At 60.3% G+C, this 55,018-nt stretch carries 44 protein-coding genes (1 of these 44 running past the window's edge); 26 read left to right on the top strand and 18 right to left on the bottom strand.

Annotated elements, in window-relative coordinates:
- Positions 1-397 precede the first annotated feature (397 nt).
- Complete coding sequence (locus LIX91_RS21800; RefSeq protein WP_003413528.1) at positions 398-1,774, bottom strand: glutamine synthetase family protein; 1,377 nt, start codon at positions 1,772-1,774, stop codon at positions 398-400.
- Positions 1,775-2,367: 593 nt separating this feature from the next.
- Between LIX91_RS21800 and LIX91_RS21795 the strand changes: the two genes are divergently transcribed.
- From LIX91_RS21795 to LIX91_RS21765, 7 genes are all read left to right on the top strand, one after another.
- Positions 2,368-3,726 (top strand): glutamine synthetase family protein, encoded by a 1,359-nt coding sequence (locus LIX91_RS21795; RefSeq protein ID WP_002555767.1) that lies wholly within the window; start codon positions 2,368-2,370, stop codon positions 3,724-3,726.
- 68 nt (positions 3,727-3,794) lie between these two features.
- Positions 3,795-5,159: an aspartate aminotransferase family protein gene (locus LIX91_RS21790; protein WP_065093481.1), complete on the top strand. Its 1,365-nt coding sequence runs from the start codon at positions 3,795-3,797 to the stop codon at positions 5,157-5,159.
- Between the two features lie 142 nt (positions 5,160-5,301).
- Positions 5,302-6,399 carry a polyamine ABC transporter substrate-binding protein gene (locus LIX91_RS21785; RefSeq protein ID WP_003382101.1) on the top strand — a complete coding sequence of 366 codons (1,098 nt, stop codon included), beginning with the start codon at positions 5,302-5,304 and terminating at the stop codon, positions 6,397-6,399.
- A gap of 171 nt (positions 6,400-6,570) precedes the next feature.
- Positions 6,571-7,665, top strand: a complete 1,095-nt coding sequence (locus LIX91_RS21780; protein ID WP_003413524.1) for a polyamine ABC transporter substrate-binding protein — start codon at positions 6,571-6,573, stop codon at positions 7,663-7,665.
- A 55-nt stretch (positions 7,666-7,720) separates the two neighbouring features.
- Positions 7,721-8,863, top strand: coding sequence for a polyamine ABC transporter ATP-binding protein (potA, locus tag LIX91_RS21775; RefSeq protein WP_003420200.1), 1,143 nt, complete (start codon positions 7,721-7,723; stop codon positions 8,861-8,863).
- Positions 8,860-9,780, top strand: coding sequence for an ABC transporter permease subunit (locus tag LIX91_RS21770; protein ID WP_226489123.1), 921 nt, complete (start codon positions 8,860-8,862; stop codon positions 9,778-9,780). The genes potA and LIX91_RS21770 overlap by 4 nt, the downstream gene beginning before the upstream one ends.
- The gene (locus tag LIX91_RS21765) at positions 9,777-10,658 is read left to right on the top strand and encodes an ABC transporter permease subunit (RefSeq protein WP_003318275.1); all 882 of its coding nucleotides are present in this window, start codon (positions 9,777-9,779) and stop codon (positions 10,656-10,658) included. Before LIX91_RS21770 ends, LIX91_RS21765 begins: the two co-directional genes overlap by 4 nt.
- Positions 10,659-11,419: 761 nt before the next feature.
- Here the strand turns inward: LIX91_RS21765 and LIX91_RS21760 are convergent.
- The gene (locus tag LIX91_RS21760) at positions 11,420-13,807 is read right to left on the bottom strand and encodes a penicillin acylase family protein (RefSeq protein ID WP_226489122.1); all 2,388 of its coding nucleotides are present in this window, start codon (positions 13,805-13,807) and stop codon (positions 11,420-11,422) included.
- Positions 13,808-14,077: 270 nt separating this feature from the next.
- Between LIX91_RS21760 and LIX91_RS21755 the strand changes: the two genes are divergently transcribed.
- Positions 14,078-15,019 carry an alpha/beta hydrolase gene (locus LIX91_RS21755; RefSeq protein WP_046235948.1) on the top strand — a complete coding sequence of 314 codons (942 nt, stop codon included), beginning with the start codon at positions 14,078-14,080 and terminating at the stop codon, positions 15,017-15,019.
- Here LIX91_RS21755 and LIX91_RS21750 read toward each other — a convergent pair.
- Together LIX91_RS21750 and LIX91_RS21745 are read right to left on the bottom strand one after the other, a co-directional pair.
- Positions 15,016-15,207 (bottom strand): hypothetical protein, encoded by a 192-nt coding sequence (locus LIX91_RS21750; RefSeq protein ID WP_003372153.1) that lies wholly within the window; start codon positions 15,205-15,207, stop codon positions 15,016-15,018. The two genes, LIX91_RS21755 and LIX91_RS21750, sit on opposite strands and share 4 nt — an antisense overlap.
- 51 nt (positions 15,208-15,258) lie before the next feature.
- On the bottom strand, positions 15,259-16,017 hold the full coding sequence (locus LIX91_RS21745) for a DUF2059 domain-containing protein (protein WP_003420191.1): 759 nt from the start codon (positions 16,015-16,017) through the stop codon (positions 15,259-15,261).
- 141 nt (positions 16,018-16,158) lie between these two features.
- Between LIX91_RS21745 and LIX91_RS21740 the strand changes: the two genes are divergently transcribed.
- A complete protein-coding gene (locus tag LIX91_RS21740; RefSeq protein WP_003316482.1) occupies positions 16,159-16,794 on the top strand; it encodes a 2OG-Fe(II) oxygenase in 636 nt (211 codons plus the stop codon).
- A 138-nt stretch (positions 16,795-16,932) separates the two neighbouring features.
- Entirely contained in the window at positions 16,933-17,370 is a 438-nt protein-coding gene (locus LIX91_RS21735) for a DUF4399 domain-containing protein (RefSeq protein ID WP_226489121.1), read from the top strand.
- Between the two features lie 232 nt (positions 17,371-17,602).
- Here LIX91_RS21735 and serA read toward each other — a convergent pair whose 3' ends face one another.
- Positions 17,603-18,832 carry a phosphoglycerate dehydrogenase gene (serA, locus tag LIX91_RS21730; RefSeq protein WP_002555754.1) on the bottom strand — a complete coding sequence of 410 codons (1,230 nt, stop codon included), beginning with the start codon at positions 18,830-18,832 and terminating at the stop codon, positions 17,603-17,605.
- Positions 18,833-18,992: 160 nt separating this feature from the next.
- Here serA and LIX91_RS21725 point away from each other — a divergent pair, with 160 nt between their 5' ends.
- The 4 genes from LIX91_RS21725 to LIX91_RS21710 all read left to right on the top strand — a co-directional run bounded on the left by LIX91_RS21725 (position 18,993) and on the right by LIX91_RS21710 (position 23,277).
- Positions 18,993-20,387, top strand: a complete 1,395-nt coding sequence (locus tag LIX91_RS21725) for an FAD-binding oxidoreductase (protein ID WP_003420187.1) — start codon at positions 18,993-18,995, stop codon at positions 20,385-20,387.
- 66 nt (positions 20,388-20,453) lie between these two features.
- A complete protein-coding gene (locus LIX91_RS21720) occupies positions 20,454-21,119 on the top strand; it encodes a fumarylacetoacetate hydrolase family protein (RefSeq protein WP_002555752.1) in 666 nt (221 codons plus the stop codon).
- Positions 21,120-21,300: 181 nt separating this feature from the next.
- Entirely contained in the window at positions 21,301-22,245 is a 945-nt protein-coding gene (locus LIX91_RS21715) for an SdiA-regulated domain-containing protein (RefSeq protein WP_226489120.1), read from the top strand.
- Between the two features lie 126 nt (positions 22,246-22,371).
- Positions 22,372-23,277: an SdiA-regulated domain-containing protein gene (locus tag LIX91_RS21710; RefSeq protein WP_032703441.1), complete on the top strand. Its 906-nt coding sequence runs from the start codon at positions 22,372-22,374 to the stop codon at positions 23,275-23,277.
- A gap of 45 nt (positions 23,278-23,322) precedes the next feature.
- Here LIX91_RS21710 and rpiA read toward each other — a convergent pair whose 3' ends face one another.
- Positions 23,323-23,994: a ribose-5-phosphate isomerase RpiA gene (gene rpiA, locus LIX91_RS21705; RefSeq protein WP_003413508.1), complete on the bottom strand. Its 672-nt coding sequence runs from the start codon at positions 23,992-23,994 to the stop codon at positions 23,323-23,325.
- Between the two features lie 159 nt (positions 23,995-24,153).
- On the opposite strand from rpiA, the gene ilvA reads away from it, so the two are divergent.
- Positions 24,154-25,668 (top strand): threonine ammonia-lyase, biosynthetic, encoded by a 1,515-nt coding sequence (gene ilvA, locus LIX91_RS21700; protein ID WP_230412624.1) that lies wholly within the window; start codon positions 24,154-24,156, stop codon positions 25,666-25,668.
- 162 nt (positions 25,669-25,830) lie between these two features.
- Positions 25,831-26,259, top strand: a complete 429-nt coding sequence (locus tag LIX91_RS21695; RefSeq protein WP_226489119.1) for a DUF2269 family protein — start codon at positions 25,831-25,833, stop codon at positions 26,257-26,259.
- Positions 26,260-26,272: 13 nt separating this feature from the next.
- On the opposite strand, the gene LIX91_RS21690 is transcribed toward LIX91_RS21695, so the two are convergent.
- Complete coding sequence (locus LIX91_RS21690) at positions 26,273-26,929, bottom strand: HAD family hydrolase (RefSeq protein ID WP_226489118.1); 657 nt, start codon at positions 26,927-26,929, stop codon at positions 26,273-26,275.
- Positions 26,930-27,071: 142 nt separating this feature from the next.
- Here LIX91_RS21690 and LIX91_RS21685 point away from each other — a divergent pair, with 142 nt between their 5' ends.
- The 6 genes from LIX91_RS21685 (at position 27,072) to LIX91_RS21660 (ending at position 33,454) form a co-directional block, all read left to right on the top strand.
- Complete coding sequence (locus LIX91_RS21685; protein WP_002555745.1) at positions 27,072-27,551, top strand: RNA pyrophosphohydrolase; 480 nt, start codon at positions 27,072-27,074, stop codon at positions 27,549-27,551.
- Between the two features lie 21 nt (positions 27,552-27,572).
- Positions 27,573-29,852 (top strand): phosphoenolpyruvate--protein phosphotransferase, encoded by a 2,280-nt coding sequence (ptsP, locus tag LIX91_RS21680; RefSeq protein ID WP_003420161.1) that lies wholly within the window; start codon positions 27,573-27,575, stop codon positions 29,850-29,852.
- Positions 29,853-30,443: 591 nt separating this feature from the next.
- Positions 30,444-31,256: a prolipoprotein diacylglyceryl transferase gene (lgt, locus tag LIX91_RS21675; RefSeq protein ID WP_003343867.1), complete on the top strand. Its 813-nt coding sequence runs from the start codon at positions 30,444-30,446 to the stop codon at positions 31,254-31,256.
- A gap of 52 nt (positions 31,257-31,308) precedes the next feature.
- On the top strand, positions 31,309-32,280 hold the full coding sequence (locus LIX91_RS21670; protein WP_002555742.1) for a thymidylate synthase: 972 nt from the start codon (positions 31,309-31,311) through the stop codon (positions 32,278-32,280).
- 76 nt (positions 32,281-32,356) lie between these two features.
- Positions 32,357-32,554, top strand: a complete 198-nt coding sequence (locus LIX91_RS21665; protein ID WP_003343866.1) for a hypothetical protein — start codon at positions 32,357-32,359, stop codon at positions 32,552-32,554.
- Between the two features lie 3 nt (positions 32,555-32,557).
- Positions 32,558-33,454: a hypothetical protein gene (locus LIX91_RS21660; RefSeq protein ID WP_003420160.1), complete on the top strand. Its 897-nt coding sequence runs from the start codon at positions 32,558-32,560 to the stop codon at positions 33,452-33,454.
- A gap of 21 nt (positions 33,455-33,475) precedes the next feature.
- Here the strand turns inward: LIX91_RS21660 and cadR are convergent, their stop codons facing one another.
- A complete protein-coding gene (gene cadR / locus LIX91_RS21655; RefSeq protein ID WP_003420159.1) occupies positions 33,476-33,922 on the bottom strand; it encodes a Cd(II)/Pb(II)-responsive transcriptional regulator in 447 nt (148 codons plus the stop codon).
- Between the two features lie 86 nt (positions 33,923-34,008).
- On the opposite strand from cadR, the gene LIX91_RS21650 reads away from it, so the two are divergent.
- Positions 34,009-36,267, top strand: a complete 2,259-nt coding sequence (locus tag LIX91_RS21650; RefSeq protein WP_226489117.1) for a heavy metal translocating P-type ATPase — start codon at positions 34,009-34,011, stop codon at positions 36,265-36,267.
- Positions 36,268-36,427: 160 nt separating this feature from the next.
- Here LIX91_RS21650 and hutG read toward each other — a convergent pair whose 3' ends face one another.
- The 9 genes from hutG to hutU all read right to left on the bottom strand — a co-directional run bounded on the left by hutG (position 36,428) and on the right by hutU (position 47,624).
- Positions 36,428-37,228, bottom strand: coding sequence for an N-formylglutamate deformylase (hutG, locus tag LIX91_RS21645; protein WP_003396802.1), 801 nt, complete (start codon positions 37,226-37,228; stop codon positions 36,428-36,430).
- 11 nt (positions 37,229-37,239) lie between these two features.
- Positions 37,240-38,445 (bottom strand): imidazolonepropionase, encoded by a 1,206-nt coding sequence (gene hutI / locus LIX91_RS21640; RefSeq protein ID WP_003420157.1) that lies wholly within the window; start codon positions 38,443-38,445, stop codon positions 37,240-37,242.
- 15 nt (positions 38,446-38,460) lie between these two features.
- A complete protein-coding gene (locus LIX91_RS21635) occupies positions 38,461-39,834 on the bottom strand; it encodes an amino acid permease (protein ID WP_226489116.1) in 1,374 nt (457 codons plus the stop codon).
- 102 nt (positions 39,835-39,936) lie between these two features.
- Entirely contained in the window at positions 39,937-41,484 is a 1,548-nt protein-coding gene (gene hutH / locus LIX91_RS21630; RefSeq protein ID WP_016569241.1) for a histidine ammonia-lyase, read from the bottom strand.
- 54 nt (positions 41,485-41,538) lie between these two features.
- Positions 41,539-43,080, bottom strand: coding sequence for a histidine ammonia-lyase (hutH, locus tag LIX91_RS21625; RefSeq protein WP_226489115.1), 1,542 nt, complete (start codon positions 43,078-43,080; stop codon positions 41,539-41,541).
- A 12-nt stretch (positions 43,081-43,092) separates the two neighbouring features.
- Positions 43,093-43,923: a glycine betaine/L-proline ABC transporter ATP-binding protein gene (locus tag LIX91_RS21620; RefSeq protein ID WP_003396818.1), complete on the bottom strand. Its 831-nt coding sequence runs from the start codon at positions 43,921-43,923 to the stop codon at positions 43,093-43,095.
- Positions 43,920-44,771: an ABC transporter permease gene (locus LIX91_RS21615; protein ID WP_003343849.1), complete on the bottom strand. Its 852-nt coding sequence runs from the start codon at positions 44,769-44,771 to the stop codon at positions 43,920-43,922. The genes LIX91_RS21620 and LIX91_RS21615 overlap by 4 nt, the downstream gene beginning before the upstream one ends.
- Before the next feature lie 73 nt (positions 44,772-44,844).
- Positions 44,845-45,813 carry an ABC transporter substrate-binding protein gene (locus LIX91_RS21610; protein WP_003413481.1) on the bottom strand — a complete coding sequence of 323 codons (969 nt, stop codon included), beginning with the start codon at positions 45,811-45,813 and terminating at the stop codon, positions 44,845-44,847.
- A gap of 113 nt (positions 45,814-45,926) precedes the next feature.
- Positions 45,927-47,624 (bottom strand): urocanate hydratase, encoded by a 1,698-nt coding sequence (hutU, locus tag LIX91_RS21605; RefSeq protein ID WP_226489114.1) that lies wholly within the window; start codon positions 47,622-47,624, stop codon positions 45,927-45,929.
- Between the two features lie 650 nt (positions 47,625-48,274).
- Between hutU and betT the strand changes: the two genes are divergently transcribed.
- Entirely contained in the window at positions 48,275-50,230 is a 1,956-nt protein-coding gene (gene betT / locus LIX91_RS21600; protein WP_212739119.1) for a choline BCCT transporter BetT, read from the top strand.
- A gap of 169 nt (positions 50,231-50,399) precedes the next feature.
- On the opposite strand, the gene LIX91_RS21595 is transcribed toward betT, so the two are convergent.
- Complete coding sequence (locus LIX91_RS21595; RefSeq protein WP_103696708.1) at positions 50,400-51,446, bottom strand: LacI family DNA-binding transcriptional regulator; 1,047 nt, start codon at positions 51,444-51,446, stop codon at positions 50,400-50,402.
- A 171-nt stretch (positions 51,447-51,617) separates the two neighbouring features.
- On the opposite strand from LIX91_RS21595, the gene LIX91_RS21590 reads away from it, so the two are divergent.
- Together LIX91_RS21590 and LIX91_RS21585 are read left to right on the top strand one after the other, a co-directional pair.
- Complete coding sequence (locus tag LIX91_RS21590; protein WP_226489113.1) at positions 51,618-53,933, top strand: TonB-dependent receptor; 2,316 nt, start codon at positions 51,618-51,620, stop codon at positions 53,931-53,933.
- A 34-nt stretch (positions 53,934-53,967) separates the two neighbouring features.
- Positions 53,968-55,018, top strand: the 5' portion of a protein-coding gene (locus tag LIX91_RS21585) for an LLM class flavin-dependent oxidoreductase (RefSeq protein WP_226489112.1). 275 nt of this gene lie beyond the right edge of the window; the window shows 1,051 of its 1,326 coding nt (coding positions 1-1,051); its start codon is at positions 53,968-53,970; its stop codon lies off the right edge, out of view.

The raw sequence follows: 55,018 nt of genomic DNA, 5'->3' as shown, positions 1-55,018 counted from the left end.
AGGGCCCGTAAATGCTCCGAAAACAGTGCGCCTGATCAATCGCCTTCGCGAGCGAGCTCGCTCCCACAGTGGTCTTGCTTACTGCATTCAATCGGCGGAGCGCCTGCCACACGCACTCCCTGTGGGAGCGAGCTTGCTCGCGAAAGGGCCCGTAAATGCTCCGAAAACAGCGCGCCTGATCAATCGCCTTCGCGAGCGAGCTCCGAGTGGTAGCGCTGTTCTGGACGCTCTGCGTCCGATCTTGGACTGGCGGTGCGGCGCAGAGGTGTGACGCGGAGCGTCATGAACTGCATTCACACGATGGAGCGTGAGAAACGATAGGTGTCCGCGGGCTGCACACCAAACAAAAACGCCGCAAGGCTCAAAGCCTGCGGCGTTTTGTGTTACTCGGCCTCAATCAGACCGTATGCAGATACCAGTTGTACTCGAGGTCGGAGATGGAGTGTTCGAACTCTTCCAGCTCGCTCTCTTTACAGGCCACGAAAATGTCGATGTATTTCGGGTCGATGTACTTGGCCATCACCGGGTTGTCGTCCAGCTCGCGCAGTGCATCACGCAGGTTGTTCGGCAGGCTTTGTTCATGCTGCTCGTAGGAGTTGCCTTCTACCGGGGCGCCAGGCTCGACCTTGTTGACCAGGCCATGGTGCACGCCCGCCAGGACCGAAGCCATGACCAGATACGGGTTGGCATCGGCACCGGCAACGCGGTGTTCGATACGTACCGCATCGGCGGTGCCGGTCGGTACGCGAACGGCGACCGTGCGGTTATCCAGACCCCAGGTCGGCGAGTTGGGCACATAGAACTGCGCACCGAACCGGCGATACGAGTTGACGTTCGGGCACAGGAAGGCCATTTGTGCCGGCAGGGTCTCGAGCACACCGCCGATTGCGTGACGCAATGCGGCGTTCTGCTCGGGATCCTCGCTGGTGAAGATGTTCTTGCCATCGCGATCCAGGATCGAGATGTGAACGTGCAGACCATTACCCGCCTGACCCGGATAGGGCTTGGCCATGAAGGTCGTGTCCATCTCGTGATCGTAGGCGATGTTCTTGATCAGGCGCTTGAGCAATACGGCGTAATCGCACGCCTTGATCGCGTCGGCGACGTGATGCAGGTTGACTTCGAACTGGGCCGGGGCGCTTTCCTTGACGATGGCGTCGGCAGGAATGCCTTGTTCCTTCGCGCCTTCGAGGATGTCCTGAAGGCAATCGACATATTCGTCGAGGTCGTCGATCAGGTAGACCTGTGTCGAATGCGGGCGTTTGCCGGAGATCGGCGAGCGGGGCGGTTGTGGGCGACCGTTCACGTTCTCCTGATCGATCAGGTAGAACTCCAGCTCGAACGCGGCGCAGATGGTCAGGCCCATTTCGTCGAATTTGGCGACGACCTGACGCAATACTTCACGCGGGTCGGCGAAAAACGGATCGCCTTCGAGTTCGTGCATGGTCATCAGCAATTGCGCGGTAGGGCGCTTTTGCCAGGGCTCGTTGCACAGAGTGTCGGGGATGGGATAACAGATTCGGTCAGCATCACCGATGTCCAGGCCCAGGCCGGTGCTTTCCACCGTGGAGCCATTGATATCCAGAGCAAATAAAGAGGCAGGCAGGTTGATGCCCTTCTCGTAAACCTTATGGAGGCTGGTGCGTTCGATGCGTTTGCCACGCACCACACCATTCATATCTGCAATCAGAAGGTCAACGTACAGAACCTCAGGATGTTCCTTAAGGAACGCGTTCGCTTCGTTAAGCTGAACGGCACGCGGGGGTACCGACATGATGCAACACCTTTGTTGTTAAAAATATCAATCATCAATGATTGCGGATCTCAGTCAATCCGAAAGCCATGATGAAGTCAATAGAGCCTTTTTTGCCCTAAAACTGCGCCATATGGCCTTTTTTGCTGCTATTTAGGGCGTTTTATTCCGTTTCTGACCGTTGTTAAATACGAGCTAGAGCGGCCTGTCTTCTATTTTTAACGGGTTGTTGTATAAAAAAATGAACGAGGCTAAGCTCGATCGCAACCCAGTAGAGCAACAATAGCGGGGGTCCAATGCTTCACCTTTCCCTGGTCGACACGCGACTATCAAGTCCGTACGGCGCCCATCATGCCTGTGATATCGGTGCTCGTGGTGGGTTGCCACACATTGCGACATCCCTGAACGGCCATCGAAGCCAGTCTGCTCTACTCTCAACGCTGGACATTACCACTATAACGGCTTCGTCAGCGTGACCGCGGCCGTCTGGAAATCCGGTCCCGCAGCTGTCACCTTACCCCTATTCGGCGTCTGCCGAAACGAGTTGTACATCATGACGCCGATGCGTCTGGAACGCCTGATCACGATCAGGACAATAAAACCCTGAGGTATTTATGAGTACCAACCTCGACCAGCTCACCGATTGGTTGAAAGAACACAAGATTACCGAAGTCGAATGCATGATGTCCGACCTCACCGGGATCACGCGCGGCAAGATCTCGCCGACCAACAAGTTCATCGCTGAAAAAGGCATGCGTCTGCCTGAAAGCGTGCTGTTGCAGACGGTGACCGGTGACTACGTAGAGGACGATATCTACTACGAGCTGCTGGACCCGGCAGACATCGACATGATCTGCCGCCCTGACCAGAACGCGGTGTATCTGGTGCCCTGGGCGGTCGAGCCCACTGCGCAGGTGATTCATGACACCTACGACAAGCAAGGCAACCCCATCGAGCTGTCGCCGCGCAACGTGCTGAAGAAGGTCCTCAAGCTCTACGCCGATCAGGGCTGGCAGCCCATCGTGGCGCCGGAGATGGAGTTTTACCTGACCAAGCGCAGCGACGACCCGGACTACCCGCTACAGCCGCCGATCGGCCGCTCCGGGCGTCCGGAAACCGGCCGTCAGTCGTTCTCGATCGAAGCGGCCAACGAGTTCGATCCGCTGTTCGAAGACGTCTATGACTGGTGCGAACTGCAGAACCTCGACTTGGACACGCTGATCCACGAAGACGGCACGGCGCAGATGGAAATCAACTTCCGTCACGGTGATGCGCTGTCGCTGGCCGACCAGATTCTGGTGTTCAAACGCACCATGCGCGAAGCCGCCCTCAAGCACGATGTCGCGGCGACCTTCATGGCCAAGCCGATGACCGGCGAGCCAGGCAGTGCCATGCACCTGCACCAGAGCATCATCGACATCGAGACCGGCAAGAATATCTTCTCCAATGAAGACGGGACCATGAGCGAGCTGTTTCTGAACCACGTCGGTGGTCTGCAGAAGTTCATCCCCGAGCTGTTGCCGCTGTTCGCACCCAACGTCAACTCGTTCCGGCGCTTTCTGCCTGACACCTCGGCGCCAGTGAACGTCGAGTGGGGCGAAGAAAATCGCACCGTCGGCTTGCGTGTGCCGGACGCCGTACCGCAGAACCGTCGTGTGGAAAACCGTCTGCCGGGTGCCGATGCCAACCCTTATCTGGCCATCGCCGCCAGTCTGCTGTGCGGGTTCATTGGCATGGTCGAAGGCATCAACCCGAGCGCACCGGTGGTCGGACGCGGTTACGAGCGGCGCAATCTGCGTCTGCCGTTGACCATCGAAGACGCGCTGGAGCGCATGGAAAACAGCAAGACCATCGAAAAATACCTGGGCAAGAAATTCATCATCGGTTACGTCGCGGTCAAGCGCGCCGAGCATGAAAACTTCAAGCGCGTGATCAGTTCGTGGGAGCGGGAATTCCTGCTTTTCGCCGTCTGATCACGCAGAGCGCCGCCGCGGTTGAGGCGCGGCGCTCTGCCAACTGACCTGATCAAAGGAAGTGCTGCATGAGTGCCAACAACCCGCAAACCCTCGAATGGCAGGCCCTGAGCAGCGAGCATCACCTGGCACCGTTCAGCGACTACAAACAACTGAAAGAGAAAGGCCCGCGCATCATTACCCGTGCCGAGGGCGTTTATCTGTGGGACAGCGAGGGCAACAAGATCCTCGATGGCATGTCCGGCCTGTGGTGCGTGGCCATCGGTTATGGCCGCGAAGAACTGGCCGACGCAGCCAGCAAACAGATGCGCGAGTTGCCGTACTACAACCTGTTTTTCCAGACCGCCCACCCGCCGGTGCTGGAGTTGGCCAAGGCCATTTCCGAGATCGCACCGCAGGGCATGAACCATGTGTTCTTCACCGGTTCAGGCTCTGAAGGCAATGACACGATGCTGCGCATGGTTCGTCATTACTGGGCGCTGAAAGGCCAGCCGAACAAGAAAACCATCATCAGCCGTGTCAATGGCTACCACGGCTCCACCGTCGCCGGTGCCAGTCTGGGTGGCATGACCTACATGCACGAGCAAGGCGATCTGCCGATTCCAGGGGTGGTGCACATTCCCCAGCCCTACTGGTTCGGCGAAGGCGGCGACATGACGCCGGACGAGTTCGGCATCTGGGCTGCAGAGCAACTGGAAAAGAAAATTCTTGAGCTGGGCGTCGAGAACGTCGGCGCGTTCATTGCCGAGCCGATCCAGGGCGCAGGCGGTGTGATCGTCCCGCCTGATTCCTACTGGCCGAAGATCAAGGAAATCCTTTCCCGCTACGACATCCTGTTCGCCGCCGATGAGGTGATTTGTGGCTTCGGGCGTACCAGTGAGTGGTTCGGTAGCGATTTCTATGGCCTCAAGCCGGACATGATGACCATCGCCAAAGGACTGACCTCCGGTTACGTGCCGATGGGCGGCCTGATCGTGCGCGATGAAATCGTCGCGGTGCTCAATGAGGGTGGCGACTTCAATCATGGCTTTACCTACTCCGGGCACCCGGTGGCTGCGGCGGTCGCGCTGGAGAACATCCGTATCCTGCGCGAAGAAAAGATCGTCGAACGGGTCAGGTCGGAAACGGCACCGTATTTGCAAAAGCGTTTACGTGAGTTGAGCGATCATCCACTGGTGGGCGAAGTTCGCGGTGTCGGGCTGCTCGGGGCCATCGAACTGGTGAAGGACAAGGCCACCCGCGAGCGCTATACCGACAAGGGCGCGGGAATGATCTGTCGAACCTTCTGCTTCGACAATGGCCTGATCATGCGGGCTGTGGGCGATACCATGATCATTGCGCCACCGCTGGTGATCAGTTTTGCGCAAATCGATGAACTGGTAGAGAAGGCGCGCAAATGCCTGGATCTGACACTGGCGGTGTTGCAGGGCTGAAAACGCAGAAAAAAGCGTCGATTCAAGCGCAATGTGCATTGTTTGAGGGGCTTCGGCTTGAAAGCCTGCCCAGGAAGTTGCCAGACTAATGGCTACACGCCGCTAACTGACGGTCAGTGATAAAAATACATTGGAGCTACGCATGAAAAAATTTGGCAAGACCCTTCTCGCGCTGTCCCTGATGGGCGTTGTGGCCACTGCTGCGCAGGCCGATGACAAAGTGCTGCACGTCTATAACTGGTCCGATTACATCGCGCCGGACACCGTTGCCAAATTCGAGAAAGAATCGGGCATCAAGGTGGTCTACGACGTTTTCGACAGCAACGAGACGCTTGAAGCCAAATTGCTCGCGGGCAAATCCGGCTATGACATCGTCGTGCCGTCCAACAACTTCCTGGCCAAGCAGATCAAGGCCGGCGTTTATCAGGAGCTGGACAAGTCCAAGCTGCCAAACTGGAAGAACCTCAACGAATCGCTGCTCAAGGCCGTGTCGGTCAGCGACCCGGATAACAAGCACGCATTCCCGTACATGTGGGGTTCGATCGGTATCGGCATCAACCCGGACAAGGTCAAGGCCGCTCTGGGTGCTGACGCGCCAGTCAATTCCTGGGACCTGCTGTTCAAGCCGGAGAACGCTGCCAAGCTGAAATCATGCGGCATCAGCTTCCTCGATTCGCCGACCGAAATGCTGCCGATTGCCCTGCATTACCTGGGCTACCCGACCGATTCTCAGGACAAGAAGCAGCTCGCCGAAGCTGAAGCGCTGTTCATGAAGATTCGTCCGTCGATTGGCTATTTCCACTCGTCCAAGTACATCTCGGACCTGGCCAACGGCAACATCTGCGTCGCAGTCGGTTACTCGGGTGACATCTACCAGGCCAAATCCCGCGCTGCTGAAGCCGGTGGCAAGGTGAAGGTTGCCTACAACATTCCGAAAGAAGGCGCCGGCAGCTTCTATGACATGGTCGCCATTCCCAAGGATGCCGAAAACGTCGAGGGTGCCTACAAGTTCATGACCTTCCTGATGAAGCCGGAAATCATGGCCGAGATCACCAACGCCGTGCGCTTCCCGAACGGTAACGCGGCGGCTACGGCGCTGGTCGACAAGGAAATCACCAGTGACCCTGGTGTTTATCCACCTGCTGACGTACAGGCCAAACTGTATGCAATCGCTGACCTGCCTGCTGCTACGCAGCGGATCATGACCCGCAGCTGGACCAAGATAAAGTCAGGTAAATAAGCCTGTCATCAAACCTGTGGATGCTGCGTAGCCTCGGCCGCGCAGCAGCCAGCAGACAGGAATATTGCCTAAACCTTTGCTGGTTGGGCTCATAGACGGTAAGTTGCGCGCCGGTTTGGTTTTCCGGACGCCCTCCGGCGCTCAGGCCCCTCTGTTAAAAGGACTCATTCTTTGTCTATTTCTATTCTTTCCAAAGCCTTGCTGGCGGCTGCCGGGCTGACACTGTCGATCAGTGCCCAGGCTGAGTCCACCGTGCATATTTATAACTGGTCCGATTACATCGGCAAGACCACCCTGGCCGACTTCGAAGCCACTACCGGCATCAAGCCGATGTACGACGTGTTCGACTCCAACGAAACCCTGGAAGCCAAGCTGCTGGCCGGACGCACAGGCTATGACGTGGTGGTGCCGTCCAATCACTTCCTCGGCAAGCAGATCAAGGCCGGTGCGTTCCAGAAACTCGACAAGTCGCTGTTGCCCAACTACAAGAATCTCGACCCGGCGCTGCTCAAGCGCCTGGAGAAGAACGATCCGGGTAACCAGTACGCCGTGCCGTACCTGTGGGGTACCAACGGCATCGGTTACAACGTCGAGAAGGTCAAGGCGGCACTGGGCGTCGACAAGATCGACTCCTGGGCCGTGCTGTTCGAGCCGGAGAACATCAAGAAGCTCTCCAGCTGTGGCGTAGCGTTTCTCGACTCCGCCGATGAAATGTTGCCAGCGGTGCTCAACTACATGGGGCTGGACCCCAACAGCACCAAGGAAGCCGATTACAAGAAGGCCGAGGCCAAGCTGCTGGCGATTCGTCCTTACGTGACCTATTTCCACTCGTCCAAATACATCACCGACCTGGCCAATGGCGACATCTGCGTTGCCGCAGGTTTCTCGGGCGATGTGTTCCAGGCCAAGGCTCGTGCAGAAGAAGCGGGCAAGGGCGTGAAGCTCGCGTACAGCATTCCGAAAGAGGGCGGTAACCTGTGGTTCGACATGCTGGCGATCCCGGCGGACTCGAAGAACATCAAGGCGGCCAGTGCCTTCATCAACTACATGCTCGACCCCAAGGTGATCGCCAAGGTCAGCGATGAAGTCGGCTACGCCAACCCCAATCCCGCCTCCGGCGAGTTCATGGACCAGAGCATCCGTACCGATGAAGCGGTCTATCCGCCTCAGGAAGTGCTGGACCGTCTGTTCGTGAACAGCGAGTTGCCACCCAAGGTGCAACGTCTGATGACCCGCAGCTGGACCAAGGTCAAGTCGGGCAAATAAAAATCCAGCACCCGGCCATATGGGCCGGGTTGCCTACCTGTTGGGAGTTTCACCCATGGCAGTTGCCTCCGGCGCCTACAAGAAAGCCATCGAAGGCGGTCAGCAACCCAAAGAGGTGCTGGTCAAGATTGATCGGGTCACGAAAAAGTTCGACGAGACGATCGCTGTGGACGATGTGTCCCTGCAGATCAACAAGGGCGAGATCTTCGCCCTGCTTGGCGGCTCTGGCTCCGGCAAATCGACACTGCTGCGCATGCTGGCCGGGTTCGAACGGCCGACTGAGGGGCGCATCTACCTCGACGGTGTCGACATCACCGACATGCCGCCGTATGAACGCCCGATCAACATGATGTTCCAGTCCTATGCGCTGTTCCCGCACATGACTGTGGCGGACAATATCGCCTTCGGCCTCAAGCAGGACAAGCTGGGCAAGTCGGAAATCGAAGCCCGCGTGGCAGAGATGCTCAAGCTGGTACAGATGACACAGTACGCCAAGCGCAAGCCGCATCAGCTCTCCGGCGGTCAGCGTCAGCGCGTGGCCCTGGCCCGTTCGCTGGCCAAAAAGCCCAAGCTGTTGCTGCTCGATGAGCCGATGGGCGCGCTGGACAAGAAACTGCGTTCGCAGATGCAGCTGGAACTGGTGGAGATCATCGAGCGCGTCGGCGTGACCTGCGTGATGGTGACTCACGATCAGGAAGAGGCCATGACCATGGCCGAGCGCATCGCGATCATGCACCTGGGCTGGATCGCGCAGATCGGCAGCCCGATCGACATTTACGAGACTCCGACCAGCCGTCTGGTCTGCGAATTCATTGGCAGCGTCAACCTGTTCGAAGGTGACGTGATTGAAGACATGGAAGCCCATGCGCTGATCCGCAGCCCCGAGCTGGAGCGCAATATCTATGTCGGCCACGGCGTCAGTACGTCGGTGGAAGACAAGCACATCACCTACGCACTGCGTCCGGAGAAACTGCTGATCACCACCGAGCAGCCCGGCTTCGAATACAACTGGTCGCGCGGCAAGGTCCACGACATCGCCTATCTGGGCGGTCACTCGGTGTTCTACGTCGAGCTGCCGGGCGGCAAGCTGGTGCAGTCGTTCGTCGCCAACGCCGAGCGGCAGGGCGCACGGCCTACCTGGGGCGATGAAGTCTACGTGTGGTGGGAAGACGACAGCGGCGTGGTACTGCGCTCATGAAAATGCGGAAGATCAAGCGCACGTTCGAGCGCATAAAGCCCAACGGGCAGCAGATGGTCATCGGCGTGCCGTTCCTCTGGCTGTTCCTGTTCTTTGCTCTGCCGTTTCTGATCGTGCTCAAGATCAGCTTCGCCGAGGCCGACGTCGCGATCCCGCCGTACACCGAAATCTTCAGCTACGCCGACGAAAAGCTGCAGATGGTCCTCAACTTCGCCAACTACACCTTGCTCAGTGGCGATGATTTGTACGTTTCGGCCTATCTGGGTTCGCTGAAGATGGCCTTCATCAGCACCTTGCTGTGCCTGCTGATCGGCTATCCGATGGCCTACGCCATCGCCAGCGCGCGCAAGGACCTGCAAACCGTGCTGTTGCTGCTGATCATGATGCCGACCTGGACGGCGATCCTGATCCGCGTCTACGCCTGGATGGGCATCCTCAGCAACAACGGGCTGCTCAATGCGTTCCTGATGTGGCTGGGCCTGATCGACGCGCCGCTGCAGATCCTCAACACCAACCTGGCGGTGTACATTGGCGTGGTCTATTCCTACCTGCCGTTCATGATCCTGCCGCTGTACGCCAACCTTGTGAAGCACGACACCAGCCTGCTGGAAGCCGCCTCCGATCTGGGCTCAAGCACCTTCAACAGCTTCTGGAAAATTACCGTGCCGCTGTCCAAGAACGGCGTGATCGCCGGCTGCATGCTGGTATTCATTCCGGTGGTGGGCGAGTTCGTGATTCCCGAGCTGCTCGGCGGCCCGGAAACCCTGATGATCGGCCGCGTGCTGTGGCAGGAATTCTTCAACAACCGTGACTGGCCGGTGGCTTCGGCGCTGGCGGTCATCATGCTGCTGGTGCTGATCGTGCCCATTATCCTGTTCAACCGCAGTCAGGCCAAAGAACTGGAGGGCAAGGCATGAACCGCTTTCGATTCTCGAACCTGATGCTGGTGCTGGGTTTGCTGTTCATCTATGCGCCGATGGTGATTCTGGTCATCTACTCGTTCAACGCCTCACAACTGGTGACGGTCTGGGGCGGCTGGTCGGTGAAGTGGTACGTCGGCCTGCTGGATAACTCGCAACTGATGGGCTCGGTGATGCGCTCGCTGGAAATCGCCTGCTACACCGCCGTTGCTGCGGTAGCGCTGGGGACCATGGCGGCGTTTGTGCTGACCCGCATCAGCCGCTTCAAAGGCCGCACGTTCTTTGGCGGTCTGGTCACAGCTCCCCTGGTAATGCCGGAAGTGATCACCGGTCTGTCGCTGTTGCTGCTGTTCGTGGCCATGGCGCAATTGATCGGCTGGCCGCAGGAACGCGGCATCATGACCATCTGGATCGCGCACACGACGTTCTGTGCGGCCTACGTGGCGGTGGTGGTGTCGGCGCGCCTGCGTGAGCTGGACCTGTCGATCGAAGAAGCCGCAATGGACCTGGGCGCCCGGCCGTGGAAGGTGTTCCTGCTGATCACCATCCCGATGATCGCGCCATCGCTGGCAGCCGGGGGCATGATGTCCTTCGCGCTGTCGCTCGATGACCTGGTACTCGCCAGCTTCGTCTCCGGGCCCGGCTCGACGACCTTGCCGATGGAAGTGTTCTCTGCCGTGCGTTTGGGTGTGAAGCCTGAAATCAACGCCGTGGCGAGCCTGATCCTGCTGGCCGTGTCACTGGCGACCTTCCTGGTCTGGTTCTTCACCCGCCGCGCCGAAAACAACCGCAAGCGTGCGATCCAGCAAGCTATCGAGGAAAGCGCGGCAGACGCCTGGAAGCAGCCAGATCCAAGGCGTGCACCGGCGGCGTGAAGACCTGATCGTGCGCGATACACAAGTCAGCTCCTGATTCTGCCCGCAGGGCGTGGGAACGAACTTGTTCGCGAACTGCCGGGGACCGGCAGCCAAACCAGCGACCTCGGTTGTGCCAGATGTACCGCACGTGACGGTTTCACTGTCGGTTCCCGACAGTTCGCGAGCAAGCTCGCTCCCACGCCCTCCGGGCAGAAGCCCCATTGCCTGGCCCGGCGCAGAGAGTGTCGCTACGCCCCCGGCACCAGCCGCAAAACGCCTGGAAGCAGCCTGATCATGCGCGATACGCAAGCTCGCTCTTGATTCTGCCCGCAGGGCGTAGGAGCGAACTTGTTCGCGAACTGCCGGGGACCGGCAGCCAAACCAGCGACCTCGGTTGTGCCAGATGTACCGCACGTGACGGTTTCACTTTCGGTTCCCGACAGTTCGCGAACAAGTTCGCTCCCACGCCCTCCGGGCAGAAGCCCCATTGCCTGGCCCGGCGCAGAGAGTGTCGCCACGCCCCGGCACCAGCCTTAAAACCTCTGGAAGCAGCCTGATCGGGCGCGATACGCAAGCCCGCTCTTGATTCTGCCCGCAGGGCGTAGGAGCGAACTTGTTCGCGAACTGCCGGGGACCGGCAGCAAAGCTAGCTACCTCGGTTGTGCCTGATGTACCGCACGTGACGGTTCCACTGTCGGTTCCCGACAGTTCGCGAACAAGTTCGCTCCCACGCCCTCCGGGCAGAAGCGCCATTTCCGGGCCCGGCGCAGAGAATGTCGCTACGCCCCCGGCACCAGCCGCAAAACGCCTTCCGTATGCTCGGCCACGTCCTTCTCGCTGAAGCGCTGCGGCAAGTATTCGCCGTTCACGAAGGCTTTGGCCTGATCGGAATAGTGCTTGTCGAACGGCACGCCGCTTTGTCCTACCGGGTTTATCCCCAGGCTGTGTGCCGGGTCGGCGAAGTCGATCAGGCGGCGGGTCGAGGGGCCGTAGCCGACTGGCCACGGGGCGGGGCGGATGCTCGACGACAGGTTGTTCGGCACTTCATGCGTGCCCGGCGCTGCATACGGGCCGACGTTGAAAATCATGTCCAGCGGCTTTTGCGAACCCAGCGGATGGCCTTGAGTCAGGGTATGCGCCTTGCCCCACACCCATTCGTCCGGGTTGGTGCCGTACAGCGACCTCAAGTGCGAAACACTGGCGCGCCAAGCCACCTTGACGGTGTTGGCGCGGCTTTCTTCGTGGGGTGAATTGCGATTGTTCCACCACGGCGAATCGGCATCGGCGGCCAGGCGCGGCAGGGCGGCGTCCAGCACGCGGGTCGACAGCAGGGTTTCAAACATCGCGTCGCCCAGTTCGTCGTGAAAGGTCTCTTCGGTCAGGTCGAACAGGAACTGATTGAACAGCGTGGCACCCACCGAATCCACGGGGTAATCGCCTTTCCAGCTGGCCAGTCGCTCCACGAGCACCCGTTCGTCCGGGTCGCTGACAGCACTGCGCAGCACCGGAATCAATGGCCTGAGAATGCTCGGTGCATAGTCGGTCTGCGTACCCAGTTGCAGCGCCTTGCTGGCGGCAAGGTCCCACTTGATGCTGGAGTCACTCAGTTGCCGGTTCAGCGCCTGGCCGCGTTCGGCCGGGTTGTAGTAGCCGGGAATCTGCATGCCGGTCGGCGACTGCGGCTGGAAGTTGGCTGACACGATGTAACCACGCGCCGGGTTTTCTTCGTGCGGGTTGGCGCTGAACGGGTAAAAGCCGAGCTTATCGGCCTGCGCCGTGCTGCCATCCAGAATGAAACCCGGGTTTACGCCCTGCGGACGGATCGGCAGTTGCGCCGCAGCCCACCAACCAATATCGCCCTTGGCGTTGGCCCAGACGATGTTGAGGCCCGGCGACTGAATCTTCTCGGCTGCGCTACGCATCTTGTCCAGTGTATCGGCGCGGTTGGCCTCGTAGAAGCCGTCCAGCACCGGGTTGGCGGACGCCAGAAACGACCACCACATCGCGATTGGCGCCTGGCCGGCGTTCTTGCCCATCACATTGTTGACGATCGGTCCGTGCGGCGATTCGAGCAGCGTCAGTGTGACCGGGGCCTGGCCCTTGACGGCGATCTGCTGCTCGGTGCGTTTCATGTCCGTCCATTGCCCGTGGTACCAGACCTGATTCGGGTTATCCGGGTTGGTCTTCTCGGCAATCAGGTCCACGTCATCGTTCTGGAACATGGTCAGGCTCCAGCCGAAATCCATGTTGTGGCCCAGCAACGCGAACGGGTTGAGTGCAGGAAAGTGCCCGTACAGCTCGAAGCCCGGCGCAGACAGCTGCGCTTCGTACCATATCGAAGGCACCGAGAAGCGTATGTGCGGGTCACCCGCCAGGATCGGCTTGCCGCTTTGCGTGCGGCTGCCGGAAATCACCCAGGCGTTGCTGCCTTCGAATTGCGGCAGACCAGCGTCTTCAAGCGCCTTGTGACTCAACTGCGCCAGCTGATTCAGGCCCTTCCAGTCGGCGTCGGCCAGTGCCGGTTTCGAGTCGAGCATGCCGTCCGGGTGCCAGTCCAGGTCGAAGACTTTCAAGTACTCCGGCCCAAGCTGATCGCGCACATAGGTCAGCAGCGGCTCGGTTCTGAACGCCGCAGCAAAACTGTAAGCCAGATAGCCGGCGATGCTGACCGTGTCCTCTGTGGTGAAGCGTCGTCTGGGGATGCCCAGTGCGTCGAACTCCATCGGCCTTGCGTGGGTGTCCTGATACTGGTTGATGCCATCAATGTAGGCTTCCAGCGCTTTCCAGGTCGGGGTGTTCTTGTCCTGGCGTGCGACATACGCGTCCGCGTGTTCGCGAATGCGCAGGGTGCGAAACAGTTTGTCGGTCTCGACCAGATTCGGCCCGAGTACCTCCGCCAGCTCGCCGCGTGCCAGGCGACGCAGCATTTCCATCTGGAACAGCCGGTCCTGAGCATGGGCATAGCCCAGCGCACGGTAAAGGTCGGCTTCGTTCTCGGCGCGGATGTGCGGCACGCCACGCTCGTCGTAGCGCAGGGTGACGGGGGCCTGAAGACGGCTCATGGCGATCTCGCCGTCGCGTACCGGCAACTTGCTATTTACGTACCAGCCCGCGCTACCTGCAAGCAGCGCGATGATGATGGCTAGAATGAAGAGGCTGCGTTTCATCCGGTTTCTCTGTAAATGGCGTAGGCAGGAATGGAGACTATCGTTGTGACGCAGTTGACTCGATGAAACCCGGCACAAGAGCCTGTTTGAAGCGGCTTCAGGGCGAATTCGGGCAGGTGAGCCCGCGAGCATTGCCCAGTGTGCAGACAGTAATGTGCACGTTCAATGACAGATGTCTGCGATTACAGCGGCTTAGCTTGCCATGCCGTGGCAGACAGAAGAATATCGTTACACAACTTTACGAGCCATTTGTTGAAATCTGGAAACCACATGTCCGCCACGTTCGACCCCGATAACCTGCGTGCCAGCCTGCTGCCGCTGAGCGTTATTGATCCGCTTTCCATGGAAGGACTGGCCTATCAGCGCTTCTACGGTCTTGCCGGACTGTGTGGCGAGAACGTCATACGCAGCTGGCTGGGGCGCCTCGATGTGGCGGGCTACGAGGTGGTCGGGCAGGTCTGGCTGCCTGACAGCCCGGTCGCCACGCTGTTTCTGTTTCACGGCTTCTATGACCACATGGGGCTGTACCGGCATGTGATCGAGTGGGCTCTGGAGCAGGGCTTTGCCGTGATCGCCTGCGACCTGCCGGGGCATGGTCTGTCGAGCGGCAGCCGTGCCTGTATCAATGACTTCGCCGAATACCAACTGGTGTTGCAACGCCTGCTGCTCGAAGCCGAAGGCCTTGGGCTGCCGCACCCCTGGCACCTGTGCGGACAGAGCATGGGCGGTGCCATCGTGACGGATCACCTGCTTCATCAGGGGGCAGATTCGCCGGCGCAGGGTGAGGTGATTCTGCTGGCGCCGCTGGTCAGGCCGCGCGCCTGGGGCTGGTCGCGTCTGAGTTATCACCTGCTCAAACCGTTTGTGAACGGCATTGCCCGCCGTTTCACCGAAAACTCCAATGCACCCGCGTTCCTGCCTTTTCTGATGGCCGATCCGTTACAGCCGCTGCGGCTGCCCACGGCCTGGGTCGGCGCGCTGGCGCAATGGATCGTGCGTGTTGAAAGCGCGCCGCGCAGCCTGCGCAGCCCGCTGATCATCCAGGGCGAGGCGGACATGACGGTCGACTGGTCGCACAATCTGGCGATTCTGAAAGACAAGTTCAGCCAGCCGCAGATTCTGATGCTCGGGCATGCCCGGCATCATCTGGCCAACGAAACGCCAGAGCTGCGGGCTCGGTACTTCGATTTTCTGAAAGGGCGACTTCGTTAGACTTTTTCAGCCTTGCCGGCCTGCAGCGCCTTTACCTGTCGGCGCAGGCGATAGTTTTCAAGGGCCAGTACGACGAGCATCAGTGCCCCAAACACGGCAAAGGCATCCTGTCCCAGAGAACTCCAGAACAGCCAGGAGAAAAAGGCCATTACGATACCGGTGGCTAGCAAAGCCAATGAGTCTTTCATTCGATGGTGTCCATTCCTTTGACCTCAGGCGCTTGAAGGCCTGAGCGGTTTTTACTGTCCGGGATTGAGGCTCGACGCACTTTGTCCGACGGCCAGGCCGGCACGAATCGCGGCCAGAGCGGCCTGGTAATAGGCTTTGCCTTCCGGCGACTCGGCGAAGGTCGAGAATTCTTCGAGCTCAGGGTCCGACAGGTCGCGATAGACGTACAGCAGCGTGTTGTTCAGATCAGCACTCATCTGCGCCATCAGGCGCTCGCGCTGGCCTTCGAGCATGCCCTGCGCCTGGCCTCCACCGAACAGGCCGGGAATCATCTGGCTCAGGCTGTCTGCAGCAACGCCTGCGATGGCAAGACTGACTTCCGCGCCGGCTTCTCTGGCAGGCAACGCCTGGGCCAGATGGCCGATCAACAACTGACGCGTTGCATCCGCTTCGATATGCGGCAGCCCCTGGGCATGTTTGGCCAGCTGATCGGCGCGGGTGGCGGTCAGCTCGGCATTGACGATCTTGCGGCCCAGCGGTGACTGGAAAAACTGCAGCGACGGGGCAGGGTCCTTGAGGCTTTCACGCAGGCGCTTCGAGGCGCGCTGGTCCATGGCCTGGGGGGCGAAACGCTGATTGCTGTTGTTGACCAGCGCTTGATAAACCGCGGGCGGCAGGTTGTTGCTGTAACGCTGTTGGGCAGCTTTGAGGGCATCGTTGAAATGCGCGCGCTGTTCCGGCCAGCCTGCAGACTTGTACAACTGATCGTAGCTGTCTGCCCAGGCAGGTGAGGTGCAGAACATCAACAGCAAAACAAACAAACGACGCATTGGGGACTCCTGTCGGCAGGCCGCTATTCTCCCGGTGTTGGCGTGGATTTGTCGAGTTATGAGTGGCTTCGGTGAATGAAATCTCATGCGTGTGATGCCGCCTGTATAAGCCTCTGTCCGATTTCAGGGCTTATGGATACTATGCACGCCATGCGCATACCCTCTGACCACCCACTGCTGTTACGAATCGTCGACGATCTGGCCGCCAACGGCTGGTCGCAGCAGAATATTTTCCTGCCCGAAGCTCTGACTCTGGAACTTGAGCAAGAGTGCCGCAAACGTGCGGCCGAAGGCGAGCTCGAGCCTGCCGCGATTGGCAAGGGAACCGCGCTGGAAATACGCGAGGGGATTCGTGGCGACCGCATTCAGTGGCTCGAGCCGGGGCAGGTGCAGTGCTGCGACCGCTATCTTGAGCTGATGGACAGTTTGCGTCAGGCGCTCAATCGTGGCCTTTTCCTCGGCCTGGAAGATTACGAAAGCCATTTTGCGCTGTATCCGCCGGGTGCCCGCTACCTCAGGCATGTGGACCGATTCCGCGATGACGACAGGCGCATGGTGTCGGCGGTGCTCTACCTCAACAACGCCTGGCTGCCCGAGCACGGCGGCCAGTTGCGCATGTACCTCAAGGACGAGGTGGCTTACGACGTTCAGCCTACGGGCGGCTGCCTGGTGGTCTTTCTGTCCGGCGAAATTCCCCACGAAGTCATGCCCGCCAGTCGTGATCGACTGTCACTGACGGGATGGTTCAGACGCCGGGGCAACGAGCTGTTCCAGTGACCTGCGGGCTGCGTTCATGAAAACAGTTTCATCAATGCGATGAGCCATTGGGCCTGACTGCGGTCTATCGTGAGCACTCCTGAACCGACGGATTCGTCGTGTGAGGGTCGACTTACGTCAACTGCAGCCGGAGCAATCATGAAATCCTTATTTTCTGGAACGATGGTCGCCGGCCTGTTGCTCAGCGCATCCATGCTGGCCAGCGCCGCCGATATACCACGCACCGCAGCCCCTGAAGGCGCCGAGGTGTACATCATCTCGCCCAAGGACGGTGAAACGGTCACCTCACCGTTCAAGGTGCAATTCGGCCTCAAGGGCATGGGCGTCGCGCCTGCGGGTGTCGATGTGCCCGAGACCGGTCACCATCACCTGCTGATCGACGTGAAGGACCAGCCGTCGATGAATGCACCACTGCCGGTCAGCGACAACATCCGCCACTTCGGCAAGGGCCAGACCGAAACCGAAATCAACCTGCCGCCGGGCCAGCACACCCTGCAATTGCTGATGGGCGACAAAGGCCACATGCCGCTGAACCCTTCGATCGAGTCGAAGAAGATCACCATCAATGTGAAGTAGGGCTGTCAGTGCTGGTGTGACGCAGAGCGTCACGAACGGCATTCCCACGCTGGAGCGTGAGGAACGATCATCTCAACTATCGTGCGACGCTCTGCGTCGCATGCCTTTCTGGACGCTCTGCGTCCTCTTGCGACGCGGAGCGTCGTGAACGGCAGTCCACTGGAGCGTGAGGAACGATAGGTGCCCGCAAGACCATCGATCGTGCCCACACGGGGTGGGCACGGCGCTCGGATCAGAACAACACGCGGCTGCGGATAGTGCCTTTGATCTGTTGCAGCTTGGCCTGGGCGAGGTCGGAGTATTCGGCGTCGACGTCGATGACCACGTAGCCGACTTTCTCGTTGGTCTGCAGGAACTGACCGGAGATGTTGATACCGTTTTCGGCGAAGACCTTGTTGATCTCGCTGAGCACGCCCGGGATGTTTTCGTGGATGTGCAGCAGGCGGTGCTTGCCAGGGTGCGCAGGCAGCGCCACTTCCGGGAAGTTGACCGAGGACACCGACGTACCGTTGTCGCTGTACTTGACCAGCTTTTCCGCCACTTCCAGACCGATGTTGGCCTGCGCTTCGGCTGTGGAGCCACCGATGTGCGGCGTCAGGATCACGTTGTCCAGACCGCGCAGCGGGCTTTCGAAGATGTCGTCGTTCGAGCGCGGCTCGACCGGGAACACGTCGATGGCGGCGCCGATCAGGTGCTTGTCCTTGATGGCGTCAGCCAGTGCGTCCAGCTCGACCACCGTGCCACGCGCAGCGTTGATCAGGATGCTGCCCTTTTTCATCGCGCGGATTTCTTTTTCGCCGATCATCCACTGGGTTTCCGAGGTTTCCGGAACGTGCAGGGTGACGATATCGGACATGCCCAGCAGCTCGTTCAGGCTCGACACCTGAGTGGCGTTGCCCAGCGGCAGCTTGGTCAGTGTGTCGTAGAAGTACACCTGCATGCCCAGACCTTCAGCCAGCACCGACAGCTGCGTACCGATCGAACCGTAACCGATGATGCCCAGCTTCTTGCCACGGATCTCGAAGGAGTTGGCAGCGCTCTTGATCCAGCCGCCACGGTGGCAGGAAGCGTTCTTCTCGGGGATACCGCGCAGCAGCAGGATGGCTTCGGCCAGCACCAGTTCGGCGACCGAACGGGTATTGGAGTAGGGCGCATTGAACACTGCGATACCGCGCTCGCGCGCCGCGTTCAGGTCAACCTGGTTGGTGCCGATGCAGAAGCAGCCGACCGCAACCAGTTTCTTGGCGCAATCGAACAGCTCTTCGGTCAGCTGAGTACGGGAGCGGATACCGATGAAATGGGCGTCGGCGATCTTTTCTTTCAGTTCGGCTTCCGGCAGAGACTTGGTGTGGTACTCGATGCTGGTGTAACCGGCTGCCTTGAGGACGTCGACAGCGGATTGGTGGACGCCTTCGAGAAGAAGGAACTTGATCTTGCTCTTGTCGAGGGAAGTCTTGCTCATCTGCGTAAACCTGTGTCCCGAAGAAAATTGGCAGGGGGTGGCCGGATCGGCTCTGGGCACGACTCGCGGGGGGCGTATGCTAGCATATGAGCCCCGCGAAACCTCATCCCGAACGTGAACCGTTCTCAGGATGCCCATGAATCGTTCGAGAGTTGATTCAATGACCGATCGCGTTTTGATTGATGAGCTGCAGACCCTGGTTGACCCTGGCAAGGTACTCACTGATGCCGGCTCTCTGGAGACTTACGGCAAGGACTGGACCAAGCAGTTCACCCCTGCGCCACTGGCCATCGTATTCCCCAAGACCACCGAACAGGTGCAGGCCATCGTACGCTGGGCCAATGAGCGGCTCGTCGCGCTGGTGCCCTCGGGTGGACGAACCGGGCTTTCGGCGGCTGCGGTGGCCGCCAACGGTGAAGTGGTCGTCTCGTTCGATTACATGAACAGGGTGCTGGATCTGAACCTCACCGACCGCACGGCGGTCTGTCAGCCTGGCGTGATCACCCGGCAATTGCAGGCGCTGGCTGAAGAAAACGGTCTTTATTACCCGGTCGACTTCGCTTCTTCTGGCTCCAGTCAGATTGGCGGCAATATCGGCACCAATGCAGGCGGCATCAAGGTCATTCGCTACGGCATGACGCGCAATTGGGTCGCTGGCCTCAAGGTGGTCACCGGCAAGGGCGACCTGCTTGAGCTGAACAAGGACCTGATCAAGAACGCCACCGGCTACGATTTGCGCCAGTTGTTCATCGGTGCCGAAGGTACGCTGGGCTTTGTCGTCGAAGCGACCATGCGCCTCGACCGTGCGCCGAAGAACCTCACTGCGATGGTGCTGGGCACTTCCGACTTCAACTCGATCATGCCGGTGCTGCATGCCTTTCACGGCAAGCTCGACCTGACCGCCTTCGAATTCTTCTCGGACAAATCCTTCGCCCGCGTCATGGCGCGCGGTGATGTGCCGTCGCCTTTCGACACGCCGTGCCCGTTCTATGTGTTGCTGGAGTTCGAAGCGACCACCGAAGACCTCGCCGATCAGGCCCTGGCGACTTTCGAGCACTGCGTCGAGCAGGGTTGGGTGCTGGACGGCGTGATGAGCCAGAGCGAACAGCAATTACGCAACCTGTGGAAGCTGCGCGAGTACATCTCCGAAACCATCTCGCACTTCACGCCGTACAAAAACGATATCTCGGTCACTGTCTCGAAAGTGCCGGAGTTTCTGGCTGAAATCGATGCCATCGTTGCCGAACACTATCCGGACTTCGAAGTGCTCTGGTACGGCCACATTGGCGACGGCAACCTGCACCTGAACATCCTCAAGCCCGAGAGCCTCGACAAGGACGAGTTCTTCGTCAAATGTGCCCGGGTCAACAAGTGGGTGTTCGAGACCGTCGAAAAGTACAACGGCTCGATTTCGGCCGAGCACGGCGTCGGGATGACCAAGCGTGACTATTTGACGTACAGTCGCTCGCCGGTCGAAATCGAATACATGAAGGCGTTGAAAGCGGTGTTCGATCCCAACGGGATCATGAATCCCGGCAAAATCTTCGCCGTTTGATCCGTCGCAACCATTTGATCCGTCGCAACAATAAGCAGGCTACCTCTTACAGCCTCAGGAGACGTCATGAGCTACCAGCACAAATATGTCGATGGCACCAACATTCACTTCCCGCTGGGTAAAGTGGTCTGCATCGGGCGTAACTACGCCGAACATGCCAAGGAACTGGGCAACGCGGTGCCTACCGAGCCGCTGCTGTTCATGAAACCCGGCAGCGCGGTGGTTGCGCTGGAGGGTGGCTTCACCATCCCGGCAGACCGCGGTTCGGTGCATTACGAAGCCGAGATCGTGGTGTTGATCGGCAAGCCCCTGAGCAAGAACCCTTCGCGCGAAGAAGTGCTCGACGCGATCAGCGGCTTTGCGCCTGGTCTGGACCTGACGCTGCGTGATGTCCAGTCGCGTCTGCGTGAGAAAGGCCTGCCGTGGGAGCTGGCCAAGTGTTTTGACGGCGCTGCGGTGATCCCGCCGTTCGTGCCCGCCGAGACATTCCCTGATCTGGAGGACATCGGTATCCGCCTGACCCTCAATGGCAAGGTGGTTCAGGACGGCAACAGCAACATGATGCTCAACCCGATCGTGCCGATGATCCAGCACATGGCAGCCAACTTCTCGCTGCAGGCCGGCGACCTGATCATGACCGGCACGCCTGCCGGTGTCGGGCCGTTCGAAGCCGGCGACCAGATCGCGCTGGAACTGGTCGGGCAGACGCCGTTCGAGAGCGTCGTCAGGTAAGCCGACAGTCTTTCAGGCAGCGCCCAAAGCCACACGGGATCACTCCCGGGTGGCTTTTGTTTGTGGAGTGACTGATAGTTCAGCCGATTTTGCGTTTTTTTCACACCTGTTCTGGATAATCCGGCCGTCCCTGCAAGGGCCCCCCGTCGTCATGAAGTCTCATTTGCTCAGGAACACATGAATGGCCAGTACTGCCGCAAAGCCGCCTCGTACTAAAAAACGCTTCGCTTATCTGCGCAACATGCGCTGGTATTCGTGGTTGTTAGTGGTTGCCTTGCTGGGCTATGGGCTGGCGTTCATCATGCATTGGGATGATCGCGCGCTGCTCTGGTTTCAGGAGCGGTTCGAGAGCAAGGCAGGTCGTCACGCCAGCATCTGGCTGCCGGACTACCATGTGGATATCGACGCCAAAGTGCTGCCAGGCATGGAGAAGGACGAGGCGTCGGACCTGTCCTATAACCCGGTGACCAAAACGCTGTTTGCGGTCATGGGCAAAAATGCGTTTCTGGTGGAGCTGACGCTCACGGGCGATGTACTGCGCAAGATCCCGCTGGTGGGCTGGAGCAATCCGGAAGGCGTTGCCGTCATGAACGATGGCCTGATTGCGATCACTGACGAGCGCCAGCACAAGTTGACCATCGTTAAAGTGAACGCCGACACCACCACCCTGAACATCGCGGATTTCCCCCAGTATGAACTCGGCAAGTCCGCCAACCAGAACAAGGGCTTCGAAGGCATCGCCTGGGACCCGCAGCGTCAGCAGCTGATACTGGGCGAGGAGCGACCTCCCGCGCTGTACACCTGGAAAAGTAATGGCAGTGACGTACTGACAGGCGACAAGCAGCCGCTACCCAGTCGCTCGCTGGACATGCGCAATCTGTCCTCGCTGAGCATCGACCCGCGCACGGGCCACATGCTCGCGCTGTCTGCCGATTCGCACATGTTGCTGGAAGTCGATGATCAAGGCGAGCAGGTGAGCTTCATGACATTGTTGGGCGGCATGAACGGTTTGAAGGATACAATTCCGCGCGCTGAAGGCGTGGCCCTCGATGAGGCCGGTACGCTGTATATGGTCAGCGAACCGAACCTGTTCTATTCGTTTCACAGGGCGCTTCACAAGCACTGAGCCAGGACGGCCGCTACACAGGTCGCCGATACACATTCGGCAAACATATAGCACCATGCCATTAAGCTTGCTTTCAGGATGGCATGGTATCAATCCCGTCCGCTCAATCTGTCCGAGTCACCCTTCATGCGTCGCTCTACTCGCTCTTTAGTCCTGCTTCTGGCCTTTGTACCTCTGATCGTTGTGTTCGTGATCGCCAATCAGCGATACCGCTATGTTGAAAGCGCCTTGTTCGACTGGCAGGTGTTCTGGCAGTCCGACTCGCTTCAGTCCATTGGTCTGGATCAGTACCGCGTCGTCACCGAAGCACAGGTGATCGACGGGCTGCAGGATGATGTCTCGGGCCTGAGCTACGACCCGGACCGCAAGAGCCTGTTTACGGTGACCAACCAGAACCCCGAACTGGTCGAGCTGAGCCTGGACGGTCGTGTGCTGCGGCGCATTCCGCTGGTGGGCTTCGGTGATGCCGAGGCCGTCGAATACATCAAGCCGGGCACTTATGTGATCAGCGATGAGCGTCGGCTCCGGCTGATTCAGATTCACGTCGATGACAACACCAAAAGTCTGGACGCCGCCCAGGCAGAACAATTGACGCTGGGCATCACCGCCAGCGGCAACAAGGGCTATGAAGGGCTGGCCTATGATTCGGTCGGCAAGCGCCTGTTTGTCGCCCGCGAGCGTGATCCGGTGCAGATCATCGAGGTGCGCGGCTTTCCCAAGACCAACTCCGAAGCTCCCGGCAATCTGCAGGTCATCTCCAACAGCAAGCGCGATGGCCGACTGTCGGTTCGTGACCTCTCCAGCCTGCAATTCGATGAGACCAGCGGCCATTTGCTGGCGTTGTCCGATGAGTCGAAGCGCATTCTTGAACTCGACACCAGCGGTCATCCGATTGGCAGCGGCTCGCTGGCAAAAGGGGCGATGGGGCTGAGCAAGGACGTGCCGCAGGCTGAAGGGATGGCCATGGATGCGGAAGGGGCGTTGTATCTGGTGAGCGAGCCGAACCTGTTTTACGTGTTCCGCAAGCCTTGAGCCTATGAGGGTCATGCCCACCTTGCGTGGGCATGACCGGTTTTATCAGCGCGTCAGGGTTTTCACGCCTTCGTTGGTGCCCAGCAGCAACAGGTCGGCCGGACGGGCGGCGAACAGGCCGTTGGTGACCACGCCGACGATGGCGTTGATCTGCGCTTCCAGCTCCACCGGGTTGGTGATGCTCATGTTGTGCACATCAATGATGATGTTGCCGTTGTCGGTCAGAACACCTTCGCGATAAACCGGGTCGCCGCCCAGTTTCACCAGTTGCCGCGCAACGTGGCTGCGGGCCATCGGAATGACTTCGACCGGCAGCGGGAACGCGCCCAGCACCGGCACCAGCTTGCTGCCGTCGGCGATGCAGATGAAGGTCTTGGCCACCGCCGCGACGATTTTCTCGCGAGTCAGTGCCGCGCCGCCGCCCTTGATCAGGTTCAGGTGCTCGTCGCTTTCGTCGGCGCCGTCGACATAGAACTCCAGATCGCTGACCGTGTTCAGTTCATAGACCGGAATGCCGTGCGCCTTGAGGCGCGCCGCAGTGGCTTGCGAACTGGCGACAGCGCCGTCAAAGGCGGCCTTGTGCTTGGCCAGTGCGTCGATGAAGCAATTGGCCGTGGAGCCGGTGCCGACGCCCACAATGCTTTTGTCATCGAGCTTCGGAAGGATGAAGTCGACAGCTGCCTGAGCGACTGCCTGTTTGAGTTGATCCTGGGTCATGCGGGCTCCACAGTGCCTGATGTAGGTAAAAGAGGGGATGCAAAAAGGCCCGCATTATAGCGGCGACTGCGCCGCAAAGCCCTGTCATTCGTATGGTCGTCTTTCGGTGCGCAGAGTAGACTTCCCGACCTTGCCCGCTTCGTCAGTGATGCCACCCCGATGCTTGAACAGTACGTCAAGAAAATCCTCACCTCGCGCGTCTACGACGTTGCCATTGAAACGCCGCTGCAAGGCGCTCGCCAGCTGTCCGAACGGCTGGGCAATCAGGTGCTGCTCAAGCGCGAAGATCTGCAGCCGGTGTTCTCGTTCAAGATTCGTGGCGCGTACAACAAGCTCGCGCAATTGCCCGCAGAGCAGACCGCACGCGGCGTAGTTACGGCATCGGCGGGCAATCATGCTCAGGGCCTGGCGCTGGCGGCGCGTGAGTTGGGGATCAAAGCGACCATCGTCATGCCGCGCACCACGCCGGAGATCAAGGTCGAGGGCGTGCGCTCGCGGGGTGCCACCGTGGTGCTGCACGGTGATTCCTTCCCGGAAGCGCTGGCCTACTCGCTGAAACTGGTCGACGAACGAGGTTTCGTTTACATCCATCCGTATGACGACCCCGACACCATCGCCGGGCAAGGCACGGTGGCGATGGAGATTCTTCGTCAGCAACCGGGCCAGCTGGATGCGATCTTTGTCCCGGTCGGCGGCGGCGGTCTGATTGCCGGCATCGCGGCGTATGTGAAATACCTGCGCCCGGAGATCAAGATCATTGGCGTAGAGCCGGACGACTCCAACTGCCTGCAGGCGGCGATGGCCGCCGGGGAGCGCGTGGTGCTGAGCCAGGTCGGGCTGTTTGCCGATGGCGTGGCGGTGGCGCAGATCGGCCATCACACCTTTGAGGTGTGCCGCCATTATGTCGATGAAGTGATCACCGTCAGTACCGACGAGATCTGCGCGGCGATCAAGGATATCTACGACGATACTCGCTCGATCACCGAGCCGTCCGGCGCGCTGGGCGTGGCCGGGATCAAGAAATATGTCGAGCAGCGCGGCGTCAGCGGCCAGACGCTGGTGGCGATCGATTCAGGGGCCAACGTCAACTTCGACCGCTTACGGCACGTGGCCGAGCGCGCCGAACTGGGTGAGGGTCGCGAGGCGATCATTGCCGTGACCATCCCCGAGCAGCCGGGCAGCTTCAAGGCATTCTGCGAGGCCATCGGCAAGCGGCAGATCACCGAATTCAACTACCGCTATCACACCGATCGCGAGGCGCACATCTTCGTCGGCGTGCAGACCCATCCCGAGAACGACCCGCGCAGCGCCCTGATCACCAGCCTGACCGGACAGGGCTTCCCGGTGCTGGACCTGACCGACAACGAACTGGCCAAACTGCACATCCGTCACATGGTTGGCGGGCATGCCGAGCGGGTTAATGATGAAGTGGTGCTGCGCTTCGAGTTCCCGGAGCGACCGGGTGCGCTGTTCAACTTCCTCAACCGCCTGGGCGGGCGCTGGACCATCTCGATGTTCCACTACCGCAACCACGGCGCAGCTGACGGCCGCGTGGTTGCCGGGCTGGTGGTGCCAGAGGATGAGCGGCATCTGGTCGGCGCTGCGCTGGATGAGATTGGTTACCGGTATTGGGACGAAAGCGAGAACCCGGCGTACCGGTTGTTTCTGGGCTGAGGCCGTGGATATTTCTCGTTCCTCACGCTCCGTCACAAGAGGACGCAGAGCGTCCAGACCGGCATACCCACGCGGAGCATGGGCACGATAGCGCTTAAGGCACGACTCTTGTGTTCACACTGCTAAACTCACCCAAGCCCGATTCCAGAGGAACACCGCGTCATGGAACCCATCACCACCCTCAATACCTTGCACATCGTCGCCATCGCGTTGTTGCTGATCAGCGCGCTGGTGCTGGCCAGCGGGGTGGTCAAGGTGCGCCTTGAAGGCGACACGACTGTGCAGAATCGTCTGCTCAAGCGGCCGTTGCTGTTTTTCTGGGTGTTGATGGCCGTTTGCCTGGCGACGCTGCCGTTCAGTGGCTGGTGGCTGGTGCATTTGAAAGGCCTGTCACTGGGCCAGACCTGGGTGCTGGGCAGCAGCGTGCTTTACACCTTGGGGCTGTGCAGTTGGGTCTGGCTAGTGGCCAGGCTCAATCGGTTGCGTCTTGGTGCCAAAGGCGGCAAGCGCGGCTTTACCCTGGCGCTGACGGTGATCAGCGTCGTGTGCTTCGTGGTGATGGCCGGTCTGACAGGCTTCAAACCGGCCTGAGTATTGCCAGCACTCAGTGACGCAGGGTAATCACCGGCCAGCCGCGTCGCTCGGCTTCGGCACGCAATTTATCGTCCGGATCGACCGCAACCGGATTGGCCACCTGCTCCAGCAGAGGCAGGTCGTTCATCGAGTCACTGTAGAAATAGCTGTCCTCGAGGCTGAACGCGTTGTCTTCCAGCCACTGATTGAGGCGTGTCACCTTGCCTTCACGGAAGCAGGGCACACCTGTGGTGCGGCCGGTATAGCGGCCGTCAGCCATCTCGCATTCGGTCGCCAGCAGGGTATCGATCCCCAGTTGCGCCACGATAGGTGCCGTCACAAAGCGGTTGGTGGCGGTGATCACCACCAGCTTGTCGCCGGCCTCGCGGTGTTTGGCGATCAATTCCAGCGCCTTGGGCAGCATCATCGGTTCGATGCAGTCACGCATGAACTCGCGATGCCACTGCTTGAGCTGCGCCATGTCAGTGTTGCCCAGAATCTCCAGAGTAAAATTCAGGTAGTCGGTCATGTTCAGCGTACCGGCCAGGTAATCCTGATAGAACTCGTCGTTGCGGGTCTTGTAGGTCGCGGCATCAAGGATCCCGCGCCGGCACAGGTAATCGCCCCAGGCGTGATCGCTGTCGCCGCCCAGAAGGGTGTTGTCGAGGTCGAATAAAGCCAGACGCATAGGGTTACTCGCTGAAATAGTTGAAAAAAGAGCCCCAGAATACGAGGTTTTCACAAGTCTTCACATAAGGTGATAAGCCTCGTTGCTGGTTTGATCGCCTTTGTGGAACAATGCGGCGACATGCGTTTGCGAGGTTGTTGCCGTGATCGACCCCGATGGTTTCCGTCCTAATGTCGGGATTATTCTGACAAACGATGCTGGTCAGGTCCTATGGGCTCGGCGTATTAACCAGGATGCCTGGCAGTTTCCTCAAGGGGGTATCAACCCGCAGGAGACGCCGGAAGACGCGCTTTATCGCGAATTGAATGAAGAAGTCGGTCTGGAACGACATGATGTGCAAATACTTGCCTGCACTCGGGGCTGGTTGCGCTATCGTCTGCCGCAAAGACTGGTCCGTACCCACAGCCAGCCGCTGTGTATCGGCCAGAAGCAAAAATGGTTTCTCCTGCGCCTGATCTCCAACGAGCAGCGGGTGCGGATGGATTTGACCGGTAAACCGGAGTTCGATGGCTGGCGTTGGGTCAGTTATTGGTATCCGTTAGGCCAGGTGGTGACATTCAAGCGCGAGGTGTATCGACGCGCACTCAAAGAGCTTGCCCCGCGCCTCTTATCGCGCGACTGACACGGAGTTCGACCCCGAGCCATGCTCAATACGCTGCGCAAGATCGTCCAGGAAGTTAACTCCGCCAAGGATCTCAAGGCGGCGTTGGGCATTATTGTGTTGCGCGTCAAGGAGGCCATGGGCAGCCAGGTCTGCTCGGTCTACCTGCTCGATGCCGAGGTCAACCGCTTCGTCCTGATGGCTTCCGAAGGCCTCAACAAGCGCTCCATCGGCAAAGTCAGCATGGCACCGAATGAAGGCCTGGTCGGTCTGGTCGGTACGCGCGAAGAACCGCTGAATCTCGAAAACGCCGCAGATCACCCTCGTTATCGCTATTTCGCCGAAACCGGTGAAGAACGCTACGCCTCGTTCCTGGGCGCGCCGATCATCCACCACCGGCGCGTGGTTGGCGTATTGGTCATCCAGCAAAAGGAGCGCCGTCAGTTCGACGAGGGCGAAGAAGCCTTCCTGGTCACCATGAGCGCGCAACTGGCGGGCGTTATCGCGCATGCCGAAGCGACTGGCTCGATCCGCGGTCTGGGTCGTCAGGGCAAGGGCATTCAGGAAGCCAAGTTCGTCGGTGTCGCCGGTTCGCCGGGTGCTGCGGTCGGTGTCGCCGTGGTCATGCTGCCGCCTGCCGATCTGGAAGTGGTCCCCGACAAGACCGTCACTGACATCGCCGCCGAACTGGCATTGTTCCAGAACGCGCTGGAAGGCGTACGCGGTGACATGCGCACCCTGTCGGCCAAGCTGGCCACCCAGTTGCGTCCAGAAGAGCGGGCGCTGTTCGATGTCTACCTGATGATGCTCGACGACGCCTCGCTGGGCAGCGAAGTGACCGACGTGATCAAGACCGGCCAATGGGCGCAGGGCGCCTTGCGCTCGGTGGTCAGCGAGCACGTCAAACGTTTCGAACTGATGGACGATGCCTACCTGCGCGAGCGGGCGTCGGACGTCAAGGACCTGGGCCGCCGCCTGCTGGCCTATCTCCAGGAAGCACGGCAACAGGCGCTGGTCTATCCCGACAACACGATTCTGGTGAGTGAAGAGCTGACCCCGGCGATGCTCGGCGAGGTGCCGGAAGGCAAACTGGTCGGCCTGGTGTCGGTTCAGGGCTCCGGCAACTCCCACGTTGCGATTCTGGCGCGGGCCATGGGCATTCCCACGGTCATGGGCCTGGTGGACTTTCCTTACTCCAAGGTCGATGGCATCGATCTGGTGGTCGACGGCTATCACGGCGAAGTCTTCACCAACCCCAGCGAAATCATGCGCAAGCAGTTCGGCAAGGTGGTGGAGGAGGAGCGTCAGCTCTCCCAGGGCCTGGATGCCCTGCGTGAACTGCCTTGCGTCACCCTCGACGGGCATCGCATGCCGCTGTGGGTCAACACTGGCCTGCTGGCCGACGTGGCGCGTGCGCAACAGCGTGGCGCCGAAGGGGTGGGCCTGTACCGCACCGAAGTGCCGTTCATGATCAACCAGCGCTTCCCGAGTGAAAAGGAACAGCTGGCGATCTACCGCGAGCAACTGGCCGCCTTCCATCCACTGCCGGTGACCATGCGCAGCCTGGACATCGGTGGCGACAAGTCGCTGTCCTACTTCCCGATCAAGGAAGACAACCCGTTTCTCGGCTGGCGCGGAATTCGCGTCACCCTCGATCACCCGGAAATCTTCCTGGTCCAGACCCGCGCCATGCTCAAGGCCAGCGAGGGGCTGAATAACCTGCGCATTCTGCTGCCGATGATCTCCAGCACCCACGAAGTGGAAGAGGCGCTGCACCTGATCCACCGCGCCTGGGGCGAGGTGCGCGACGAAGGCACTGACGTACCGATGCCGCCGGTGGGCGTGATGATCGAAGTGCCGGCGGCGGTCTACCAGACCCGCGACTTGGCCCGTCAGGTGGACTTCCTCTCGGTCGGCTCCAACGACCTGACCCAGTACCTGCTGGCGGTTGACCGCAACAACCCGCGTGTGGCCGATCTCTATGACTACCTGCACCCGGCGGTGCTTCAGGCGCTGCAAAGCGTGGTGCGTGACGCGCATGCCGAGGGCAAGCCAGTGAGCATCTGCGGCGAAATGGCGGGTGACCCGGCAGCAGCGGTGTTGTTGATGGCGATGGGCTTCGACAGTCTGTCGATGAACGCCACCAACCTGCCGAAAGTGAAATGGATGCTGCGCCAGATCAACCTCAGCAAGGCCAAGGAACTGCTGGCGCAACTGATGACCAACGACAACCCGCAAGTCATCAGCAGCTCCCTGCAACTGGCACTGAAAAACCTCGGCCTGTCGCGGATGATCAACCCCAGCTCGGTCAAAGGGCACTAAGCGCTACTAATGCTTTCGTGAGCTCACTCCCACAGGGAGTGCACATTGCCCCTGTAGGAGCGAACTTGTTCGCGAAGAGGCCGGTACAGACTCCGGGAAATGGGCCGTTTGGGCTATTGCCTTCGTGAGCAAGCTCACTCCCACAGGGAGTACACATGCCCCCGTAGGAGCAAACTTGTTCGCGAAGAGGCCGGTACAGACTCCGGGAAATGGGCCGTTTGGGCTATTGCCTTCGTGAGCAAGCTCACTCCCACAGGGAGTACACATTGCCCCCCCCCGTGGGAGCGAGCTTGCTCGCGAAGGCAGACTGACTGCTTAGTAAATATTCAGCTGCTGCACCTACCTCTTCGTGAGCAAGCTTACACACACGCCTGTTTCAAGACCGGACGCAGAGCGTCCAGAACGGCGCTACCACGCGGAGCGTGGGAACGATAACCATACCCAGGCCTTACGGCTGGACACACCAGGCACATCTTTTTTCACTTCGTTCAGGCGGCTTCCATCGGTCGCAGCTAGAGCATCCTGCCGGGCTCCGGTAACATGCGCGCCTGATTCAGTCGCTCGCAAGGGCGTTCCAATTGAGGAGTCGCAATGCTGCCTTACCCGCAGATTGACCCGGTAGCCGTCGCTATCGGCCCGCTGCAAATTCACTGGTACGGTTTGATGTACCTGGTCGGTATCGGCGGCGCCTGGCTGCTCGCGTCGCGTCGCCTGAACAAGTTCGACCCGACCTGGACCAAGGAAAAACTCTCCGACCTGATTTTCTGGCTGGCCATGGGCGTGATTGTCGGTGGGCGGCTGGGCTACGTGCTGTTCTATGACCTGTCGGCCTACATCGCCAATCCGCTGCTGATCTTCGAGGTCTGGAAGGGTGGCATGGCGTTCCACGGCGGCTTTGTCGGCGTGATGATCGCGGCTTGGTGGTTTGGCAAGCGCAACGGCAAAAGCTTCTTCCAACTGATGGACTTCGTTGCCCCGCTGGTGCCGATCGGCCTGGGTGCCGGGCGTATCGGCAACTTCATCAATGCCGAGCTGTGGGGCAAGCCGACCGATGTGCCGTGGGCCATGGTCTTCCCGCCATTCAGCGACCCTGCGCAACTGGCGCGTCATCCCTCGCAGCTGTACCAGTTCGCGCTGGAAGGCGTTGCGCTGTTCATCATCCTCAATCTGTACGCCCGCAAGCCGCGTCCGACCATGGCCGTTTCCGGCATGTTCGCGCTGTTCTACGGGATCTTCCGCTTTGTGGTCGAGTTCGTCCGCGTCCCTGATGCCCAGTTGGGTTACCTGGCGTGGGGCTGGGTGACCATGGGTCAGATCCTCAGCCTGCCGATGATCATCGCCGGCCTGTTCCTGATCTGGCTGGCCTACAAGCGCGATCCGTCCGCCAGCAAAGCAGCGGTTTAATACCGAAACGCCGGGTGAAGACGCCCGGCGCGTTCAACAATGCAGGTGATTTATGAAGCAATATCTGGAACTGGTCGCTCATGTGATCAAGCACGGGACCTTGCAAGCCAACCGTACCGGCGTGAACACCATCAGCTTTCCGGGTGCGATGCTGCGTTATGACTTGCAGGAAGGCTTTCCGGCGATCACCACACGGCGCATGGCCTTCAAATCGGCCATCGGCGAGATGGTCGGCTTTCTGCGTGGCGTAAACAACGCCGCCGAATTCCGCGAACTGGGCTGCAAGGTCTGGGATCAGAACGCCAACGAAAACGCTCAGTGGCTGAACAACCCGTTCCGCAAGGGCGAGGACGATCTGGGCGAAATCTATGGCGTGCAATGGCGCAAGTGGCCGGCCTACAAGCGTATCGATGCCGGCAATGTCGCGGCCATCGAACTGGCGCTGGGCCAGGGGTATCGTCAGATTGCCGAGTCCGAAGAAGACGGCCAGTCTTTCGTGGTCCTGTACAAGGCCATCGACCAGATTCGCCAGTGCGTCGACACCATCATCAACGACCCGGGCAGCCGGCGGATCCTGTTCCACGGCTGGAACTGCGCACAGCTCGATGAAATGGCCCTGCCGCCGTGCCACCTGCTGTACCAGCTGCACCCGAACCCGCAGACCCGCGAAATCTCGCTGACGCTGTACATCCGCTCCAACGATCTGGGCCTCGGCACGCCGTTCAACCTGACCGAAGGCGCCGCGCTGCTGAGCCTGATCGGCCGCCTGACCGGCTACACGCCGCGCTGGTTCACCTACTTCATCGGCGACGCCCACGTGTACGAAAACCACCTGGACATGCTCAACGAACAGATGACCCGCGAGCCGTACCCGATGCCGAAACTGGTGATCTCCGACCGCGTGCCCGAGTTTGCCAAGACCGGTGTGTACCAGCCTGAGTGGCTGGAACTGATCGAGCCGTCCGACTTCACCCTGGAAGGCTACCAGCACCACCCGGCAATGACGGCGCCGATGGCGGTTTGAGTCTGTAAGAGAGCGAATTGAGCGTTGTGCTATAGTTTTGGCGTAAGTCCCCTGACCCTGTTCAATGGAATCGACTATGTTTTTCAATCGGATTGGACATCGTAGTGATACGAAGAAGGCTGAAGACGCGGCCCTCATGCAGGCAATCAAGAGCATCGACACTCTTGTGGTAAGGGGTGGTCGCATGTCCATGGACGCCAAAGAAATCGAAGGTTTGGTTCGCTCCTCCCGCGATAAGGCTAAAAAACTGGTCACTCCGCAAGCCGAATCCTGATAAATGGCTTTTTTACTTCTGCTGCCACTACTCGTCAGCGGTTTTTTGGTGTGCCTGAAGGATCCCACCGTTTATTGCAGGCTGCATCGCTATGAAGGCCAGATGCTTTACTTGCTGGTGGGGCGGTATGGTATCTACTGTTTTTTAGCGGCCATGTTTGTAACCGCAGCCCTTGCAGGCCTGTTCTCGCATGATTGGGGTGTGTTTTGCCCAAAATGGGCCCAAACGACGGACGCGACCTCGCCAGTCTGTTTTGCCGTGAACACCGATTTCATGGGCGCTTTAGGTCAAATGGGGCAGGACTTCGACATCACTGGCAGGAATTTTAGCCAGGTGGGCGTGTTCCTTGCCCTGTCGGGTTTACTGACCTTGGCGATGCCAAGCCTCGGAGCTTTTCTTACTGTCAGGATTCTCAAGTGGCAACTGGGCGCGGGTAAAAAAGAAGAAATTGCGGTCTATCTGCTGGGTCAGTCTGTAGATCACAGCCCTATCTGCTCGACGCTTTTCGATGCATTTGTCGACAAGGAAGAAGTGATGATCACGATGGCGGATCGAAAGGTCTACGTCGGTTACATCATGGACGTCGGAGCCCCTACCGAAGTGACGGGTGTGAATCAGGAAATTTTGCTTATCCCGACCGTCAGTGGCTATCGGGACAAGGACACCCTGAAAGTGGTGTACACGACCGATTACCCAAGTGATACACCGCTCAGGCCTATTGGTTTTCGGCAGGAAAATATCGTCTCGATCAGCATCTTCAGCGAGGAGGTACGCGAAGCGTTCAAACGCGTTGATTCTGAGCGGGCGGGTGAAGAGACAGCGAAAGAGAAAGCTGCCAAGGATCAGCTCGTCAAGGCGATCACTGAGCTTGTGGCGGTGGTGCAGGCCGCGCAGCGCTGAACCAGAGGTCTCAAACCCGTCTCAATGCCCATGACTCCTCCCCACATGTGAAGGCTCGCCCTCTGGCGTTGCCACAGCCCCCGTCACTTCCAGCCTTTCCAGTATCGCGCAATGTTCTGTCGTGCCATCGCTGCAGCGGCGGCGCAGGTCGAGCAGTTGTTCCTGGAGTGCTTGCAGGCTTGCGACGCGAGCGTTGACGTGTTCGATGTGTTCGTCGATCAGGGCGTTGACGTTTTCGCACTGGTCCTGTGGGCTGTCGCGCAGGTTGAGCAGGTTGCGGATTTCTTCGAGGGTCATGTCCAGGCTGCGGCAATTGCGGATGAACGACAGGCGCTCCATGTGCGCCTGGGTATACAGCCGGTAATTGCCGTCACTGCGCGCGGGGGCAGGCAGCAGGCCTTCGCGTTCGTAATAGCGGATGGTTTCGACCTGGGTGTCGGTCAGTTTTGCCAGTTCGCCGATTTTCATTTCGACTCATCTCGTTTGAGTGCTTGACCCTATAGTGGCTACAGGGTGTTCACTTGGCAACAAGCAGAATCCTGGAGCCACAACGAATGGGCACGACGATCAAGAATTCCCCCGCACATGACCACGATCATGACCATGATCACGGCGAGCACGCACACGAGCAAAAGCCCGTGGAGCATGCCCATTCGTGTTGCTCCAGCGACGCGCAGCCTGCTGTAGTGACCTTCAGCGAATCGCCTGCAGCAGGTGGTCGTCTGAGCAGCTTTCGTATCGAAGCGATGGATTGCCCTACCGAGCAGACGCTGATCCAGAACAAACTGGGCAAGCTGGCCGGTGTGCAGAAGCTGGAATTCAACCTGATCAACCGCATGTTGGGCGTCTGGCACGACCTGCCGTCCACTGACCCGATTCGTGAGGCCATCAGCTCGTTGGGCATGCAGGCCGAGCCGGTCGAGGAAGGTGCAGCGTCTGCCGAACCGGCGCCGGTGGTGAAGAAACACTGGTGGCCGCTGGCGTTGTCCGGCGTTGCGGCGCTGGTGGCAGAGGTGGTCCATTTTGCATCGCTCGGCCCGACCTGGGTGGTTGCCTTGCTGGCACTGGTGTCGATCTTCAGTTGCGGGTTGACGACTTACAAGAAGGGCTGGATCGCACTCAAGAACTTCAACCTGAACATCAATGCACTGATGAGCATCGCGGTGACCGGCGCCATTTTGATCGGTCAGTGGCCGGAAGCGGCGATGGTGATGTTCCTGTTTACCATTGCCGAGTTGATCGAAGCCAAGTCGTTGGACCGTGCGCGCAATGCGATCAGTGGCCTGATGCAACTGACGCCTGAGCTTGCCACCGTCAAGCAGGCGGATGGCAGTTGGCAGGAAGTCGAAGCCAAAAACGTCGAACTGGAGGCTATCGTCCGGATCAAGCCAGGCGAGCGTGTCGGGCTTGATGGTGAAGTGGTGTCCGGTAGCTCAACGATTGACCAGGCATCGATCACCGGTGAAAGCCTGCCGGTGGAGAAGACTGTTGGCGACAAGGTTTTCGCGGGCACCATCAACCAGGCTGGTTCGCTGGAGTACCGCGTCACCGCCGCTGCGAACAACTCGACGCTGGCGCGCATCATTCATGCGGTGGAAGCGGCGCAGGGTTCGCGTGCGCCGACCCAGCGCTTTGTCGACAGCTTTTCCCGTATCTATACGCCAGTGGTGTTCGTCGTTGCGTTGGCATTGGCGTTGGTCGCACCGCTGTTCTTTGGCGGCGAATGGTATGACTGGATCTACCGGGCGCTGGTGCTGCTGGTGGTGGCCTGCCCATGTGCGCTGGTAATTTCCACCCCGGTAACCATCGTCAGCGGTCTGGCAGCGGCGGCGCGCAAGGGGATTTTGATCAAGGGTGGCGTTTATCTGGAAATGGGCGAAAAGCTCGATTATCTGGCGCTGGATAAAACCGGCACGCTGACCCACGGCAAGCCGGTGCAGACTGATTATGTGCCTTTGAACCCTGCTGTCTCCGATAGCGCGCCGGGGATTGCCGCGAGTCTCGCCGGTCGTTCGGATCACCCGGTTTCCCAAGCGATTGCCAAGGCCGCCGATGGCAGCCTGACGCTGCATGAAGTCAGCGCGTTCGAGGCATTGGGTGGGCGCGGTGTGAAAGGCGAGATCAACGGCCAGATGTATCACTTGGGCAACCATCGTCTGGTGGAAGAACTGGGCCTGTGTTCGCCGGAGCTGGAAGCCAGGCTCGATGCGCTGGAGATGCAGGGCAAGACCGTGGTGCTGTTGCTCGATGCCTCGGGTCCGATTGCGCTGTTTGCCGTCGCCGATACGGTGAAGGAGACCAGCCGTGAAGCCATCGCTCAGTTGCACGAGTTGGGCATCAAGACGGTCATGCTGACCGGTGATAACCCGCACACGGCCAAGGCGATTGCCGATCAGGTCGGCATCGATGAAGCGCAGGGCAATCTGCTGCCTGCCGACAAGCTCAGTGCGATCGAGGCGCTTTACAGCCGCAATCACCGGGTAGGCATGGTAGGCGACGGTATCAATGATGCCCCTGCGCTGGCCCGTGCGGAGATTGGTTTCGCGATGGCCGCTGCAGGCACCGATACGGCTATCGAGACGGCAGATGTCGCCCTGATGGACGATGATCTGCGCAAGATCCCAACGTTCATTGCGCTTTCACGCCGGACATCGGCGGTGCTGAAACAGAACATTGTGTTGGCCATTGTGACCAAGGTGCTGTTCATCGGTATCACCTTCGCGGGCTTGGCGACCATGTGGATGGCGGTGTTTGCCGACATGGGCGTGAGCTTGCTGGTGGTGTTCAACGGCTTGCGCTTGCTCAAGAAGTGATCAGGCGGGAACCTTGAAGGGCGGGCGCGGAGCGTCCGGAACGGCATTCCCACGCGGAGCATGGGAACGATAATCGGTGTTGCTATCGGCTCCGACCACTGGCCATCGCTCCCACGCTCCGCGTGGTAGCGCCTTTCTGGACGCTCTGCGTCCGACGTTGTCAGCCGAAGCGCTCCTGCCCCCAGGCAATGAAGGTTTCCAGCAGTGGCTTGAGCACGGCGCGGGTCGGTTCTGCCAGGTCCGGCCGGTAGTGGAAGGGCACGAATTCGTCCATGTAGGTGCTTTGCGCCAGCTCCAGCTGTACGGCATGGATGTTGTTGGCCGGGTTGCCGTAGTGGCGGGTGATGTGGCCGCCCTTGAAGCGTCCGTTCAACACATGGCTGTAGTCCTTGGCCGCTGCGCAGACCTGCTCCATCCGGCTGGCCAGCTCCGGATCGCAGCTGGCGCCATTGAAGGTGCCCAGGTTGAAGTCCGGCAGGCGGCCATCGAACAGGTGCGGGATGTGGCCGCGAATCGAGTGGGCGTCGAACAGCAGCGCATAACCGAACTCGTCACGCATGCGCTGCAGTTCCTGCTCCAGCGTCTGGTGATACGGTGTCCATATCTGCTGTAGATAGCGCGCCCGCTCTTCGACGCTGGGCGTCTGGCCGTCCTTGAACAGTGGCACGCCGTCGAACAGGATCGACGGAAACAGGCCGGTGGTCGCACCTGCGTACATGGGCTTGTCGTCAGAGGGCCTATTGAGGTCGATGACAAAGCGCGAGTATTCGGCAGCCAGCGTGCTGGCGCCCAATTCGGCGGCGAAGTCATACAGACGTGGAATGTGCCAGTCGGTGTCCGGCAGGCTCAAGGCTTCGTCCACCAGCGCGGCTTCGACCACCGGGGTCAGTTTCAGACCGGCATGCGGCATGCTGATCAGCAGCGGAATGCGGCCACGCTTGAATGTCAGAACGTTATCCACAGGGCTCTCCTTCAGATCGATGATTCGACGCCGTGGCGCACGATGCGTTTGTCCAGATCGCCGCCCAGCCAGTAGGCCAGATCAGCCGGTCGTTCGATGTTCCAGGCGACGAAATCCGCGACCTTGCCGACCTCCAGCGAGCCGTGGGTCGCGCTCATGCCCAGCGCCCTGGCGGCATTGAACGTCACCCCCGCCAGTGCTTCTTCGGGCGTCATGCGAAACAGCGTGCAGGCCATGTTCAGCATCAGGCGCAATGACAGGCCCGGCGAGGTGCCAGGGTTGAGGTCGGTGGAAATCGCGATCGGCACGCCGTGCTTGCGCAGCGCGTCCATCGGCGGCAGTTGTGTTTCACGCAGGAAGTAAAACGCGCCCGGCAGCAGCACCGCGACGGTTCCGGCAGCGGCCATGGCGATGGCGTCGTCCTCGGTCATGAACTCCAGATGATCCGCCGACAGCGCCTTGTAGCGCGCAGCCAGGCTCGATCCGCCCAATGACGACAGCTGCTCGGCATGCAGTTTGACCGGCAGCGCCAACTGCCCCGCGGTGATGAACACCTGCTCGACCTGCGCAGGCGAAAACGCCAGGTATTCACAGAAAGCATCTACTGCATCGACCAGCCCTTCGGCTGCCAGTGCCGGGAGCATGTCGTTGCAGATGTGGTTGATGTAATCGTCGGCGCGATCGGCGTATTCCGGTGGCAGCGCGTGGGCGGCCAGGCAGGTGGCGCGCACGGTGACGGGCTGGGTGTTGCCCAGACGCCGGATCACCCGCAGGATCTTGCGCTCGTTTTCCAGGTCCAGCCCGTAGCCCGACTTCATCTCGACGGTGGTGACGCCGTCTTTCAGCAGATGCCGCAAACGGCGCTCGGCACTGGCGTACAGCTCATCCTCGCTGGCGTCGCGCGTCGCACGCACCGTGCTGGCAATACCGCCGCCCGCTGCGGCGATCTCGGCGTAGCTCACACCCTGTAAACGCTGTTCGAACTCGCCGCTGCGGTTGCCGCCGAACACCGTGTGGGTGTGACAATCGATCAGGCCGGGCGTGACCCATGCACCATTCAGATCGATGCAGTTGTCATGTTCCGGCTCGGCCAGCTCGGCCTGAGGCCCGATCCACTCGATGAGCGCTCCGGAGGTCACGATGGCGGCATGCTCGATGATCGAGTATTTGCCTTGCGCCATGCTTGCGATGTGACAGTTTTTCCAGAGCGTTTTCATTCCAGGCCTCGTTGATCAATGAGTGTTGTTGAGCGCCTTGGGCTTGACCCAGCCATAGGCAATGAGCAGCAGACCGATCCAGATCGCGCCGACGATCAAGGCTGCACGGTTGTCCGGGAAGTAACCCAGCACGCCGAAGATGAACAGCATGAAGACGATGGCGGCGGCGGGCCCGTAAGGCCAGAGCGGCACTGCGAATTTAAGCTGTGCCGCTTCCTCGCGGTTCATCGAGCGGCGCATGGCGACCTGCGTCAGCAGAATCATCAGCCAGACCCACACGGTGGCGAAGGTGGCCAGCGAAGCGATCAGCAGGAACACGTCCTTGGGGATCAGGTAGTTGAGCAGCACGCCGCCCAGCAGCGCGATGCCCATGACCAGCACGGTCATCCACGGCACGCCATGACGCGACACGCGGGCGAAACTGGCGGGCGCCTGACCTTCACGGGCCAGGCCATACATCATGCGGCCTGCGCCGAAGATGTCGCTGTTGATCGCCGACACGGCCGCCGAGATCACCACGATGTTGAGGATGGTCGCCGCCGAAGCGATACCCAGGTTGTCGAAAATCTGCACGAACGGGCTGCCCTGCGTGCCGATCTGCGGCCACGGGTAGATGCACATCAGCACAAACAGCGTCAGCACGTAGAACAGCAGAATGCGCAGCGGTACGGCATTGATCGCCTGCGGCAGGCTGCGTTGCGGGTCCTTCGCTTCGCCTGCGGTAATGCCGATGATTTCGATGCCGCCGAAGGCAAACATCACCACCGCGAACGAGGCGATCAGACCGGTGACGCCGTTGGGCATGAAGCCGCCATGTGCCCACAGGTTGCTGATGCCGATTTCGGTGCCGCTGGCCGAGCTGCCGATACCGAAGATCATGATGCCGAAGCCTGCGACGATCATCGCCACGATGGCGCTGACCTTGAGGATCGACAGCCAGAACTCGGTTTCACCGAAGACTTTCACGTTGCACAGGTTGAGCGCGCCGATCAGAAAGACGATGCCCAGCACCCAGATCCAGCGCGGTACTTCCGGAAACCAGAAGCCCATGTAGATGCCGAATGCGGTCACGTCGGCCAGGCAGACGATGATCATCTCGAACGCGTAGGTCCAGCCGAGCACGAAGCCGGCCAGCGGGCCCATGTAGCGCGTGGCGTAATGGCTGAACGAACCGGACACCGGGTCGTGGACCGCCATTTCGCCGAGCGCGCGCATCACCATGTACACCGCCGCGCCGCCGATCAGGTAAGCCAGCAGTACGGCAGGCCCGGCCTGTTGAATCGCCGAGGCCGAGCCGTAGAACAACCCTGTGCCGATGGCAGAGCCCAGGGCCATGAAGCGGATGTGGCGGGCGGATAACCCGCGTTTCAAACCATCTTGTGACGTCATTTCAGGTCCATTTCATTACAGGTATGGCAAAAGCCGCGAGAACGCCTGCATCCGGCCTCCCGCAGCGATGACCAAAGCGAGCCCTGCCAGGCTCGCGGTGCATCACAGACTGGGTAGCAGACGTGCAGGAACCAACGGGTTCAGGCAAGTGGAGGACAACAGCTGACTGGCAGCTTCGATGTCCGGTGCAAAAAAGCGGTCCTTTTCATAGAACGGGACCTTGCTGCGCAACAGGCTGCGGGCTTGCTCCAGCTTCGGAGAGGTTTTCAGGCCCTCACGCAAGTCCAGACCCTGGCAGGCAGCCAACCATTCTACGGCAAGAATCCCGCGAACGTTTTCTGCCATTTCCCATAAGCGCTTGCCGGCGGCCGGGGCCATCGACACATGGTCTTCCTGATTGGCCGAGGTCGGCAGGCTGTCGACACTGTGCGGGTGGGCCAATGCCTTGTTTTCACTGGCCAGTGCGGCGGCAGTCACCTGCGCGATCATGAACCCGGAATTGACGCCGCCGTTGGCCACCAGAAAAGGTGGCAACTGCGACATGTGCTTGTCCATCATCAACGAAATGCGTCTTTCGCTGAGCGAGCCGATCTCGGCGATGGCCAGCGCGAGGTTGTCCGCCGCCATGGCAACCGGCTCGGCGTGAAAATTGCCACCGGATATGACGTCGTTCTCGGCGGCGAACACCAGCGGGTTGTCGGACACCGCGTTGGCTTCGATTTCCAGCACCTCGGCGGCCTGACGCAGTTGGGTCAGGCATGCGCCCATGACCTGTGGCTGGCAGCGCAACGAGTAGGGGTCCTGAACCTTGTCGCAGTTGCGGTGCGACTCGGACACGCCACTGCTTTCGCCGAGCAGGTCGCGGTAGCAGGCCGCTGCATCGATCTGCCCGCGCTGCCCGCGTGCGGCATGAATGCGCGCGTCGAAGGGCGAGCGCGAACCCAGTACCGCTTCAACCGTCAGCGAGCCGCAGGTCAGAGCCGCCGCGAACAGGTCCTCGCCTTCGAACAGGCCGCGCAATGCGTAGGCGCTAGACACTTGCGTGCCGTTGAGCAGTGCCAGCCCTTCCTTGGCCGCCAGGGTCAGCGGTTGCAGCCCGGCAGCCGCCAGCGCGTCGACGCCGTTCAGCCATTCGCCCTTGTAGCGCGCCTTGCCTTCGCCCAGCAGCACCAGGGACATGTGCGCCAGCGGTGCCAGGTCACCGGAAGCGCCGACCGAGCCCTTGAGCGGAATATGCGGATAGACCTGGGCATTGATCAGCGCAATCAGAGCGTCGATGACCACGCGCCGAATGCCCGAGAAGCCGCGGCTCAGGCTGTTGACCTTGAGCACCATGATCAGACGCACCAGCTCATCGCTGATTGGCTGACCGACACCGGCCGCATGCGACAGCACCAGCGAACGCTGCAGGTTTTCCAGGTCTTCGCTGGCAATCCGCGTCGAAGCCAGCAGGCCGAAACCGGTGTTGATGCCGTAGGCAGTGCGGTTTTCGGCCAGAATGCGCTCGACACAGGCGACGCTGTCGTCGATCTGCTGGTCTGCGCTGCTGTCCAGCGTCAGGCTGACCGGCTGCAGATAAATATCGCGCAGTTGCGCCAGGGTCAGTTGGCCGGGGATCAGGTTCAGCGTCTTGGCAGATAAGGTGGTCACGATGCTGCTACTCCTTGATGAATGTCAGCGACGGCGTGTGGCCATACGCTGTTTTTATAGGCCTGCCGCGTTGTTACGGCAGTGCTGGAAAACCCTTTCCAGCGACGCTTCGTCTTTGATCAGGGCCGCGCTGCTGGCGATGTCCGGAGCCAGCCAGCGGTCTTCGTCATAGGCCGGGATGCGCTCGCGCAGCAGTCGCCACGCGGCACCGGTGCCCACGCCAAAACCCTGTGTCTTGAGAAATTCGAATGCCTGGGCCGCGAGCAAATACTCGATGGCCAGAATCTGCGTGGTATTGCCCAGCACCTTGTGCAGCTTGAGCGCAGCGCTGGTGCCCAGGCTCAGGTGGTCTTCTTGCAGACCGGAGGTCACGTAGTTGTCTACCACGGCCGGCTGCGCCATTTGGCGGTTTTCTGCGCACAGCGAAGCGGCGACGTACTGGACGATCATCATTCCCGAGTTGACCCCCGGCTGGGTGACCAGAAACGCCGGCAGGCCGCTGACCATCGGGTTGATCAGGCGGTCCAGGCGTCGTTCGGCAATCGAGCCCAGCTCGGCCATCGCCATGCACAGCAGGTCTGCCGCCATGGCCACCGACTGGCCGTGTGGATTGGCCTGGGACACCACCCGGAAAGCCTCGGGCGTGCCGAGCAGCAGCGGGTTATCGGTGACTGAATTGAGCTCGATCTCGACCTGGCGAGTGGCGTGAGCCAGTTGGTCGCGCGTGGCGCCATGCACCTGGGGAATCGAACGAATACTCAGCGCATCCTGGGTACGAATGCCTTCGCTGCTGGCGAGCACTTCGCTGCCGGCCACCAAAGTGCGCAGGTTCTTGCCCACCTGTTGCATGCCCGGATGCGGCTTGAGGGCGAGGATGCTTGCATCGAACGCGTCCAGCTGGCCGCGCAGGGCTTCGAAGCTCATCGCGCCGATTACGTCGGCCCATTGGCTCAGGCGCTCGGCATCGGCAATGGCCAGACAGCTCAGGCCGGTCATGCACGGTGTGCCGTTGACCAGGCACAATCCGTCCTTGGCGCCGAGGATGACCGGAGCCAGACCTTCTTCGTTCAAGGCCTGCTCGGCCGGGACGATCTGCCCGCGATAGCTGACCTGGCCGATGCCCAGCAACGCAACACCGACGTGCGCCATGTGCGTCAGGTAACCCACCGAGCCCTGCGCCGGTACTTGCGGCGTGATGCCCCGGTTGAGCAGGGCCAGCAGCGCTTCGACCACTTGCCGGTGAATGCCCGACTTGCCCTGGCTGTAGTTGAGAATCGCGGCGCAGATGATTGCACGGGTCTGCTCGTCGGCCAGTGGCGCACCGACGCCGCAGGCATGGCTGAGCAGGGTATTGCGCGACAGACGACTGAGCTGGTCGCCTTGCAGTGACACATTGCACAGCGCGCCGAGCCCGGTGTTCACGCCATAGGCACGCTCGCCACTGAAGACGATGCGCTGCACGATGGCCTGAGCGTTGTCGATCCGTGCCCAGGCAGCATCCGACAGGACCAGTTTTGCGCCATGTCGGGCCACGGCGACCACGTCCTGCCAGCTCGCAGGTGCTTCACCGATGACGATCTGTTCTGCTCGCGACATCTGCAACGGTCCTTAAAGGGTGGCTACGCGGCGCTGAACGAAACGATCCACGTAATCGTCGGCGGGCGAGTGGAGGATTTCTTTCGGCGTACCGACCTGAATCAATCGCCCGTCCTTGAGGATCGCGATGCGATTGCCGATGCGCACGGCTTCGTCCAGATCGTGGGTAATGAACACGATGGTCTTGTGCAGACTGGCTTGCAGCTCCAGCAACTGATCCTGCATCTCGGCGCGGATCAGCGGGTCGAGGGCGCTGAATGCTTCGTCCATCAGAATGATGTCGGTGTCGGCCGCCAGTGCGCGGGCCAGACCTACACGCTGACGCATGCCGCCGGAAAGCTGGTGCGGGTATTTGTTTTCATAGCCCTTGAGGCCTACGGTGGTGATCCAGTGCTGCGCGCGTTCCTGACACAGCGCCTTGCTTTCGCCACGCACGGTCAGGCCGTAGGCCACGTTGGCCAGCACGGTCTTGTGCGGCAGCAGGCCGAAGCTCTGGAACACCATGCTGATCTTGTGCCGGCGGAATTGGCGCAAGGCCTCCATGTCGTAACGCAGGATGTCTTCGCCATCGACCAGAATCTCGCCGCTGGTGGGGTCGATGAGCCGGTTGAAGTGACGCACCAGCGTCGATTTTCCCGAGCCGGACAGGCCCATGATGACGAAGATTTCGCCGCTGCCGATCGACAGCGACAGGTCGTTGACCCCGACCACACAGCCGGTCTGGGCCAGCACCTGGTCCTTGCTCTGGTTTTGCTTGATCAGTTGCAGTGCTTCCTTGGAGCGGTTGCCGAAGATCTTGAATACGTTTTTGACGACGATTTTGTTCGGTTCCACGCTGCTCATTTGTGCGCCTCATGCCGTGGGCGGCCATAGGCCTGCGTGATACGGTCGATGACGACCGCCAGAATGACAATGGCCAGGCCCGCTTCCAGCCCGCGCCCGACGTTGAGGGTCTGAATGCCCACCAGAACGTCCTCACCAAGCCCGCGTGCACCGATCATCGAGGCAATCACCACCATCGACAGCGCCATCATGGTGGTCTGGTTGATCCCGGCCATGATGCTCGGCATCGCCAACGGCAGTTGCACACCGAACAGTTGCTGCCAGCGATTGGCGCCGAACGCGTTGATGGCTTCCATCACTTCACCATCCACCTGGCGAATGCCCAGATCGGTCAGACGAATCAGCGGCGGCGCGGCGTAAATCACTGTGGCGAAGATCGCCGGAACCTTGCCCAGACCGAACAGCATCAGCACCGGGATCAGGTACACGAAGCTGGGCATGGTCTGCATGATGTCGAGCAGCGGCATCAGCACCGAGCGCAGACGATTGCTGCGTGCCGAAAGAATGCCCAGCGGAATGCCGATCAGCACCGCGATGATCGTGGCGACCAGCATCAGCGCCAGGGTTTGCATCAGCTTGTCCCACAACCCGACCGCGCCGACCAGAAACAGCAGGCCGACGATGACCAGCGTCGTGACGATCTTGCGTGTCGCGTGCCAGGCAATGCCGCCGACGATCATCAGCATCAGCCACCACGGCGCCATGCGCAGCAAGCCTTCGAGGTTGACGATGGCCCATAGCAGGGTGTCGGAGATGTGCCGGAACACATCGCCGTACTGCGTGACCAGTGAGTCGACGCCATCGTTGACCCAGTTGGCGATCGAGAAAGTGAAGCTTTCAGGAAACATAAGCGGCTCTCAAATGAGGTGTGTCGGGTCAACGACAGGGCTGTCGAACCGTTCGGTCCGACAGCCCGGTCGTTTACAACGAAGCGTCCACCTTCTTCGCGGCGTCTTCGCTGACCCATTTGTGCCAGACTTCGGGGTGCTCTTTCAGGAAAATCTTCGCCAGCTTCGGCGATTCGATGCGTTCCTTGGCCATGCGCCCCAGGTTCTGGTTGAGCAGGTCGATCGGCAGGTTGACCTTTTCCAGGATGGCGACCAGTTCAGGGGCCTCATCGTGGAACACTTTGGACACGCCGACCTTGATATCGATCGTCTTGTTGACCCCGGCTTTCTCTTCCAGACGCACCAGGTCTACCTGACCCATGAGCGGCGTGGGTGACCAATAGTAGGTCAGGATCGGCTCGCCACGTTTGTAGCTGGAGAGAATCGCCGCATCCAGCGCCGGGCCGGTGCCTGGGCGGAAGTTGGTGTATTTGCTTTCCAGGCCGTAGCTCTTGAGCATTTCGCTGTTTTCCAGCTCACAGGTCCAGCCGGCCGGGCAGTTGTAGAAGCGGCCTTTGCCAGGCTCTTCCTGGTCCTTGAACACGGCTGAATACTGGGCCAGATCGCTGATGGATTTCAGGTTGGGTGCCTTGGCTTCCAGCTTGCGTTTGGCGTCGCCTTCGATCACATAGCGCGGCACGTACCAGCCTTCCACAGCGCCGACGATCGGTGCGCCGACACCGACCACCTTGCCGGCAGCGGCGGCCTTGTTCCAGACCTCGCTGCGACCGACCCATTCTTCGGCAAAGATCTGGATGTCGTTGGTGCCCAGGGCGTTTTCCATGGCAATGGAATTGCCGGGCAGGGCGTCAACGGTGCAGCCGTAACCCTTGTCCAGAACCACCTGCAGAATGTCGGTCAGCAGCATCGCGCTTTCCCAGTTGAGGCCGGCGAATTTCACCGGCTTGCCTGATTCGCACCAGCCGGCCGCCTGACTTGCGCCCGCGCTGGCGAGCAGGCCAGCGGATACCAGTGTGGTCAACAGGGCCTTTTTCATATTCATTGTCGATGCTCCTAAGCCTGAAATGGATGACGGCAGCTTGAAGTAGGCATCCGGCCCATGGGCATGCTCATGCCCGTCCCCGACGTGTGTCGGCCTGATGACCGACAACGTTGTCAACGTCCGATCATTGGCAGGTTCAAGCCCTGCTCTCTGGCACAATCGATAGCGATGTCGTAGCCGGCATCGGCATGGCGCATCACCCCGGTAGCCGGGTCGTTGTGCAATACGCGGGCGATACGCTCGGCGGCCTCATCGGTGCCGTCGCAGACGATCACCATGCCGGAATGCTGCGAGAAGCCCATGCCCACGCCGCCACCGTGGTGCAGCGAGACCCAGGTCGCACCGCTGGCGGTATTGAGCAGGGCATTGAGCAGCGGCCAGTCGGAGACGGCATCGGAGCCATCGCGCATGGATTCGGTTTCGCGGTTGGGGCTGGCGACCGAGCCGGAGTCCAGGTGATCACGACCGATTACCACCGGTGCCGACAACTCGCCACTGCGGACCATCTCGTTGAAGGCCAAGCCCAGTTTGGCGCGTTGACCCAGGCCGACCCAGCAGATACGCGCCGGCAGGCCCTGGAAGCTGATGCGCTCGCGGGCCATGTCCAGCCAATTGTGCAGGTGCTCGTCATCCGGAATCAGTTCTTTGACCTTGGCGTCGGTCTTGTAGATGTCCTGCGGGTCACCTGACAGCGCGGCCCAGCGGAACGGCCCGATGCCACGGCAGAACAGCGGACGGATGTAGGCGGGGACGAAGCCCGGGAAATCGAAGGCATTGGTGACGCCGACTTCCTTGGCCATCTGGCGAATATTGTTGCCATAGTCAAAGGTCGGAATGCCGGCTTGCTGGAAGGCGAGCATGGCTTCGACGTGCTCGGCCATCGACTGCTTGGCGGCCTTGACCACACTGGCCGGCTCGCTCACCGAACGCGCACGGTACTCGTCCCAGGTCCAGCCTTTGGGCAGGTAGCCATTGAGCGGGTCGTGGGCGCTGGTCTGGTCGGTGACCATGTCCGGGCGCACACCGCGACGGACCATTTCCGGCAGGATGTCCGCTGCGTTGCCACACAGGGCGATGGAGATGGCTTTGCCTTCGGCCGTGTATTTGGCGATACGCGCCAGTGCGTCATCGAGATCAGCGGCCTGTTCGTCGACGTAGCGGGTCTTGATGCGGAAATCGATGCGGCTCTGCTGACATTCGATGTTCAGCGAGCAGGCCCCGGCCAATGTCGCGGCCAGCGGCTGCGCGCCACCCATGCCGCCCAGGCCTGCGGTCAGCACCCAGCGACCCTTGAGGTTGCCGTCATAGTGCTGGCGACCGGCTTCGACGAAGGTTTCGTAAGTGCCTTGCACGATGCCCTGGCTACCGATGTAGATCCAGCTGCCGGCGGTCATCTGGCCATACATGGCCAGGCCCTTGGCATCCAGTTCGTTGAAATGCTCCCAACTGGCCCAGTGCGGCACCAGGTTGGAGTTGGCGATCAGCACGCGCGGGGCATTGCTGTGGGTCTTGAATACGCCGACCGGCTTGCCGGACTGCACCAGCAAGGTTTCATCATCGTTGAGCTGAGTGAGGCTTTCGACGATCTTGTCGTAGCACTCCCAATTGCGCGCAGCGCGACCGATGCCACCGTAAACCACCAGCTCATTGGGGTTTTCGGCGACTTCCGGGTCGAGGTTATTCATCAACATGCGCAGCGGCGCTTCGGTCAGCCAGCTCTTGGCGGTCAGTTGACTGCCGCGTGCAGCCCGTACGACGCCTTCACGATGGCGGGTCCAGTCCTGCTTCAGGTCTTGATTATTCTCGGTCACAAAAAAATCCTCGGCGATCAATTCGAACCACCCCGATGAAGGGCGAACAGCGCCTGGCGAAGCAGGCTGATTCAGTTGGGTAGAAAACAGAGTGTTTAGCCTGTCTCTACTTGTACATACAAGCATATGCAATCAAAAGACCAACTTTGCGCTGCTGCTGTTTTTTACCCATCTGACTTGCCTGCAGGGCTTTATTTGCGGGGTCTTACGGTTTTGGTGACAACGGAGGCCTTTTCCCGAGAAGGGCAAAGACGCTGTTACCTGAATGAGGTTTTGCGCACTTTTGGGGCAGTCGGTAACAGGTTGGTGCGGGGAGGTTGTGCGTAGCGTTCGGACCGGTATTGAGGCGCCATGAGTATTTGCAAAGAGCGCTTTTGGCGGGCTGAAAATGGCCTCTTTAGCGCGGGAACGAACTCGCGCAAGCACGCGTCATACCCAGGCCTGAGCCAGCATTCACCGGCCTGCGATTAGGTCTCGCGGGTGTTTTCATGTTTAAATTGAACGCTCGTTCAAGTTAAACCGGTGGTTCGCTGCCCGCTCACAACAGGAGGCTTACCCTTGCCGTATCCGCTTTTTGCAATTGGTTTTATCCGTCCGGAGGCACTCAACCGATGAGTTCTGCGAGTTCCTCTTCAAGCGGCATGGTTCGCATGAATGCTCCAGTGTTCTATTTCGCTGCGAGTTTTATTCTGATTTTCGGCATCGTCGTGATCGCGTTCCCGCAAGCCAGCGGCGAATGGCTGCTGGCGGCGCAAAACTGGGCGGCCAACACGGTCGGCTGGTACTACATGATGGTCATGACCCTGTACCTGGTCTTCGTGGTGGTCACCGCCTTGTCGGGCTTCGGCAAGATCAAGCTCGGTGCCGACCACGACGAACCCGAGTTCAGTTACCTGTCCTGGGCCGGGATGCTATTCGCTGCCGGCATCAGCATCACGCTGTTCTTTTTCTGCGTTTCAGAACCCCTGACGCACCTGCTGCAACCGCCGCAGGGCGAGGGTGGCACCGCAGAAGCGGCACGCCAAGGCATGCAGTTGCTGTTTCTGCACTGGGGTCTGCATGGCTGGGGCGTGTTCGCGTTCGTCGGTATGGCGCTGGCCTATTTCGCTTATCGCCATAACCTGCCGCTGGCCCTGCGCTCGGCGCTGTACCCGCTGATCGGCAAACGCATCAACGGCCCTATCGGCTATGCCGTCGATGGCTTCGGCATCATTGCGACCATCTTCGGGCTCGGCGCAGACATGGGCTTCGGGGTGCTGCACCTCAATTCCGGTCTGGACTACCTGTTCGGCGTGGCGCACACCCACTGGATTCAGGTCGGTCTGATCACCCTGATGATGGGCGCGGCGATTCTGGTGGCGATCGCCGGTGTCGACAAGGGCGTACGCGTCATGTCCGACATCAACATGCTGCTGGCCTGCGCGCTGCTGCTGTTCGTGCTGTTTGCCGGCCCGACTCAGCACTTGCTCAACACGCTGGTGCAGAACATCGGTGACTACCTGGGCGCACTGCCGAGCAAGAGTTTCGACGTGTACGCCTATAACGAGCCGAGTGACTGGCTGGGCGGCTGGACGGTGTTCTATTGGGCCTGGTGGATTGCCTGGGCGCCGTTCGTGGGCCTGTTCATCGCGCGCATCTCCCGTGGCCGGACCATCCGCGAGTTTGTCTTCGGTGTCTTGCTGATCCCGCTGGGCTTCACCCTGGCGTGGATGTCTATCTTCGGCAACAGCGCCATCGATCAAGTGCTCAACCACGGCATGACGGCGCTGGGTCAGTCGGCTATCGACGATCCGTCGATGACCCTGTACCTGCTGCTGGAAACCTATCCGTGGAGCAAGACAGTCATCGCGGTCACGGTGTTCATCAGCTTCGTGTTCTTCGTCACCTCGGCCGATTCGGGCACGGTGGTGCTGTCGACACTGTCAGCCAAAGGCGGCAACCCTGACGAAGACGGTCCGAAATGGCTGCGGGTGTTCTGGGGTGTGGCGACGGCACTGATCACCAGTGGCCTGTTGTTCTCGGGCAGCATCGATGCGCTGAAATCGGCCGTGGTGCTGACGTCGCTGCCGTTCTCGTTGATTCTGTTACTGATGATGTGGGGCCTGCACAAGGCGTTCGTCATGGAGTCGCAGCGCAAGATTGCCCAGCTGTATTCACTGGCCCCGGTTTCCGGAGCGCGGCGTGGCGGCTGGCGTCAGCGTCTGAGCCAGGCGGTGCATTACCCGTCGCGAGACGAGGTGTACCGTTTCCTCGATCAGACCGTGCGTCCAGCGATTGAAGAAGTGACGGCGGTGTTCGTCGAGAAGGGCTTGAACGTGGTCAACGTACCCGACCCGTCCAACGACTCGGTGACTCTGGAAATCGGTCACGGCGAAGAACGTCCGTTCATTTACCAGGTGCAGATGAAAGGCTTCTTCACTCCGTCGTTCGCCCGTGGCGGCATGGGCTCCAAGCAATTGAACAACCGCCGCTACTACCGCGCCGAGGTGCACTTGAGCGAGGGTAGTCAGGACTACGACCTGGTGGGTTACACCAAGGAACAGGTCATCAACGACGTGCTCGATCAGTACGAACGGCATATGCAGTTCCTGCATCTGGTGCGTTGATCGGGGCGTGGGGGGCGGTTACAACTATCGTCCCTCACGCTCTACGCCGCGCCACATAATCAGGACAGGACGCGGAGCGTCCAGAACGGCATGCGACGCGGAGCGTCGCACGATGGTTACAGGGTCATCGTTCCTCACGCTCCAGGGCAGGCTCGAGATGGCGCCGGGCTCAGGTACTCTCCCGCTCCACCAGGCTGCATTCCAGCAGATTCAGACGTTGTATTTCTCCCTCTACCGGTAACACTCCGAGGCTTTCAAGCACCCGCGTGGCGGCCATTACGCCGATCTGCAGGGCGGGCGGTTTGATGGTGGTCAGGCTGGGCAGCATCATTTCTGCGAAGGCGTAATCGCCAAAGCCCATCACGGCGCAATCCTGCGGAATGCTCAGGCCTGCACGCTGGCTGGCGAGCAGGGCGCCGGCTGCGAGGTTGTCGTTGGCGAAGAAGATCGCGTCAGGGCGGGGTGCTTGGTTCATCAGGGTGTCCATCGCCTGTTTGCCAGCCTCGAAGGGCGCCCGATCTGCGTCCGGGACGAAAACCCACGGCGTTATACCCAGCCCTTCCACGGTTGCGGCATAGCCGTCGCGACGCTCCAGTGCGCTGAAGTCGCCCGTAACGCTGTTCTGTACGAACGCGATGCGCCGGTAGCCTTGGTCATGCAGATAACGGGCTGCCATCGCGCCGACGTCGTAGTGCGAAAAGCCGATCTGGATCGGGCTGCGGTCGGGTTGATGGTCCCAGGTTTCGATCACCGGGACATCGGTCTGCTCGATCATGTTCTCGGTAGCAGGGCTGTGAAAGCGGCTGGTCAGCACCAGTGCCGCCGGTGACCAGCCCAGGAACGCCCGCACCGCGCTTTCCTCCTGCTCTGCGGAAAAGTAGCTGGAGGCCAGCAGCAACTGGAAACCGTGCTTGCTCAGGGTGTCGCTGAAGCCCTGAATGGTATTGGCAAAGATCGGCCCGGAGATGTTGGGAATCACCATCGCTACCACCCGGCTGCGTGCTGATGCCAAGCCGCCAGCAACCAGATTGGGCACGTAACCCAGTGCACTGACTGTGCTCGCAATCCGCTCGCGCAGTTCGGGCGAGACCTGTTCCGGCTGATTGAAATAGCGCGACACGGTAATGGCCGACACCCCCGCCTGACGCGCCACGGCGGTGATCGTCACCCGGCCTGCGCCTCGGCGTTTGCGTATCAGAGGCTTCTCGTCGGCCATGCTCGATCACCTCGCATAAAAGTAAAAAGAATATAAAACTAATTTTTCAGTATTGGACGATCTATCAGTCGTTTCCTGATACTGGCGATGTTAGCGCTAACAAAGATGGTTTGTCTGCTACTCGCCACCGCGAATGCCCGGACCCGGTTTAGTCAGCACGCATAGGCGCCAGTGCGCACCGCACTGTCGGATCAGGGCATATTTCAGGTAGGCACGCAGATGCACACAACAGGTGGGGATGGCGTCAGACACACGCTTCTGGCGCAGGCGATCGATCAGGTTCACACGGCGCGGGGGCGTCGTTGTGGGTGGTTGCTGATGGGGCTGACGGCATTGCCGTGTGTTCCGGCCATGGCAGAGACAGCGGCAGGGCAGAACACGGAAACGGTAGCGCTGGAATCGGTGACCGTGACCGCCACACGCCGCGAAGAATCGCTGCAAAAAGTACCGGTCGCCGTGTCCGTGATCGAGGGTGAACAACTGGAGCGCGATAACCGTAATGGCGTGGCCAGCATCGTGCAGCAGGTGCCATCGTTGAATTTCCGCACCGGGGCTTCCAACAAGGACACTTCGCTGTTCATTCGCGGTGTCGGCACCATTTCCACCTCGCCAGGCGTCGAACCGACGGTGGCCACGGTGATCGATGGTGTGGTGTATGCGCGTCCGGGTCAGGCCACGCTGGACTTGCTCGACCTGGAACGCATCGAAGTGCTGCGCGGCCCGCAAGGCACGCTGTTCGGCAAGAACGCTTCGGCGGGCGTGCTCAACGTCACCACCAAGGCACCGACCGAAGAGACTCACGGTTACATCGATCAGTCGTATTACAGCGGCAACGAAAGCCGCACCCGTTTCGGCATTGGCGGCAGCCTGATTCCGCAAACCCTCAAAGGCTCGATCACGACGTTGTTCGGCAGCTATGACGGCAATGTCGATAACAAGCTCAATGGTCAGGAAGTCAACGGTTACAACCGCAAGGGCGCCCGCGGCAAGCTGCAATTCACGCCCAATGACGACATCACCTTCACCCTCGCAGCGGACTACATGCAGTCCCATGACGACGCGCCCAACGGTGTGGTGAGCAAAGCGCTGACCCCGTCCTTCGCCAGTGCCCTGGCGCCGGTACGTGCCGACAGCGATAACCGCAATGTCGTCAGCGATTACCGCAGCCATGTCGAGGACGTCAACAAAGGCCTGTCCGGCCAGCTCGACTGGCAACTGGGCGACTACACCCTGACCTCCATCACTGCCTGGCGCGGTTGGGACAACACGCAGTATCAGGACGGCGACCGGCTTGGCACTGTCACCGCAGCGTTCCCCGGCACCGAAGACAAGGGCGATCTTGAGTTCAACCAGTATTCCCAGGAGCTGCGTCTGGCGTCGCCGAAAGGCCAGTTTGTCGAATACGTCGGCGGGCTGTTTTACATGCACGGCAAGAGCGACGAGACCTATCAGCGCACGCTGATCACACCGACGACTCAGGATCGCGGCATCGCCGACTACAGCACCACCACCGACAGCTATTCGGTGTTCGGCGAAACCACGTTCAACTTCACACCGGACTTGCGAGCGATTGTTGGGGCACGCTGGACTCATGACGATCTGGAATACGATCATCGCCGCGTATCGACATCGGCTACGACCGTCAGCGGCATTCAGCCAGCGACCAGCAGTTCCGGCTCGGTGGATGAAGACGGCAAGTCCGGACGTCTCGGTTTGCAGTACGACCTGAGCGACAGTGTGATGACTTACATTACCTACTCGCGCGGCTACAAAGGCCCGGCCTACAACGTGTTCTTCAACATGCAGCCGCGTGACACCGAGGCGCTCAAGCCGGAAACCTCGAACACCTGGGAGGTCGGCCTTAAGGCCACCACCTGGAACAATCGCCTGACCACCAACCTGGCGGTGTTCCACAGCGAGTACGACAACTATCAGGCGAATTTCTTCGACAGCGTTGCCGGACAGGTCGTGACGCGCCTGATCAACGCAGGCAGTGTCAGCACCGAAGGGGTCGAGCTGGATTACGCTCTGCAAGCCACCCGAAACCTGAAATTCTCCGGTGCGCTGTCCTACACCAGAGCACGCATCGACAGCTTTGCCTGCCCGGCCGGTGCGGCGGCGTCCTGCAACGTCGACGGCAAGACCCTGCCATACAGCCCGGACTGGAAAAGCTACGTTCGCGCCGACTACACCATCCCGCTGGACAATGGCCTGGATATCGAACTGGGCACCGATTACAGCTGGCAGAGCGAAGTGCAGTACGACATCAGCCAGAACCCGGACACCAAACAGGGCGCTTACGGCATCTGGAACGCCAGCGTGGCACTGGCGGATTACAACAGCGGCTGGCGCGTTGCACTGCTGGGCAAGAACCTGGCCGACAAGTCCTATTCGCCAATGCTCGCCACCGGCGGGAATTACGTTTACCGATCCGTGCCGCGTGATGACGAGCGTTATTTCGGCGTGCAGTTACGCAAGGATTTTTGAGCCAAGGCCCCAGGCAACACGTAAGGAGTGAGGTATGAGCACGACTGCTCGACAGATGAAACTGGGCGCTTTCCTGATGGCCACCGGGCACCATGTTGCTGCCTGGCGGCACCCGGAGGTGCCTGCGGATGCAGGGCTGGATTTCAAGCATTACCGGCACGTGGCCAGGGTCGCGGAGGCGGCAAAATTCGATGTGCTGTTCGTCGCCGACAGCGTGGCTGCCGCGACCGGTGATATCGCCAGCCGCATGGCGCGCTCCGATCATTTCGAACCACTGACTCTGCTCTCGGCACTCAGCGCGGTGACCGAGCATATTGGTCTGATCGCGACAGCGACCACCACCTACAACGAGCCGTACCACGTAGCCCGCAAGTTCGCCTCGCTGGATCATCTCTCCGGTGGGCGAGCGGGCTGGAATCTGGTGACGTCGGATGCCGCCGCCGAAGCGCAGAACTTCGGTCGCGCCGAGCATGTGGGGCATGCCGAGCGCTATAGCCGCGCACGAGAGTTTCATCAGGTGGTGACCGGCCTGTGGGACAGTTGGGCAGACGACGCTTTCACTCGCGACAAGGCCAGTGGCGAGTATTACGACCCGGCCAGGCTGCATGTGCTTAATCATGAGGGCGAGCATTTCCGCGTCAAGGGTCCGCTGAACGTGGCGCGTTCGCCGCAGGGTCAGCCGGTGGTGGTGCAGGCCGGTTCCTCGGAAGTCGGACGTGATCTGGCGGCGCAGACGGCGGAAGTAGTGTTCACCGCGCAGACCTCGCTGGCCAGTGCGCAAGCTTTCTACGCCGACCTCAAGGGCCGTCTGAGTACTTACGGGCGGGCCGTCGATTCTCTGAAAATCATGCCCGGCGTGTTCATCGTCGTGGCCGAAACCGAAGCCTTGGCGAACGCTAAATTCGAGTCGTTTCAGGAGCTGGTCGAGCCTCAGGTCGGGGTCGCTCTGCTGGGCCGCATGCTGGGCAATTTCGACCTGTCGGGCTATCCGCTGGACGGCCCGCTGCCGGAATTGCCATTGACCGACAGCGGCCAGCGCAGCCGGCAGAAACTGCTCACCGAACTGGCCGATCAGGAAAACCTGA

It is taken from the genome of Pseudomonas sp. B20 (assembly GCF_020515755.1).
Taxonomy (GTDB): domain Bacteria; phylum Pseudomonadota; class Gammaproteobacteria; order Pseudomonadales; family Pseudomonadaceae; genus Aquipseudomonas; species Aquipseudomonas syringae.
The sequence above is the reverse complement of the archived record's forward strand: the minus strand, read 5'-3'. Positions and strand labels throughout refer to the sequence as shown.

Excerpts from the sequence above, each read along its gene's own strand:
- LIX91_RS21800 (WP_003413528.1), bottom strand. The coding sequence starts at position 1,774 with ATGTCGGTACCCCCGCGTGCCGTTCAGCTTAACGAAGCGAACGCGTTC.
- LIX91_RS21615 (WP_003343849.1), bottom strand. The coding sequence starts at position 44,771 with ATGTTTCCTGAAAGCTTCACTTTCTCGATCGCCAACTGGGTCAACGAT.
- lgt (WP_003343867.1), top strand. The coding sequence starts at position 30,444 with ATGCTGCCTTACCCGCAGATTGACCCGGTAGCCGTCGCTATCGGCCCG.
- LIX91_RS21710 (WP_032703441.1), top strand. The coding sequence starts at position 22,372 with ATGCGTCGCTCTACTCGCTCTTTAGTCCTGCTTCTGGCCTTTGTACCT.
- LIX91_RS21770 (WP_226489123.1), top strand. The coding sequence starts at position 8,860 with ATGAAAATGCGGAAGATCAAGCGCACGTTCGAGCGCATAAAGCCCAAC.
- ilvA (WP_230412624.1), top strand. The coding sequence starts at position 24,154 with ATGCTTGAACAGTACGTCAAGAAAATCCTCACCTCGCGCGTCTACGAC.
- LIX91_RS21670 (WP_002555742.1), top strand. The coding sequence starts at position 31,309 with ATGAAGCAATATCTGGAACTGGTCGCTCATGTGATCAAGCACGGGACC.
- LIX91_RS21635 (WP_226489116.1), bottom strand. The coding sequence starts at position 39,834 with ATGACGTCACAAGATGGTTTGAAACGCGGGTTATCCGCCCGCCACATC.
- LIX91_RS21735 (WP_226489121.1), top strand. The coding sequence starts at position 16,933 with ATGAAATCCTTATTTTCTGGAACGATGGTCGCCGGCCTGTTGCTCAGC.
- LIX91_RS21715 (WP_226489120.1), top strand. The coding sequence starts at position 21,301 with ATGGCCAGTACTGCCGCAAAGCCGCCTCGTACTAAAAAACGCTTCGCT.
- rpiA (WP_003413508.1), bottom strand. The coding sequence starts at position 23,994 with ATGACCCAGGATCAACTCAAACAGGCAGTCGCTCAGGCAGCTGTCGAC.
- ptsP (WP_003420161.1), top strand. The coding sequence starts at position 27,573 with ATGCTCAATACGCTGCGCAAGATCGTCCAGGAAGTTAACTCCGCCAAG.
- LIX91_RS21610 (WP_003413481.1), bottom strand. The coding sequence starts at position 45,813 with ATGAATATGAAAAAGGCCCTGTTGACCACACTGGTATCCGCTGGCCTG.
- LIX91_RS21720 (WP_002555752.1), top strand. The coding sequence starts at position 20,454 with ATGAGCTACCAGCACAAATATGTCGATGGCACCAACATTCACTTCCCG.
- LIX91_RS21660 (WP_003420160.1), top strand. The coding sequence starts at position 32,558 with ATGGCTTTTTTACTTCTGCTGCCACTACTCGTCAGCGGTTTTTTGGTG.
- LIX91_RS21755 (WP_046235948.1), top strand. The coding sequence starts at position 14,078 with ATGTCCGCCACGTTCGACCCCGATAACCTGCGTGCCAGCCTGCTGCCG.
- LIX91_RS21725 (WP_003420187.1), top strand. The coding sequence starts at position 18,993 with ATGACCGATCGCGTTTTGATTGATGAGCTGCAGACCCTGGTTGACCCT.
- LIX91_RS21745 (WP_003420191.1), bottom strand. The coding sequence starts at position 16,017 with ATGCGTCGTTTGTTTGTTTTGCTGTTGATGTTCTGCACCTCACCTGCC.
- serA (WP_002555754.1), bottom strand. The coding sequence starts at position 18,832 with ATGAGCAAGACTTCCCTCGACAAGAGCAAGATCAAGTTCCTTCTTCTC.
- cadR (WP_003420159.1), bottom strand. The coding sequence starts at position 33,922 with ATGAAAATCGGCGAACTGGCAAAACTGACCGACACCCAGGTCGAAACC.
- potA (WP_003420200.1), top strand. The coding sequence starts at position 7,721 with ATGGCAGTTGCCTCCGGCGCCTACAAGAAAGCCATCGAAGGCGGTCAG.
- LIX91_RS21650 (WP_226489117.1), top strand. The coding sequence starts at position 34,009 with ATGGGCACGACGATCAAGAATTCCCCCGCACATGACCACGATCATGAC.
- LIX91_RS21695 (WP_226489119.1), top strand. The coding sequence starts at position 25,831 with ATGGAACCCATCACCACCCTCAATACCTTGCACATCGTCGCCATCGCG.
- LIX91_RS21785 (WP_003382101.1), top strand. The coding sequence starts at position 5,302 with ATGAAAAAATTTGGCAAGACCCTTCTCGCGCTGTCCCTGATGGGCGTT.
- LIX91_RS21795 (WP_002555767.1), top strand. The coding sequence starts at position 2,368 with ATGAGTACCAACCTCGACCAGCTCACCGATTGGTTGAAAGAACACAAG.
- LIX91_RS21750 (WP_003372153.1), bottom strand. The coding sequence starts at position 15,207 with ATGAAAGACTCATTGGCTTTGCTAGCCACCGGTATCGTAATGGCCTTT.
- LIX91_RS21620 (WP_003396818.1), bottom strand. The coding sequence starts at position 43,923 with ATGAGCAGCGTGGAACCGAACAAAATCGTCGTCAAAAACGTATTCAAG.
- LIX91_RS21765 (WP_003318275.1), top strand. The coding sequence starts at position 9,777 with ATGAACCGCTTTCGATTCTCGAACCTGATGCTGGTGCTGGGTTTGCTG.
- hutH (WP_226489115.1), bottom strand. The coding sequence starts at position 43,080 with ATGTCGCGAGCAGAACAGATCGTCATCGGTGAAGCACCTGCGAGCTGG.
- hutI (WP_003420157.1), bottom strand. The coding sequence starts at position 38,445 with ATGAAAACGCTCTGGAAAAACTGTCACATCGCAAGCATGGCGCAAGGC.
- LIX91_RS21760 (WP_226489122.1), bottom strand. The coding sequence starts at position 13,807 with ATGAAACGCAGCCTCTTCATTCTAGCCATCATCATCGCGCTGCTTGCA.
- LIX91_RS21740 (WP_003316482.1), top strand. The coding sequence starts at position 16,159 with ATGCACGCCATGCGCATACCCTCTGACCACCCACTGCTGTTACGAATC.
- LIX91_RS21665 (WP_003343866.1), top strand. The coding sequence starts at position 32,357 with ATGTTTTTCAATCGGATTGGACATCGTAGTGATACGAAGAAGGCTGAA.
- LIX91_RS21595 (WP_103696708.1), bottom strand. The coding sequence starts at position 51,446 with ATGGCCGACGAGAAGCCTCTGATACGCAAACGCCGAGGCGCAGGCCGG.
- betT (WP_212739119.1), top strand. The coding sequence starts at position 48,275 with ATGAATGCTCCAGTGTTCTATTTCGCTGCGAGTTTTATTCTGATTTTC.
- LIX91_RS21790 (WP_065093481.1), top strand. The coding sequence starts at position 3,795 with ATGAGTGCCAACAACCCGCAAACCCTCGAATGGCAGGCCCTGAGCAGC.
- LIX91_RS21690 (WP_226489118.1), bottom strand. The coding sequence starts at position 26,929 with ATGCGTCTGGCTTTATTCGACCTCGACAACACCCTTCTGGGCGGCGAC.